General features: G+C 40.5%; 51 protein-coding genes and 2 tRNA genes (1 of these 53 only partly in view). 25 read left to right on the forward strand and 28 right to left on the reverse strand.

Going from position 1 to position 57,671, the window contains the following annotated elements; translation table 11 throughout:
* Positions 1 to 221: 221 nt before the first annotated feature.
* Positions 222 to 2,891, forward strand: coding sequence for a valine--tRNA ligase (locus OQX61_RS11090; RefSeq protein WP_265841739.1), 2,670 nt, complete (start codon positions 222 to 224; stop codon positions 2,889 to 2,891).
* An 85-nt stretch (positions 2,892 to 2,976) separates the two neighbouring features.
* Here the strand turns inward: OQX61_RS11090 and OQX61_RS11095 are convergent, their stop codons facing one another.
* Positions 2,977 to 3,198, reverse strand: coding sequence for a hypothetical protein (locus OQX61_RS11095; RefSeq protein ID WP_265841740.1), 222 nt, complete (start codon positions 3,196 to 3,198; stop codon positions 2,977 to 2,979).
* Positions 3,199 to 3,304: 106 nt separating this feature from the next.
* Positions 3,305 to 3,766 (reverse strand): type I restriction enzyme HsdR N-terminal domain-containing protein, encoded by a 462-nt coding sequence (locus tag OQX61_RS11100; protein ID WP_265841741.1) that lies wholly within the window; start codon positions 3,764 to 3,766, stop codon positions 3,305 to 3,307.
* 56 nt (positions 3,767 to 3,822) lie between these two features.
* Between OQX61_RS11100 and holA the strand changes: the two genes are divergently transcribed.
* On the forward strand, positions 3,823 to 4,848 hold the full coding sequence (gene holA, locus OQX61_RS11105) for a DNA polymerase III subunit delta (protein ID WP_265842154.1): 1,026 nt from the start codon (positions 3,823 to 3,825) through the stop codon (positions 4,846 to 4,848).
* A gap of 196 nt (positions 4,849 to 5,044) precedes the next feature.
* Here holA and OQX61_RS11110 read toward each other — a convergent pair whose 3' ends face one another.
* Positions 5,045 to 5,374: a multidrug efflux SMR transporter gene (locus tag OQX61_RS11110; RefSeq protein WP_265841742.1), complete on the reverse strand. Its 330-nt coding sequence runs from the start codon at positions 5,372 to 5,374 to the stop codon at positions 5,045 to 5,047.
* 122 nt (positions 5,375 to 5,496) lie between these two features.
* Positions 5,497 to 6,063, reverse strand: a complete 567-nt coding sequence (locus OQX61_RS11115) for a Crp/Fnr family transcriptional regulator (protein WP_265841743.1) — start codon at positions 6,061 to 6,063, stop codon at positions 5,497 to 5,499.
* A gap of 202 nt (positions 6,064 to 6,265) precedes the next feature.
* On the opposite strand from OQX61_RS11115, the gene OQX61_RS11120 reads away from it, so the two are divergent.
* Positions 6,266 to 6,778 (forward strand): DUF6141 family protein, encoded by a 513-nt coding sequence (locus OQX61_RS11120; protein ID WP_265841744.1) that lies wholly within the window; start codon positions 6,266 to 6,268, stop codon positions 6,776 to 6,778.
* 59 nt (positions 6,779 to 6,837) lie between these two features.
* On the opposite strand, the gene OQX61_RS11125 is transcribed toward OQX61_RS11120, so the two are convergent.
* On the reverse strand, positions 6,838 to 7,158 hold the full coding sequence (locus OQX61_RS11125; RefSeq protein ID WP_265841745.1) for a hypothetical protein: 321 nt from the start codon (positions 7,156 to 7,158) through the stop codon (positions 6,838 to 6,840).
* 121 nt (positions 7,159 to 7,279) lie between these two features.
* On the opposite strand from OQX61_RS11125, the gene OQX61_RS11130 reads away from it, so the two are divergent.
* From OQX61_RS11130 to OQX61_RS11140, 3 genes are all read left to right on the forward strand, one after another.
* Positions 7,280 to 7,990, forward strand: a complete 711-nt coding sequence (locus OQX61_RS11130; protein ID WP_265841746.1) for a hypothetical protein — start codon at positions 7,280 to 7,282, stop codon at positions 7,988 to 7,990.
* 1 nt (position 7,991) lies between these two features.
* Positions 7,992 to 8,270: a hypothetical protein gene (locus OQX61_RS11135; RefSeq protein WP_265841747.1), complete on the forward strand. Its 279-nt coding sequence runs from the start codon at positions 7,992 to 7,994 to the stop codon at positions 8,268 to 8,270.
* Positions 8,271 to 8,494: 224 nt separating this feature from the next.
* Positions 8,495 to 8,902 (forward strand): EVE domain-containing protein, encoded by a 408-nt coding sequence (locus OQX61_RS11140; RefSeq protein ID WP_265841748.1) that lies wholly within the window; start codon positions 8,495 to 8,497, stop codon positions 8,900 to 8,902.
* Here the strand turns inward: OQX61_RS11140 and OQX61_RS11145 are convergent.
* Positions 8,899 to 10,095 (reverse strand): cation:proton antiporter, encoded by a 1,197-nt coding sequence (locus OQX61_RS11145; protein ID WP_265841749.1) that lies wholly within the window; start codon positions 10,093 to 10,095, stop codon positions 8,899 to 8,901. The genes OQX61_RS11140 and OQX61_RS11145 overlap by 4 nt on opposite strands.
* A 41-nt stretch (positions 10,096 to 10,136) precedes the next feature.
* A complete protein-coding gene (locus OQX61_RS11150) occupies positions 10,137 to 10,658 on the reverse strand; it encodes an acyl-CoA thioesterase (RefSeq protein ID WP_062550058.1) in 522 nt (173 codons plus the stop codon).
* Positions 10,659 to 10,889: 231 nt separating this feature from the next.
* On the opposite strand from OQX61_RS11150, the gene OQX61_RS11155 reads away from it, so the two are divergent.
* Positions 10,890 to 12,374, forward strand: a complete 1,485-nt coding sequence (locus OQX61_RS11155; protein ID WP_265841750.1) for an alpha-amylase — start codon at positions 10,890 to 10,892, stop codon at positions 12,372 to 12,374.
* On the opposite strand, the gene OQX61_RS11160 is transcribed toward OQX61_RS11155, so the two are convergent.
* On the reverse strand, positions 12,364 to 13,632 hold the full coding sequence (locus OQX61_RS11160) for a DUF5103 domain-containing protein (protein WP_265841751.1): 1,269 nt from the start codon (positions 13,630 to 13,632) through the stop codon (positions 12,364 to 12,366). The two genes, OQX61_RS11155 and OQX61_RS11160, sit on opposite strands and share 11 nt — an antisense overlap.
* The gene (locus tag OQX61_RS11165) at positions 13,632 to 15,548 is read right to left on the reverse strand and encodes an ABC-F family ATP-binding cassette domain-containing protein (RefSeq protein ID WP_265841752.1); all 1,917 of its coding nucleotides are present in this window, start codon (positions 15,546 to 15,548) and stop codon (positions 13,632 to 13,634) included. Before OQX61_RS11165 ends, OQX61_RS11160 begins: the two co-directional genes overlap by 1 nt.
* A gap of 296 nt (positions 15,549 to 15,844) precedes the next feature.
* On the opposite strand from OQX61_RS11165, the gene OQX61_RS11170 reads away from it, so the two are divergent.
* On the forward strand, positions 15,845 to 16,873 hold the full coding sequence (locus OQX61_RS11170) for a quinone-dependent dihydroorotate dehydrogenase (RefSeq protein WP_265841753.1): 1,029 nt from the start codon (positions 15,845 to 15,847) through the stop codon (positions 16,871 to 16,873).
* 197 nt (positions 16,874 to 17,070) lie between these two features.
* Here OQX61_RS11170 and OQX61_RS11175 read toward each other — a convergent pair whose 3' ends face one another.
* From OQX61_RS11175 to OQX61_RS11190, 4 genes are all read right to left on the reverse strand, one after another.
* A complete protein-coding gene (locus OQX61_RS11175) occupies positions 17,071 to 17,334 on the reverse strand; it encodes a hypothetical protein (RefSeq protein ID WP_265841754.1) in 264 nt (87 codons plus the stop codon).
* Positions 17,335 to 17,394: 60 nt separating this feature from the next.
* Positions 17,395 to 17,571, reverse strand: a complete 177-nt coding sequence (locus OQX61_RS11180; RefSeq protein WP_062550053.1) for a hypothetical protein — start codon at positions 17,569 to 17,571, stop codon at positions 17,395 to 17,397.
* A 37-nt stretch (positions 17,572 to 17,608) separates the two neighbouring features.
* Positions 17,609 to 17,679 (reverse strand) — tRNA-Cys (locus tag OQX61_RS11185).
* A 50-nt stretch (positions 17,680 to 17,729) separates the two neighbouring features.
* Positions 17,730 to 18,479: an RNA methyltransferase gene (locus OQX61_RS11190; protein WP_265841755.1), complete on the reverse strand. Its 750-nt coding sequence runs from the start codon at positions 18,477 to 18,479 to the stop codon at positions 17,730 to 17,732.
* Here OQX61_RS11190 and OQX61_RS11195 point away from each other — a divergent pair.
* Complete coding sequence (locus tag OQX61_RS11195) at positions 18,470 to 20,878, forward strand: BamA/TamA family outer membrane protein (RefSeq protein WP_265841756.1); 2,409 nt, start codon at positions 18,470 to 18,472, stop codon at positions 20,876 to 20,878. The two genes, OQX61_RS11190 and OQX61_RS11195, sit on opposite strands and share 10 nt — an antisense overlap.
* 92 nt (positions 20,879 to 20,970) lie before the next feature.
* On the opposite strand, the gene OQX61_RS11200 is transcribed toward OQX61_RS11195, so the two are convergent.
* Both OQX61_RS11200 and OQX61_RS11205 read right to left on the reverse strand, forming a co-directional pair.
* Complete coding sequence (locus tag OQX61_RS11200; RefSeq protein WP_265841757.1) at positions 20,971 to 21,501, reverse strand: hypothetical protein; 531 nt, start codon at positions 21,499 to 21,501, stop codon at positions 20,971 to 20,973.
* A gap of 79 nt (positions 21,502 to 21,580) precedes the next feature.
* The gene (locus OQX61_RS11205) at positions 21,581 to 22,057 is read right to left on the reverse strand and encodes a TspO/MBR family protein (RefSeq protein WP_265841758.1); all 477 of its coding nucleotides are present in this window, start codon (positions 22,055 to 22,057) and stop codon (positions 21,581 to 21,583) included.
* A 244-nt stretch (positions 22,058 to 22,301) separates the two neighbouring features.
* Here OQX61_RS11205 and OQX61_RS11210 point away from each other — a divergent pair, with 244 nt between their 5' ends.
* The 4 genes from OQX61_RS11210 to OQX61_RS11225 all read left to right on the forward strand — a co-directional run bounded on the left by OQX61_RS11210 (position 22,302) and on the right by OQX61_RS11225 (position 26,182).
* Positions 22,302 to 22,451 carry a hypothetical protein gene (locus OQX61_RS11210; RefSeq protein ID WP_265841759.1) on the forward strand — a complete coding sequence of 50 codons (150 nt, stop codon included), beginning with the start codon at positions 22,302 to 22,304 and terminating at the stop codon, positions 22,449 to 22,451.
* Positions 22,452 to 22,521: 70 nt separating this feature from the next.
* The gene (locus tag OQX61_RS11215) at positions 22,522 to 23,796 is read left to right on the forward strand and encodes a DUF5690 family protein (RefSeq protein ID WP_265841760.1); all 1,275 of its coding nucleotides are present in this window, start codon (positions 22,522 to 22,524) and stop codon (positions 23,794 to 23,796) included.
* 28 nt (positions 23,797 to 23,824) lie between these two features.
* Positions 23,825 to 24,988, forward strand: coding sequence for a TIGR03364 family FAD-dependent oxidoreductase (locus OQX61_RS11220; protein ID WP_265841761.1), 1,164 nt, complete (start codon positions 23,825 to 23,827; stop codon positions 24,986 to 24,988).
* A gap of 129 nt (positions 24,989 to 25,117) precedes the next feature.
* Positions 25,118 to 26,182, forward strand: coding sequence for an META domain-containing protein (locus OQX61_RS11225; RefSeq protein ID WP_265841762.1), 1,065 nt, complete (start codon positions 25,118 to 25,120; stop codon positions 26,180 to 26,182).
* A 118-nt stretch (positions 26,183 to 26,300) separates the two neighbouring features.
* On the opposite strand, the gene OQX61_RS11230 is transcribed toward OQX61_RS11225, so the two are convergent.
* Both OQX61_RS11230 and OQX61_RS11235 read right to left on the reverse strand, forming a co-directional pair.
* Positions 26,301 to 28,676, reverse strand: a complete 2,376-nt coding sequence (locus tag OQX61_RS11230; RefSeq protein WP_265841763.1) for an ABC transporter permease — start codon at positions 28,674 to 28,676, stop codon at positions 26,301 to 26,303.
* 265 nt (positions 28,677 to 28,941) lie between these two features.
* A tRNA-Arg gene (locus OQX61_RS11235) sits at positions 28,942 to 29,013 on the reverse strand.
* A gap of 404 nt (positions 29,014 to 29,417) precedes the next feature.
* On the opposite strand from OQX61_RS11235, the gene mgtE reads away from it, so the two are divergent.
* Positions 29,418 to 30,791: a magnesium transporter gene (gene mgtE, locus OQX61_RS11240; RefSeq protein ID WP_265841764.1), complete on the forward strand. Its 1,374-nt coding sequence runs from the start codon at positions 29,418 to 29,420 to the stop codon at positions 30,789 to 30,791.
* A 156-nt stretch (positions 30,792 to 30,947) separates the two neighbouring features.
* Here the strand turns inward: mgtE and ychF are convergent, their stop codons facing one another.
* Positions 30,948 to 32,042 (reverse strand): redox-regulated ATPase YchF, encoded by a 1,095-nt coding sequence (gene ychF, locus OQX61_RS11245; RefSeq protein WP_265841765.1) that lies wholly within the window; start codon positions 32,040 to 32,042, stop codon positions 30,948 to 30,950.
* Between the two features lie 100 nt (positions 32,043 to 32,142).
* On the opposite strand from ychF, the gene OQX61_RS11250 reads away from it, so the two are divergent.
* Positions 32,143 to 32,613 carry a DUF5362 family protein gene (locus tag OQX61_RS11250; protein WP_265841766.1) on the forward strand — a complete coding sequence of 157 codons (471 nt, stop codon included), beginning with the start codon at positions 32,143 to 32,145 and terminating at the stop codon, positions 32,611 to 32,613.
* Between the two features lie 162 nt (positions 32,614 to 32,775).
* Here the strand turns inward: OQX61_RS11250 and OQX61_RS11255 are convergent, their stop codons facing one another.
* Positions 32,776 to 33,465: an SRPBCC family protein gene (locus tag OQX61_RS11255; protein WP_265841767.1), complete on the reverse strand. Its 690-nt coding sequence runs from the start codon at positions 33,463 to 33,465 to the stop codon at positions 32,776 to 32,778.
* Positions 33,462 to 33,713: a hypothetical protein gene (locus OQX61_RS11260; protein ID WP_265841768.1), complete on the reverse strand. Its 252-nt coding sequence runs from the start codon at positions 33,711 to 33,713 to the stop codon at positions 33,462 to 33,464. Before OQX61_RS11260 ends, OQX61_RS11255 begins: the two co-directional genes overlap by 4 nt.
* Positions 33,714 to 33,884: 171 nt before the next feature.
* Here OQX61_RS11260 and OQX61_RS11265 point away from each other — a divergent pair, with 171 nt between their 5' ends.
* Positions 33,885 to 35,312 (forward strand): alpha-L-fucosidase, encoded by a 1,428-nt coding sequence (locus OQX61_RS11265; protein ID WP_265841769.1) that lies wholly within the window; start codon positions 33,885 to 33,887, stop codon positions 35,310 to 35,312.
* Between the two features lie 77 nt (positions 35,313 to 35,389).
* Here the strand turns inward: OQX61_RS11265 and OQX61_RS11270 are convergent, their stop codons facing one another.
* The 5 genes from OQX61_RS11270 to OQX61_RS11290 form a co-directional block, all read right to left on the reverse strand.
* Positions 35,390 to 38,506, reverse strand: a complete 3,117-nt coding sequence (locus OQX61_RS11270; protein WP_265841770.1) for a CusA/CzcA family heavy metal efflux RND transporter — start codon at positions 38,504 to 38,506, stop codon at positions 35,390 to 35,392.
* A 28-nt stretch (positions 38,507 to 38,534) separates the two neighbouring features.
* Positions 38,535 to 39,629, reverse strand: a complete 1,095-nt coding sequence (locus tag OQX61_RS11275; RefSeq protein ID WP_265841772.1) for an efflux RND transporter periplasmic adaptor subunit — start codon at positions 39,627 to 39,629, stop codon at positions 38,535 to 38,537.
* 48 nt (positions 39,630 to 39,677) lie between these two features.
* A complete protein-coding gene (locus OQX61_RS11280) occupies positions 39,678 to 40,946 on the reverse strand; it encodes a TolC family protein (RefSeq protein WP_265841773.1) in 1,269 nt (422 codons plus the stop codon).
* Positions 40,947 to 41,020: 74 nt separating this feature from the next.
* Complete coding sequence (locus OQX61_RS11285) at positions 41,021 to 42,379, reverse strand: HAMP domain-containing sensor histidine kinase (protein ID WP_265841774.1); 1,359 nt, start codon at positions 42,377 to 42,379, stop codon at positions 41,021 to 41,023.
* Between the two features lie 11 nt (positions 42,380 to 42,390).
* Complete coding sequence (locus OQX61_RS11290) at positions 42,391 to 43,074, reverse strand: response regulator transcription factor (RefSeq protein WP_265841775.1); 684 nt, start codon at positions 43,072 to 43,074, stop codon at positions 42,391 to 42,393.
* 221 nt (positions 43,075 to 43,295) lie between these two features.
* Here OQX61_RS11290 and OQX61_RS11295 point away from each other — a divergent pair, with 221 nt between their 5' ends.
* Positions 43,296 to 43,742 carry a KTSC domain-containing protein gene (locus OQX61_RS11295; protein ID WP_265841776.1) on the forward strand — a complete coding sequence of 149 codons (447 nt, stop codon included), beginning with the start codon at positions 43,296 to 43,298 and terminating at the stop codon, positions 43,740 to 43,742.
* A gap of 78 nt (positions 43,743 to 43,820) precedes the next feature.
* Here OQX61_RS11295 and OQX61_RS11300 read toward each other — a convergent pair whose 3' ends face one another.
* On the reverse strand, positions 43,821 to 44,135 hold the full coding sequence (locus OQX61_RS11300; RefSeq protein WP_265841777.1) for a pyrimidine/purine nucleoside phosphorylase: 315 nt from the start codon (positions 44,133 to 44,135) through the stop codon (positions 43,821 to 43,823).
* A gap of 288 nt (positions 44,136 to 44,423) precedes the next feature.
* Between OQX61_RS11300 and OQX61_RS11305 the strand changes: the two genes are divergently transcribed.
* The 4 genes from OQX61_RS11305 (at position 44,424) to OQX61_RS11320 (ending at position 48,949) form a co-directional block, all read left to right on the forward strand.
* Positions 44,424 to 45,380, forward strand: coding sequence for a transporter (locus tag OQX61_RS11305; RefSeq protein WP_265841779.1), 957 nt, complete (start codon positions 44,424 to 44,426; stop codon positions 45,378 to 45,380).
* 762 nt (positions 45,381 to 46,142) lie between these two features.
* Positions 46,143 to 46,610: a GNAT family N-acetyltransferase gene (locus tag OQX61_RS11310; RefSeq protein WP_265841780.1), complete on the forward strand. Its 468-nt coding sequence runs from the start codon at positions 46,143 to 46,145 to the stop codon at positions 46,608 to 46,610.
* A 21-nt stretch (positions 46,611 to 46,631) separates the two neighbouring features.
* Positions 46,632 to 47,084, forward strand: coding sequence for a VOC family protein (locus OQX61_RS11315; protein ID WP_265841781.1), 453 nt, complete (start codon positions 46,632 to 46,634; stop codon positions 47,082 to 47,084).
* Between the two features lie 59 nt (positions 47,085 to 47,143).
* A complete protein-coding gene (locus tag OQX61_RS11320; RefSeq protein WP_265841782.1) occupies positions 47,144 to 48,949 on the forward strand; it encodes an alpha-L-fucosidase in 1,806 nt (601 codons plus the stop codon).
* 63 nt (positions 48,950 to 49,012) lie between these two features.
* Here OQX61_RS11320 and OQX61_RS11325 read toward each other — a convergent pair whose 3' ends face one another.
* On the reverse strand, positions 49,013 to 49,243 hold the full coding sequence (locus OQX61_RS11325; RefSeq protein WP_265841783.1) for a hypothetical protein: 231 nt from the start codon (positions 49,241 to 49,243) through the stop codon (positions 49,013 to 49,015).
* Positions 49,244 to 49,490: 247 nt separating this feature from the next.
* Here OQX61_RS11325 and dinB point away from each other — a divergent pair, with 247 nt between their 5' ends.
* The 4 genes from dinB (at position 49,491) to OQX61_RS11345 (ending at position 54,663) form a co-directional block, all read left to right on the forward strand.
* On the forward strand, positions 49,491 to 50,648 hold the full coding sequence (gene dinB, locus OQX61_RS11330; RefSeq protein WP_265841784.1) for a DNA polymerase IV: 1,158 nt from the start codon (positions 49,491 to 49,493) through the stop codon (positions 50,646 to 50,648).
* Between the two features lie 3 nt (positions 50,649 to 50,651).
* The gene (dnaE, locus tag OQX61_RS11335; RefSeq protein WP_265841785.1) at positions 50,652 to 53,594 is read left to right on the forward strand and encodes a DNA polymerase III subunit alpha; all 2,943 of its coding nucleotides are present in this window, start codon (positions 50,652 to 50,654) and stop codon (positions 53,592 to 53,594) included.
* A 39-nt stretch (positions 53,595 to 53,633) separates the two neighbouring features.
* On the forward strand, positions 53,634 to 54,212 hold the full coding sequence (gene nudK / locus OQX61_RS11340; RefSeq protein ID WP_265841786.1) for a GDP-mannose pyrophosphatase NudK: 579 nt from the start codon (positions 53,634 to 53,636) through the stop codon (positions 54,210 to 54,212).
* Positions 54,213 to 54,336: 124 nt separating this feature from the next.
* Positions 54,337 to 54,663, forward strand: a complete 327-nt coding sequence (locus OQX61_RS11345) for a hypothetical protein (protein WP_265841787.1) — start codon at positions 54,337 to 54,339, stop codon at positions 54,661 to 54,663.
* A gap of 211 nt (positions 54,664 to 54,874) precedes the next feature.
* Here the strand turns inward: OQX61_RS11345 and OQX61_RS11350 are convergent, their stop codons facing one another.
* Positions 54,875 to 57,671 carry the 3' portion of a hybrid sensor histidine kinase/response regulator transcription factor gene (locus OQX61_RS11350; RefSeq protein WP_265841788.1) on the reverse strand. It continues 1,355 nt past the right edge of the window, so the window shows 2,797 of its 4,152 coding nt (coding positions 1,356-4,152); its start codon lies beyond the right edge, outside the window — the gene reads right to left on this strand; it ends in the stop codon at positions 54,875 to 54,877.

Genomic DNA, 57,671 nt, shown 5'->3' on the forward strand with positions numbered 1-57,671 from the left:
AAAAGGAGAAGCTATGTCATTCTTAATTTCCCCCTGATTCTTTCCTACCCTTTCCACGCTATGAGGGGGCCGCTTAACTAAAAATGAGGGAATGCTATGAGCCGGCCTGTAAAGATTTTGCCCTTCAGCAAAAGATTTGAGACGGCGAGTAGTAACCCGAATTTTTCTCTTTCAGAATTAAAAAGCTATTTTTGCATCTCAACAGATACTTTTTCGTAATAATGAGCATTTCCACAAAATACGACCCGGCAGCAACCGAAGATAAATGGTACAGCTACTGGATGTCAAAGAACTTTTTCCATTCTGAGCCGGATGAACGCGAGCCATATACCATTGTAATTCCTCCACCAAATGTCACAGGTGTACTTCACATGGGACATATGTTGAACAATACGATTCAGGATGTCTTGATTCGTAAGGCAAGAATGCAGGGTAAGAATGCATGTTGGGTACCTGGTACAGACCATGCTTCTATTGCTACAGAGGCTAAGGTTGTGGCGATGTTAAAAGAGCGCGGTATTGACAAGAAGGACCTGACAAGGGAAGAATTCTTAAAATATGCCTGGGAGTGGAAAGAAAAATACGGAGGTATTATTCTGGAGCAATTAAAGAAATTGGGTGCCAGTTGCGACTGGGAGCGTACCCGTTTCACGATGGAAGACGACATGTCTGACGCGGTAATTGACAGTTTCATCCACCTTTATAAAAAGGGAAGAATTTACCGTGGGGTAAGAATGGTGAACTGGGATCCGGCAGGAAAGACTTCTGTTTCTGATGAAGAAGTGATCCGTAAAGAAGTAAATCAAAAATTATATTATATCAAGTATACGGTTGCGGGAAGTAATGATCAGGAATTCCTGACGATTGCGACTACCCGTCCGGAAACCATCATGGCTGATGCAGCTATCTGTGTTAATCCAAATGATGAGCGTTATGCGCACCTGAAAGGGAAAAAAGTATTTGTTCCGTTAATCAACCGTGAGATTCCTGTTATTGAGGATGATTATGTGACGATGGATTTTGGAACAGGCTGTTTAAAAGTTACTCCTGCGCATGATTTAAACGATTATGAGCTAGGATTAAGACATAAATTGCCGGTAATCGATATTTTAAATGACGATGGTACTTTAAATGAGCTGGCACAAATTCTTGTTGGTGAAGACCGTTTCATCGCCAGAAAAAAGATTGCTAAACTATTGGATGAAGCCGGACACCTGGAAAAGGTAGAAGACTATAAATCACAAGTAGGTTTCTCTGAGCGTACGGATGCGGCTATTGAGCCAAAATTATCTATGCAATGGTTCTGTAAAATGGACGAAATGGCGAAGCCGGCATTGGATGATGTATTGAATGGTGATGTTAAGCTGATCCCGGAGAAATTCCAGAACACTTACCGCCATTGGATGGAAAATATCCGTGACTGGAATATCAGTCGCCAATTATGGTGGGGACAACAAATTCCTGCATGGTACGACAACCAGGGTAACTGGGTAGTAGCAAAAACTAAAGAAGAAGCTTTAACAGCGTTTTTAAAGTTAAAAGATGCTGATGGGGAGTTTACTGAGGAAGAAGCTAATGGTTTCAAACATCAGTTAGCACCGTTTGTAAATCAGGATCCTGATGTAATGGATACCTGGTTCTCTTCATGGTTATGGCCAATTTCTGTGTTTGATGGATTTAAAAACCCGGACAATAAAGACATCAACTATTACTATCCGACTAATGATTTGGTAACTGCTCCTGAAATTTTATTCTTCTGGGTAGCAAGAATGATCATGGCTGGACATGAGTTCCGTGGTCAGAAGCCATTTACAAATGTTTACTTAACGGGTATCGTTAGAGATAAACAAGGACGTAAAATGTCTAAATCATTAGGGAATTCTCCTGATCCAATCGGCCTGATTGAAAAATATGGTGCTGATGGTGTTCGTGTAGGTATGTTATTGTGCTCTCCTGCCGGAAATGACCTGATGTTTGATGAAAGCTACTGCGAACAGGGAAGGAATTTCGCCAATAAAATCTGGAATGCATTCCGTTTGGTAAAAGGATGGGAAGTTGATTATTCATTGCCAAATCCTAATCTACAAGCGATTTCATGGTTCGAAAATCGTTTCAATGAAGCTTTAGTAGAGATTGAAGATAACTTTAAACAATACCGCTTGTCGGAAGCGTTAATGACTTCTTATAAATTGGTATGGGATGATTTTTGTGCATGGTACCTTGAAATGGTGAAACCAGCTTATCAGCATCCGATTGATTCAGAAACGTTGAAGTTTACCATCGGTTTCTTTGAGAAGATTCTGACACTTTTACACCCATATATGCCTTTCTTAACGGAAGAATTATGGCATGATGAATTGTTCGGTGAAAAAGAAGAGATGGACTGCTGTATTGTGGCTTCATATCCTGTTGTAGGTTCAATTGATACGGCATTACTGAAAGATGTAGAGGTTGTAAAAGGGCTGATTGCAGAGATCAGAAATGTGCGTAACACCAAGCAGATTTCTCCTAAAGACGCTTTGCCATTGCGCATTAAAGTGAATACAGGAATAAATTATGAAAAATGGCTGAACGTTATTGCTAAGGTTGTAAATATCTCTGATGTGGAGTTCGTATCGGATAAAATTGCTGGTGCAGTTAGCTTCATGGTCGGAAAAGATGAGTTCTTTATCCAGCTAAATGAAACAATTGATGTGGAAGCAGAGAAAGTACGCTTAAATGCAGAATTGGTTTATTTGCAAGGCTTCTTGAAGTCGGTAGATGCGAAGTTGAGCAATGAACGCTTTGTTCAGAATGCGAAACCGGAGATCATTCAGAATGAACGCAGTAAAAAAGCGGATGCGGAATCTAAAATCAGCACTATTGTAGGACAAATAGAATCTTTAGGGTAGTTGTTAATTACACCTTTTGATAAAATATGATCAAATGAAAAAGACAACCTGATGAGGGTTGTCTTTTTCATTTTCAACTATGGTGTTATTCTTCTGAGCTTTCTTGTTCCTGCTCTACCATTTCTTTGATTTTAATCAATCGGTCGTAAAAACATTCGTATGGCCTCACATTGCCATATATCTTTAACACATTGAGGTGTGTTTCTACACAGTGGGGTACATCATTCAATACGGTTCCTGGATAGAGTTCCAGGGTTTGCGGTAAACTGATACCAGAAAAGTAGTCTTCTAAGTCGGAAACGGTCATGGTGCAAAGGTAATACTTATATGATTTAAACCCGGTTTTTTAAAGATAAACGGGGTTTTTAAATTGTGGTTTTTAAATTTTAACGGAGCGACAGGATGTTGTGCTTTTATAACTGCTGATATTCCGGCAATTCTTCGATAAACTGAAATCTTTCTGCCAGATGGTCGATCATTGCATAGCAATGTTTTAGTCCGTTGGTGACTACCAGCCATTTAGCTTTGTGGACTGAGTTGTACCGGGAAGCCTGATCAAAAACTGCCTGAGTGATCTTTATCGCAGGAGCTTTACATTCAATCACCATAATCCGCTCTCCGGAAGTATTAAAAATGACGATGTCACTTCTCTTTCTGAGTTGGTTCAGGTTTAAGCCACCTTCGATCTGAATCAGTGTTTTAGGGAATTTTTTGGTTAGAATCAGATACTGAATGAAGTGTTGTCTCACCCATTCTTCAGGCGTCAGAACCAGGTGTTTCTTACGGACTTCGTCGAAAATAAAGTGCTTGTTATCCTTCAATGTAATTTTAAAAGGATACTGCGGAAGGTTCAGCGCTGTAGGGTTAAATGCCATTTGTGCAAAAATAACCTTTAATAATTAGTTTTTAGCCGTTACATTTGGATAAATATATGAGTGTTGCCAATATAATCAAAGACATTAAAGCCAGAAAGTTCAAGCCTGTTTACCTTTTACATGGTGAAGAGCCTTATTATATCGATCAGATTATCCACTATATGGAGGAAAATGTACTGAGCGATATGGAAAAAGGGTTCAACCAAACCGTTTTATACGGGAAGGATACAGACATGGCTACGATCATGAATGCGGCCAAACGTTACCCGATGATGTCAGACTATCAATTGATAGTTGTGAAGGAAGCACAGGACCTTAAATGGGCTAAGGAAGCGGAGGGAAGCAGCAAGGAAGCTGAGTTTGTTCAGAGTTATTTTGAAAAACCGCTGGCTAGTACCATTCTCGTGCTGGGATACAAATACGCCAATTTTGATAAGCGTAAGAAAATCTATAAGTCAATAGACAAAAACGGAGTGATCTTTCAATCGGATCTGGTGCGCGATTATAAGTTAGCCGCCTGGATCGAAGATTTTGTAAAAGAGAAAGGATATAAGATAGCGCCACAGGCATCAGCTCTGATGGCAGAATATTTAGGTACTGATCTTTCCAAAATCGCCAATGAAGTAGAAAAACTAATGTTGAATATCGGAAAGGAAGTGACCATAGACACGGATCTGATTCAACGAAATATAGGAATCAGTAAAGAATATAATGTATTTGAGCTGCAAAAGGCGCTGGCAGTAAGAAATGTGCTGAAATGTAACCAGATCATTAATTATTTCGCAGACAATCCTAAAGCAAATCCAATGGTTATGGTGATGGCCAACCTGAATGCTTATTTTTCAAAAATACTCAAGTATCACTACTTGCCGAATAAAGCAGAAGCGGCAAAAGAGCTGGGCGTAAATCCTTACTTCATCAAGGATTACGAAACAGCTTCGCGCAGCTATAACCTGAATAAAACTTTCGATATCATTAGTTTGCTGAGAGAATACGACCTTAAAAGTAAGGGCGTAGACAGTACCGGTAATATTACAGACGGGGAATTACTTAAAGAATTGCTGTTTAAAATGTTGCATTAAGTCTAATGGATTCAATGAAGAATAATCAAAAGAAAAGGATGGCCATATCAGCCATCCTTTTCTTTTGATTATCTTTTTCCTGAGCTTCGATCAGCACTCTTTTAGCTTTCAATCAAAGTGATTTTCTAATCAGGTTGCTTTTCATTCTTCATTGTATGCTGATCAAAATATTTTCAGATCAGCTGTCTTTTAATGACTAGTGAGAAGAAACTGCTTTTAATCCGATGATAGAACAGATTAGTGTAGTAATGAAAACAATGCGCCAAAAAGTAGCAGGTTCATTGAACACAAAAATCCCTACCAATACAGTTCCAACAGCTCCAATACCTGTCCACACGGCATAAGCGGTTCCGATAGGAAGTGTTTGAGTTGCCTTAAGCAATAAGCCCATGCTGATTGTCAGACAGATTAAGAAGCCTGCACCCCACATGATGGTGGCGTTTCCTGTAGTCTCTTTCATTTTTCCAAGGCAGGAAGCGAAGGCGATTTCAAAAAGACCGCCGAGAATTAATATTATCCAGTTCATTTTATTGTTATTTAATTGCCGGCTACTGTAATTTCAGGCTTCGGTAAAATGTGAAGGCAAATTTCCGCATTTGTAGATAAAAACCGGCTAAACAAATGATAAGAAATTACCAAAATCAAAAATCACCTGATTTCGGCTCTGATTCTACTCAAAGAAACCGGAGTAATGCCCAGATAGGAGGCGATATAATTCAATTGTACCCGCTGCAGGAGTTCCGGATAATGGTCCATCAGGTTTTTATAACGTTCGCTGGCATTGAGCAATAGTCTGGAAATCAGTCGCTCTTCTACCAGGATAATTTCTTTTTCTATTAGTTTTCTTCCCCAGTTGGCGATGATAATATCTGTTGCATACAATGTTTCCAGCTGATGATGATCTATACGGTATAGCGTGGTGTCCTCCAGCAATGCGATACTTTCATAACCCGGGGTTTGATTGATATAACTGTTGTAGGAAAACACAGAGCTACCTTCTTTGCCAAACCAAAAAGTTACATCAGATTCTTCCGTACGGTAATAAGCCCTGGCCATACCTGATTTTATAAAGTAAACGGTACGGTCTACCTCATGCTGACGGAACAATAAATGCCCTTTAGGGTAGTGAATTTCCTCAAAAAGGCTGGCCAGCTTTTCTAAAGAGGGTTCAGTAACAGGCGTAATATTGTTGATGATCTGTTTGATGGTTTCCATTTTTGGTGGATGTAGTTTTACCGGAAGGTGTTTTTATATTTTATAGTACAAATATAGAATTTGAAATGGTGGGGCTTTTGTTTTTTTAATGCTTATTGTGAAGGATTATTGTTAAATTGTTGATTAGAAAGCTGTTTTATATACCTGACCAGGTTTAAATCACCTTTAAAAAACAGTACTCACAAAATAACAGATGAAATAAATGGAGGAAGGTATTATTTTCTCGGAGAAACAAAAGTTTAGACAGTGGTGGTTGTGGTTGATTTTTTTGGTGTTGAATAGTGTATTTCTGGTCGGTGCTTTTAATCAGATTGTTGAAGGGAAGCCTTTTGGCGATCAACCAATGAGTAACTCAGTTTTACTGATCTCTGTCTGTGTTTTGCTGTTAATTACGGCCTTGTTTTTTATGCTCCGACTGGAAACCCGGATCAATAGTAAGGGGATTTATGTGAGGTTTTATCCTTTTCATCTGTCCTTCAGATATTATCCATGGGAAAGTATTAACAAGGTTAAAGTGAGGAAGTACAGTCCGCTAATGGAGTATGGTGGCTGGGGAATCCGTTTCGGACTGCTTACCAGAGAGCGCGCCTTGAATGTTTCTGGAAATCAGGGACTACAGCTGGAGTTTAATGACTATAAAAGACTTTTAATTGGTACTCATAAACCGGATGAGTTGATGCAGGTGCTCCATATTCTGGGGAAGGATCAGGAGTAACTCATCTAAAAGATAGGTACTGTTTCGAGCTGTCATCTAACAGTACCTTTTTTAGGTTTTTATTTCAGACTGTCTAGCTGAGTTTTCAATTGAGTTTCCAGATTTTTTAGATCTCCGGTTACGGACTGCATACTGTCTTGTACAGATTTTAAATCTATCACCACTTTTGATACCGTATCGTTTACCATAATAATCATTTTGTTATCCGTAGGATAAACCCACCATTCCGCAATCATCATGGGCATTTTTTGTTCTGGCTCACCAACAAGCTCGGCTACTTTTGCTGTAGTCATACCTGGTTTAACTGATTCAAAGGGCTTTTTTTTAGTGCAGGCAGCTAAGCCTAACACTGCAATAGAGATTAAGAGCATTTTCTTCATAATGTAAATATATAAATTTTATAAAAATTAGTTAGTCTACATTGTTTTTTTAAATCTTGTATTTAGAGTTTAATTTTTATGGTACTGTTATTGTTATTTTATTTTAAATTAATTTTATGATATGGGCGCATATGGTGGTTGGACGTTCGAAGTTCAGGAAACAGCAATGGTGATAAATGTAAAAATGAAGTTAAAACTAGCTATTTTAGATACAACAGACGATAAGAAAATTGATTTAACTGCATTAGGTAATGCGGTGGAGAGACAGCTGAGAAAAACTTATCAAATAAGTTACGTTACAAATGCTATGGGGAGAGACAACACTGCCAGGTTGAAAAGCAGTTTAGATGGATATCCAGGTAGAACAATAAGTTTACCTGTTAAAAAAACTGTTCAAATTATATTTAATATGAAATATCGTACGATTACAAAGGAACGCCATAAGATGAACAACGAGCATCTACTAATGATCAGCCCTAATTCGGGACGTATGAAGAAATTATATGGCTATGCAAATAAAATTGGTGGGAATACTATAAATTTGAATGTGATGTATGTTCCTGATATGGTTAGTGGTGCAGATAGTAATACATTGCCTCATGAATTTGGCCATACCTTAACGTTACTACATGTTAATGATGTTCATACGGTAGATACTGATCCTAACCAGTATTTTTCGCTTTACCAGCAGTACTTTTCTAAGGATACTACAAATATAATGTTCAAAGGTGGAAGTCGGAAGATGAATAATATTACCTCCACTTCTATTATAGGTTTTCAAATGGATATTATCTTAAAAAGCTATAAAAATGGGCGGCTAAATTTAGATTAATATGAAAAGAATATTTTTTGTGACACTGGGGGTAATTATAGCATTCGGCTTATTAACTTTAGTAACCTATGAGGATAATGCGGAATCTGATGCTTTTACGCTAATTGGTTTTCCCTTTCGTTTTTATATTCAAACGCAGGGTAGACTTACCGATCCAAAATACGCTGCTGACTTCGGTTACTTTCCAAAATATCTTATTTATAATATTTTAATATTAATAATCTCCATTATAGTGGTCAATATTATAGTAAGTAGGTTAAGTAAAACAAAAATAAGATGATTTCCATTTGTAGGATCCGGGAAATAAAAATAAATGAAAGGTTTGTTCCTTTATGTTATTTTTGTCGGAATTGAGAGTGAAAATTCAATTTCCTTTATAGACCTTTTATCCATCATTTATACTGTTTGGTGTTTAAATCTCTAAAGAAAATAATAGAAATTTGTCAACGGTTTTCAAGGATTAAGAGAAAACCACCTATTAAAAGCATTTAAATAAAGTATACCATGAATCATTGGCTAGTAAAAAGTGAACCGTTTAAATACAGTTGGGATCAGTTTAACAAGGATGGACGTACCTTTTGGGATGGCGTAAGAAACTACCAGGCACGTAACAACCTGAAAGCCATGAAAGAAGGCGATTTAGTCTTGTTTTACCATAGTAATGAAGGTAAAAACGTAGTAGGTATTGCCAAAGTTGTTAAAGAATTTTATCAGGACCCTACTACAGATGACATCAAATGGGTGGTCGTAGATTTGGCGCCTGTAGAAGCTCTAAAAAACCCGGTTTCCTTAGAGCAAATCAAAGCAGAAGAAAGCTTACAGGATATTTCTTTAGTCAGACAAGGACGTTTATCAGTGATGCCACTGAAAGCGGAAGAGTTTGATAAGATCCTTGAAATGGGCTCTGTTTAGTGTGCAGGCTCTTTAGGAGCATGGATCACTTTCTTTGCCGATAGCAAGCCAATACTCATAATCAGGCTGGATCCAAGTACCACAAGGAACAGAAAAGCCGTGCCTACCTCTGGTATTTTTAATGCCGGAGGCAGGTTAAAATACAATAAGATACTGATCAAGCCCCTAGGCGCAATGAAACTCTCCGAGCCACTGTTTTCTTTTCTGAAAATTTTCAGGTAAGCGAAACGAATGATGAAGATTGTAGCCAGAATAATCAAGCCATTGGCAATCACCGGGCCATCGTTCAAGGCATAGATGTTCATCGTAAAGCCAAAAATTACAAAGAAAAATGTACGAATGATAAATGCACTTTCGGCAGAAAGCTGATGCAGCTGCGTCAAATCATTTGATAAGTTCTTATAGATAAAGACGCTCCTGAAATAAGCATGTTTAATGGTGTCCGCATTGTTGAGGAATAATCCGAAGGCCAGAATCAGCACTAAAGAAGACAAATGGTACGACTGTCCGATGGCATACACCAGAATCAGGATAGAAATGATCAGAAAGAACTTAATATGGTGCGAAATTCTTCCCATCAGATACAGCAGCGTAATACAGGAAATCGCTGATAAGATGACAATTAAGATCGTATTCAATCCCAATCCTGCAAAAGAGGACATCGAGATATGAGGATTTGTAATGGCAAAATTGAAAAGAATGATAGTCAGGATATCCGAAAAAGAAGACTCATAAATGATGAACTCCTTGCTTTTCTTACTCAATGCTGCGGCAGAAGGGATGGCAATGGCCGAGCTGATCACACTGAAAGGGATTGCATTCGTAAAACAGACGTACAATTCTTTTCCGGTGATCTGGTAAATGATAAAGGTGATGACCGATACAGTGGCCAGTAAAACAAAAAAAGCGGACATAAAAGCTCCTTTGATAACCTTATTCTTTCCCTTTTCATATTTAAGCTCCAGAGAACCTTCAAAAACGATCAGAATAAGACCTACGGTACCTAAAGTTGGCAGAACAGTCAGAAAATTGAAGGTTTGTAAATGAAGATTGTCTACTAATACACGTAAGCCAATACCGAGTAGTAACAGCAACAGGACGGAGGGAAGTTTGGTTTTGCTGGCAACAAGGTCGAATAGATAGGAAAATATGACGAGTCCGCTTAAAATAATTAATGTGGTGTATGTCGTCATATTTTCTTTTTAGTATCTATCTGATTTATTTATAGCTGGATTTACTCTTCGAAGAATAAAGCCCTAAGCTCTTTAGCGTCATTTGCTTTCATCTTACCGCTAAGGATTAAGCGAAGTTGTCTTCTTCTTAATGCCCCTGCAAATAATTCAATCTCATCTTCCGTTTCTGGTAATATCTCAGGAACAGGAATCGTTCTGCCGCTTTGATCAATGGCGACAAACGTATAATATGCTTCATTTGATTTGACGCGGGCTCCGGAAGGGATATTTTCTGCCCATACATCCAGTCTGACTTCTACCGAAGTATTGAATGCGCGGGTTACTTTTGCTTCGATGGTAATTACATCACCCAATTTGATGGGTTGTTTGAAGGAAACATTGTCTACCGATGCGGTAACAACGATTCTATTGCAGTGTTTTTGCGCAGAAATAGCAGCAGCGATGTCCATCCAGTGGAGCAACCGGCCTCCCATTAAATTGTTCAATGTATTGGTATCATTGGGTAATACCAACTCATTCATAATGGTAAATGACTCTTTCGGGCTTTTTATCTTTGTACTCATAATCTCTGCAAAAGTAAGTAAAAATGAACATACATGGAGAGAAATCAAATGGATTTGGCTTCATTACGACCGATAATCAATGAAATTGATACAAGAAACCAGCTCATTAAATTTGGTTTTAGGCTAGCTGATGAGGATAAGAAATCGACTGTACTTCTGATCTGATGCGGACAGAATTTATCTGGTATTTTTCCCTAAACAAATGAAACATTATCAATGTTATCCTAAAACATGGACAATCAAACCTTAGTACAATATTTCCACTGGTATTATAATGAAGCCGACAAGTTATGGATTAAAGCCGGAAAAGATGCGGAGAAACTGGCTCAAATGGGGATTACCGGAATTTGGTTGCCACCTGCCTATAAAGCCAATGCAGGAGAGGCTTCTGTCGGATATGACCCCTACGATCTCTATGACCTTGGTGAATTTGATCAGAAGAATACCCTGGCCACGAAATACGGGACAAAAGAAGATTACCAGAATGCCATCCATATCCTTCAGGAAAACGGAATTAGTGTGATTGCCGATATTGTTTTTAACCATAAAGCAGGAGGGGATGAGCTTGAAAAAGTGACCGTAAGGACTGTAAATCCAGAAGATAGAGAAGAGTTTACCTCTGAGCCATTTGAGATTGAAGCCTGGACAAAGTTCAGTTTTAAAGGTAGAAATGGTCAATATTCTCAGTTTATATGGGATAAAGATTGTTTCAGCGGAATAGACTGGGCGGAAGATTTAAAGGAAACAGGGATTTACTCCATCCAGAATATATATGGTGAAGGTTGGGAAGATGTGCCCTCCAAAGAACTCGGTAATTACGATTACCTCATGTATAACGACATCGAGTTTAGAAATCCGGCAGTGCGGGAAGAGTTGAAAAGATGGGGCGAATGGTATGTAAACAGCTGCGGGATGAAAGGGTTTCGCCTGGATGCAGTAAAACATATTGCTACGGATTTCCTGATCGAATGGCTGGATCACATGAATGAAACGTTCAATACGCAGTTTTTTGTAGTTGCAGAAAACTGGAATATCGACAATGTTACCGAGCTGGAGCACTATCTGGAAATCACGAAAGGGCGGATGCAGTTGTTCGACTCTTTACTTCATCATAATCTTTTCCTCGCAGGAGAAGAAAAAGAACAATACGACCTGTCTAAAATCTTTGAGGGTACACTGGTTCAGTTGCAACCCATGTACACCGTTACTTTTGTAGATAACCACGATTCTCAACCCTTGCAAGCGCTGGAATCCTATATAGATTTCTGGTTCCGGCCATTGGCCTATGCGCTGATTTTATTAAGAGAAGATGGGATTCCATGTATATTCTACGCTGATTTATATGGGGCAAAATATAAAGACGAGGATAAAGAAGAAGATATGGTGGATGTAAATCTTGTTCCTTTAATTGAATTACCGGAAATGATGAGCATCAGAAAAGACTTGTCTTATGGCCTGCAACGTGATTATCTGGACTTTCCAAACTGTATCGGCTGGACCAGAACAGGCATTCCGGAGAAAGTAAATTCGGGTATTGCCGTGATTATGAGTAACGGAGCTGAAGGTTATAAAGCAATGGAAATGGGGCTCGAAAACGCTGGAAGAATAATGATTGACGCAATTGGTAATAGAAAAGAAATGATCATAATAGATGAAAAAGGATGGGCATATTTTTTCTGTAACGCAGAAAGTGTGTCGGTATGGACTATCGCTTAGTCGTGTTTAAATTTACAAAACCGATCAACTCTTCCCAACGGGAACCTGGTTTGCGGTAATAAACATATACCTGATAAGTGTTTTCCGTTTCAAAGAAAGAACCCTCAAAAACGGTCAGGTCTATCTTGCCGGTTTTTTTGTCCAGCCAAACATATTTATAATCATACAATCCTTGCTTTAAAGGGATACTGGTATGAAAACGTTTAGTGGAAGCGTCATAGGCTAGCTTGCTGGCCTCATTAAGGATGTAATTGTTGAAACGACCAACCACATAAGCATCACCTGTCGTTGTTGGAACCACAGAGTTTAAAGTAAAGTAAACGCGGGCATAATCACTGTCGGTGTTTGGATCACGACCCTCCTGGTTTCTAATGAAAAAGCTGCCATTTTCATCAAATTGATTCGTGAATTTCGCTACATTTCCATTCAAATCAGTAAACAGAATCACTTTATTGACGGTATCTCTGATAATCTCCTTCACATTTACCGCTTTATAACGGAAACTGCGCATGTCAAACTTTCTAAACTCATTTCCGGCGGGAAAATCATTGTTGTTTACATCATTATAAACCAATGAACCTGGTCTGATAAAGGTCGGAGTTTTATTCCATGAAGCCGTTTGAGGAATGCCATTCTGCATCACTACAGCCTTTAAGTCTAAAGTTGGATTCTGAATTGGATTGGTATGGGAAATGGTGAAATCGATTTTCTGATTGGTTCTTCGTAAGTCTACCTGCGGACTAGCGGTAACATTTACACCAATAGACACTTGCTTATCCACGATGTAAAACCGTTGAGAAACTACAGGTTTCTGAGGATTTCCGTCTTCATATACCTTCAACAGGTAATTACCGGAAATCTTAGGTTTAATCCGGGAGTTGGGTAAAGTAAGGGAGTAATTGGTGTATTGTTGCAGGGTCCCAAAAGAGTATTTATACTCCGTAATGCGGTCTTCGGACATCCCATCGAGGTAATCTAAAGGAGAGAGACGGGAAGGTTTCCAGTCGGAACTGCATTGTTCTACGGTATAAGAGTAGATTTTGCTACCGCCGTTCAGGTTGTCAAAAGAGAAGTATAAAAGCTCATTGGAATTCAGTGCAATGACTGGCAGCGACTGTTCTTTTTGTGTGTTATAACATTGTACGGTCCGGATTTCCGGCAAGTACACCTTATTGTCGTATACAAATTGCTGGTCCTGAGCCACAGCAATTTGCATACTAAATAACAGCACGAAAAACAATCCGCCTAGTTTTATCATTATCCTTCTAATTCCATAATATCGGAAGCCAGTTCTTCCCATTTATTCTGGGCATTGTCCAGCTGATGTTTGGCATCAGTATAGCTTTTATTTGCTTCAGCAAGTTTTCCTGAATTCGAATATACGGCTTCATCAGCGATTTGCGCTTCAATAGCTTTCACATTTTGCTCAAATTCAGCAATCTCAGCTTCAATCTTTTTCAATTGCTCATTCAGCTTTTTAAGTTGCTGTTGTGCATTTGGAGCTGCTTTTTCTACCACTGCTGCTTTAGGTTTAACCTCTTTGTCTGGTCTTACCGGAATGCTTGATGGGGCAGTAGGAACTCTTTTTGAATTCCATTCTTCGTATTCTGCATACGTACCCGGATATTCTTTGATGTCCTGATCTTCGATAAACCAGATTTTATTGGCTACGTTATCTAAGAAATACCTATCATGGGATACTGCAATAAAAGTACCTTCATATTGTGTTAAAGCTTGAATCAGGATATTCACAGATTGAATGTCCAGGTGATTCGTAGGCTCATCCAGAATCAGGAAGTTAGAGTCAGTAGTTAAAGATTTAGCCAGGGCTACCCTTGATTTTTCACCTCCGGAAAGTACACGGATTTTCTTGAATACATCATCACCAGTGAAAAGGAAACATCCTAAAATTCCACGTAATTCCGTATCGGTATGCTTAGGCGCGAATGCCTGCAATTCTTCAAGGATCGTGTTTTCCAGGTGTAAAGATTCCAGCTGATGCTGTGCAAAGAAAGTCGTTGTCACATTGTGACCAACTTCACATTTACCTTCAAACTCTTCTGCACCTGCGATGATACGTAATAACGTCGATTTACCTTTACCGTTGGCACCGATTAAAGCGATTTTGTCACCTTTTTCAATCAAACCATCTGCATTGTTTAAGATATCGATGTTTGGATAGCTTTTGTAAGCTTCTTCCACGCGGATTACGTGACGTCCTGAAGGTTTAGAGAACTTGAACTGGAAGTTTACTGTTGGATTGTCATCATCAACATCTTCCACACGCTCCATTTTATCCAGGGCTTTCATCCTTGATTGCGCCATTTTCGCTTTAGAAGCTTTGGCACGGAAACGCTCGATCAAACGCTCTTCCTGCTTGATTTTTGCCTGTTGATTTTTGAATTCTCCTTTTTGAATCTCTCCACGAAGGGATTTTTCTTCCAGATAGAAGCTATAGTTACCTGCATAAGGAGTTAATTTTCCTTTGCGGGATTCCACGATACGGTTTACTACTTTATCTAAGAAATACCTATCGTGAGAAACGATCACAATGGCACCTTCAAAGCTCAATAAATAAGTTTCCAGCCATTTAATGGACGGTAAATCCATGTGGTTGGTAGGCTCATCCAGCAAAAGAATGTCTGGAGTCTGCAAAAGAATTTTTGCCAGCATTACCCTCATTCTCCATCCTCCGGAGAAGGTGTTTAATGGTCTGTGCTGATCCTCAGTGCTGAAACCAAGACCTGCAAGGATCTCATTTGCTCTGTATTCTATACTATAACCGTCTAAAGCTTCGAACTCCTGTTGCTTATCGCTCAGTTTGTTCAATACTTCTTCAGAGTAATCTGTTTCTATCTTTTTTAAGAGTTCTTCAATTTCATCATGTAATTGATTTTGGCGCTCAAAGGCCTCCATCGCTACGTGTAAAATGCTATGGTGTGAATCGTAAGAAAGTAAATCCTGGTTCAGGTAGCCTATTTTCAGGTCTTTCGACATGGAAATGCTTCCTGCAGAAGGGCCATACTCGCCAACTATTATTTTTAGAAGTGTAGATTTACCGGTTCCATTGGCTCCGATTAATCCAATTCTTTCTCCTGGTTTAATGTGCCAGTTTGCCTCGTCGTATAAAGCTCTGGAGCCTATCAGGAATGTTAAGTCGTTTATTGAAATCATTTGCGTGCAAAAATACAACTTTGTTTGCTTTCCAATTGCATTTAATAGTGAAGGAATTGTAATTTATTTTTGGCCTCTGACAGCCCCTAAAGGCGTGTTCTGAGGGTATTTACGCGTTTTTATCCGCATCTATAGAAAATCCACTGTTTTCAGGACGGCGAATTTTATATTTATTGTTACTGCTTTGTTAACATTACTATGTATTTTTGCGTTTTTGGGAGGGAAGATGTTGTATCTCAGGATACAATCATCTTACTGCCCTTTGTCCTATATCAAAACGTTTCTATATTCGTTCCATGTACCGTCTAATTAAGCCTTTATTCTTCCAGTTTGAGCCAGAAAAAGTACACCATTTTGTGGTGAAACAACTGAAATGGTTCAATGATCACTTCCCAATGGGGAAAACAATTTTACGCAGCAGCTTTGATGTCAATATCAAAGGACTGGAACGCGAAGTCTTCGGAATCAAATTTAGAAATCCTGTAGGACTTGCTGCTGGTTTTGATAAAAACGGAGAATATGTTGAAGCATTGAGTAATCTGGGCTTTGGTTTCATAGAAGTAGGTACTGTAACCCCATTGCCACAACCAGGGAATGAGGCGCCAAGAATGTTTCGCTTGCAGGAAGATTCAGCCCTTATTAACCGCATGGGATTCAATAATAAAGGTGTAGATACCCTTGCAGAGCGATTAAGACTTTTAAAAGCCAAAGATAAAAGCATCGTGATCGGTGGTAATATCGGTAAGAATAAGAATACCCCAAATGAAGATGCGGTAAGCGATTATATCAAATGTTTCGACCGTCTTTTTGACGTGGTCGATTACTTTGTGGTGAATGTAAGTTCTCCAAACACTCCGGGCTTAAGAGAGTTGCAGGAGAAAGCACCGCTGATGAATTTATTAAACACCCTACAACAAAGAAACCTGACTCATAAGGTAAGCAGACCAATCTTGTTAAAGATCGCGCCTGACTTAACCAATGAGCAACTGGATGATATTGTGGAGATCGTTTTAGAAACTGGTATTGCAGGTGTCATCGCGACCAATACTACAATCGATAAATCAGGATTAAATAGTCCGGCAGAATTAACTGGCGAAGCTGGTGGATTAAGCGGAAAGCCTTTAACAACCCGTTCAACGGAAGTAATCAGATATATCTCTAAGAAATCGAATAAAGCATTCCCTATTATCGGGGTGGGAGGGATTCATTCTCCTCAGGATGCTAAAGATAAACTAGAAGCCGGTGCATCACTGGTACAGCTTTATACCGGCTTCATTTATGAAGGTCCGGGTATTGTGAAAAGAATATGTAAAGAGCTCGTGTAGCGCGTTCTTTTGGCGTTGAAATACGACGCATAATAAAAAAACCAGCAATGAATAGCTCATTGCTGGTTTTTTTATGCCATATATTTTATGAACCCAAAATTTAAGGCATGAAGAAGGTTAGGGCTTTAGAAAACAAAATCTGAGAATCTGTGAGAAGGCCCAGGAAGTTTGCCCTCTTCCGGGCAAAGATTCCAGCCTTAGAATAGATTCCTGATTTTGTTGAGTGCAGAGGCGCTACTATAAGTATGGTAGTACGATGGAATGGTGATACAATAGAATGGTAATACGATGGAATGGTAGTACGATAGAATGGTAGTACGATAGAATGGTAGTACGATAGAATGGTAGTACGATAGAATGGTAGTACGATAGAATGGTAGTACGATGGAATGGTAGTACGATGGAATGGTGATACAATAGAAGAATCGTACTATAGAAAGATGGAGGGCTAGAAAAATCAAGTCGCAAAAAAAAGACCTTAGGAATATCCTAAAGTCTTTCTTATTTCTTGAAACAGAAACTTATGCTCTTGCAGTAAGTTTATCTAGAACAGCATTGTTTTTAGCCAATTGATCTGTAGTAGACTGTTTAGAACGGCTACCTAATTCAATGTTAGTAGCTAATTTTAAGTTTTTCACATCTAATTTAGCGAAAGTCTTATTTCTTCTGTCTTTTCTTTTTAATCTAGTAACTGCCATGGTGTAACCCTTTATTTTTTTATTTATTGTAAATCTGAGGTCGAGAGCGGATTCGAACCGCTGTAGGAGGTTTTGCAGACCTCTGCCTAGCCACTCGGCCACTCGACCTTTCTAAAAATTTAGAATGCAAAAGTAGCAATTAAATCTAAGTATGCAATTTATTTTTGAAAATTTCTGCTGATATCTGCGCATAGTATTGCAGCACAAACAGCTACGTTTAAAGATTCTGCTCCGCCAATCCTCGGAATCGTCACAGGTACTGTAATTAACTCCATAATTTCAGGAGAGATCCCTTGTCCTTCGTTTCCTAAAATGACCAATCCTTCGGTTCCCCAATTCACATCATACATGCTTTTGCCATTTAGTACCGCTCCAAACACCGGAACAGTAGGCGCAGAAAGTAGTGGCGCAAGGTCCTGATAGTAGATTTCCATCCTGCTTAAGGAGCCCATTGTGGCTTGTACTGTCTTCGGATTATAAACTTCCACTGTATTCTGAGAACAAATGATCTGTTTAAAGCCAAACCAGTCCGCGGTGCGGATGATTGTACCCAGATTTCCCGGGTCCTGTATACCATCAAGGACTAAAGAAAAGTTGTTTTTGAGCTGTTTTGTATCCAGTACGGGGTTTTTAGGCAAATGAACCAGGGCCAGAATCCCCTGTGGGGTCTGTAAAGTACTTATCTTATCCAGTTCCGTACTGTTTACTTCAAATAACTTTATATTTGCGGGTAATTCAGGGAGTAGAGACTGATATTGAGCCAGATAATAGATGCTGTGAACCTGGTAGGAAGATTGAATAAATTCTGCAATAGATTTTATACCTTCAATAATAAATATCCCATTTTCTTTACGGTACTTTTTTTGATGTAACGATTTTATAAAACCTATTTGAGATTTTGAAAGCATACTATAATTATAAAAAGAATGTCCAGTTTCTTGCAATATTACTACTTATTATTGTTTTTGCGGCAGGATGTTCTTCAACAAAATACATCGAACCCTACCAATCCATCGTTAAGAAAGTCGAGATAGACAGTATCGGCAAAGCTTTTGAAGAGGAAGCATATAACTATATCCAAAAGGACATTCGCCCTACTTCTAAGTTAGGAATCAATGTGTTGCTTTATAATATGTTCAATACCAAAGACGGCCGGTATAAGACCAGCAATATCAAACCTTTGGGTAGTCCACCGCCAATACTGGACAGTGCAATTGTAGATATTTCCCGAAACCAAATTGAAAAATACCTGGTGAGTAAGGGTTATTTTAATGCCAGAGTGAAGTCTGATATTAAAGTGAAAGACAAAAAAGCAGAGGTTGTTTTTACGGTGAATAAAGGTCCGGAGTTTAAAATCTCCGAATTTAATTATCAGATTCCAGATTCGGCAGTAAAGCAGCTGTACCTTTCCAGAAGGGACCTGTTTACCCATGTTAAAAAAGGAATGCGCTTTGATGATGACTCCCTCTCTTTTGAAAGAGATCAGATTTATCAATTGATGAAAGAGAACGGTTATTATGATTTTGCAAAGCCTTATGTCAGGTTTTTGGTAGATTCCAACAGCCACGATAGTAAGGCAAAAGTAACGCTGCTGATCGATAATCCGCTGGATAAAGCTAAGCATGAAAAGTATAAAATTGGGGAAACAAATATTGTTATTGCGCCAAATTCAGATGGTTATCCTGATTCTGTGGTCTTGAATAAACGGATATTTAAAGGGATAAGGTACACCGATCTCTCTAAGAAATTCAGAAGAAACCCTATTGTGCGCTATAATTTTCTCCGTGAAGGGGAAGAGTACAACATCAAAAATGAGAACACCACCTTTGATCGGTTGTATGAGCTGAATGTGTTTAAGAATGTTAAAATTGACTACCAAAAAGCGAAAGACAGCACTTTCACGGTAAACCCATTCGTCCAGCTGATCCCTCAAAAAATTATGAGCAACAGGGTGGAAGGAGAGGTGCCTTTTAATGGAGGAACAGTTGGATTTAACTTGAGTAATACCTATACCAATAACAATTTATTCAGAGGTACGGAACGTTTTGAGTTCCAGATTAAGGGTGGATTGCAATCCAGGGTAGGTCAGGGAGGCTCTATTTTTAGTGACATTTACCAGCGTGATTTTTCGGTAAGTTCCAGCCTGACTGTTCCACGCTTAATGATGCCTTTCTTTTCTAAATATGTTACCGGGAAAGGTGGAATGCCCCATACGATCTTTTCTACCAGTTATGTGTTTGCTTTACAAAAGGATTTCTTTACACGAAGGGTATTTTTAAATTCCCTGACTTATGATTTTATAGAAACAAAATCTAAGCTGCATTCGGTTACTCCAATAAATTTTGAGTATAGATTTGGGAGCCTGCTTTTTGATCCGTTGGATACGACTCAAAACATTAAGGATCTAGTTTTAAATAATGCATATACGATCAAATTGCTTACAAGAAAGAGTATTACGTTGGGTATCAAATACGCTTATTCATTGAATGCGGATAAATTGCTGAACGGTAATGATTTTATTTATTTCCGGGGAAATATAGATTTAGCTGGAAATATGCTCCAGGGGATAACAAAGCTTAGTGGGGTGAAGACTGATCCGGGTAATGAAGATTTTGGCAGGATTTTAAATGTTCCGTTTAACCAATATGTGCGTCCGGAGGTTGATGTAAGATGGTATAAAGGTCTTGGGCCGGATAAGCAATTTGTAGCCAGATTAAACCTTGGCGTAGGTTATGCCTATGGGAATTCCGTGGACATGCCATTTGAGAAGTTGTTCTTTGCAGGTGGTTCTTCGGGAGTCAGGGCATGGCAGGCCAGAACTTTAGGTCCGGGTGGATATAATCGTGGAGATGCAATTAAAACGCCAGACGAGCGTAGGACGCTTTATGGTTTGGATCAACTCGGTGATATGCACATGGAAGCAAATTTTGAGTATCGTTTCAAGCTGGTCAACAAGTTTTTTGGTGGTAAATTAAAGGGAGCTATGTTTTTAGATATGGGGAATGTCTGGAATATTTCCAGTAAGGAAGCCGATAGCAATCAGGTGACCGTTTTTAAACTAAAGAATCTGGCTAAACAAATCGCGATAGGCACAGGTATGGGATTCCGTTACGATGTCCAGTACTTTGTATTCCGCTTTGACGTGGGACTTAAACTTAAGGATCCACAGTTTACCGGTTCAGACCAATGGGTAATCAGTAAGTTTTTGGGCGGGGGTAAGAAGTTTAGAGATGATTATGATGCGCTTAATACGCCAGACCGATACCGGTTTGTACAATACAACTTTGGTATCGGAATGCCTTTCTAAAATGCAGACTGCTATCTCATGTAGCTTTGTTTTTAGCGCTGGTTTTGTCTGGTTAATTTTTATCTTTTGATCAGCAGCGGTCAGGCGGCTGGTTAAAACATTTTCTTTAGTCCATCAAAAATGGTCTCAAAGAAAGTGGAAGCATCCAGGCCATTGCTATGGTTGAAATAAAAGAAACATAGCAATAAGATCACTGCGATGATGATGAATTTTCGGAATGCAAAAGCTAAAAACACCAGGATTAAGGGGAATAAAACCAACCACATACTGCTAATGGTGTAAGGGTTTAAAGTGCCGTCTTTTTTATAGACATACAACAATTTACTGTGTGTACCCTTGTCGTTCTGGTGTTTCAGGTACACAAAAGCAGATCTTTCCAGTTGCAGCGGCAACACGGCAATACCGTCATTAAATGTGATAGGTTGTGTGAAACCACTTACCGTAAAAGTATAAATACCATTGATTTTCTCAATCGGGTTCCCCAGAGAATCCGCCGCAATAATGGCCAGTTTGCTGTTTTTCAATAAGCTTTCTTTGACGATAAAATTATTGATGTCCGCGTGTTGTGCGAAGACAGAGGAACAGGCCATAAATAGCAAAAACACTAAGAATATTCGTTTCATTGCGCTAAAAATCATTGGTGATAAGTAATTCTTTCAAATGTACTAAAAGTGGATATGTTTTTATAGATCCGCTAATAATTTAACCATTCAGTGAAAAGATGCTGTATGTCAGTACTGTTGCGAAACATACCCATAGGAAATAAGGGATGAACAATAACCCGGCAGTCTTGTCAATTTTATAAAACATCGTCCCGTTGATCACAATGACAATCAGTAAGAAGACAATTTCAAATAATGCGGCACCCAGGTTCTTCGCGTAAAAAAACAGGAAAGACCACATCATATTTAGCAACAGCTGAATCGCATACACCGCAATCATACGCGGGAAATGAGCAATCTGATCCCTCTTCTGCCAGACTAAGTAGGCTGAAACACCCATCAGGATAAAAAGACAGGACCATACCGGAGGAAAGATCGAATCTGGTGGATTAAAAGAAGGTTTTGCCAGTGTCGGGTACCATGTTTTTACTGAAGTCAGGGTAAGTATACTTCCAATGGCGCCAACTGCTAAAGGGATAGCCAGGTTAATCACAAAAGCAATAGGGTTGAATTTCATTTTTTATTTTTTTGAGTATTAATGGCCTTAATCAGGGCTTATGCCACAAAGATCATGGTTTTTATCAGGCTTAACAACCGCAAATTTAAATGGTTTGAAGCTGTTATTTAAACGATCCGTGTTTTTGCTTAAATGATCTGAACCTGCTGACGAAGGTAAATGAAATCTAACAATTACTTAACATTAACTTTGTTTAGTATTAATGAACAAAGTTTAGTATTGCAGAACATATAAATGATCAAAGATGTCTGTAAAATTAGTAGTATTTGACATGGCAGGGACCACTGTAAAAGACAAAAATTACGTGGGAATAGCCTTTCAACAAGCCATGAAAACTCAGGGTTATAAGGTTAGCATAGAAGAGTCCGGAGTGTTAACGATTATCAGCCAGTAAAAGCGGTATGAACCTGTTAAAATATTGCCGGAACAAGGTTGCCGGCTGGTCATATCTCTATATTTCTATAATGGCAGGTCTAGCAGCCTTTGGCTGTTATACCAGTATGTATGCTTTTAGAAAAGCATTTACAGCGGGTACTTTTGATGGGCATGAATATTTAGGTGTTGATTATAAAGTATGGCTGGTGATTGCCCAGGTAATGGGCTACACCTTTAGTAAGTTTTACGGGATTCGTTTTATCTCGGAGTCCTCCGGAAAAAACAGGGGACGCAGCATTTTAAAGCTGATTGGTATTTCCTGGATCTCCTTACTGGGTTTTGCAATCGTTCCTGCACCATGGAATATCGCGTTTCTTTTCATCAATGGTTTTCCTTTAGGTATGATTTGGGGGCTGGTTTTTAGCTATCTGGAAGGACGCAGAAATACCGAATTTATGGGTGCTGTGATGTCAGTAAGTCTAATTTTTGCTTCCGGATTTATTAAAACTGTGGCAAGGACAGTCATGGATTTGCTGCCTGTTAACGAATACTGGATGCCTTTCTGCACCGGGTTATTGTTTGTCATCCCTTTGGTTCTGTTTGTCGCTCTGCTGGAAATGGTACCGCCACCAACTGAAGAAGATCAGCGTCTGCGGACGAAACGCTTGCCAATGAATGGTAGTCAGCGGAAGAAGTTCCTGTTGAATTTCCTGCCGGGAGTGATCTTAACGATTGTCATATATGTGGTGCTAACCGTGATCCGAGACCTGAGAGATAACTTCGAAGTAGAAATCTGGCATGACCTCGGTGTAACCGATAACCATATCTATGCGAAAATAGATGGCTTTATCGCATTGGTCGTCCTGACCATGGTGGGCTTCCTGATTCTCGTAAGGAACAACCTGAAAGCTTTTGTGATCATTCACTGGATGATCATCGGTGGATGTGCATTAACAGGATTGGCAACTTTGCTTTTTGATGCACATTATATCAGTCCGGTTACCTGGATGTGTCTGGTAGGAATGGGTCTTTATATGGCTTACATTCCCTACAATGCGATATTTTTTGAACGCATGATTGCTACTTTTCATTACAAAAGCAATATTGGCTTCATCATGTATGTTTCAGATGCAATCGGTTATCTGGGCAGTGTGAGCATTTTGCTCTTCAAAGAATTTGGAGATGCAGAGATCAGCTGGGGCCACTTCTTCCGGCAAAGTGCTGTCGTAGCGGCAGTAGTAGGTGTGAGTTGTAGCATGGTTTCCCTGCTTTATTTCCACCAGAAAAGTGTAAAGAATAAGAAAAAAGAAAGTAATATTACCCTCCCTGCATTGGTATTAGATGTAAAGGGGGGGACGAAATAAAATTTTTGACCACATAAAAATAATTGAAATGAATACAAAGCATTATGACCTGATTGTAATTGGTGGTGGTATTTTAGGAACCTTCCACGCTTACCATGCTTTAAAGCTGGGAAAAAAGGTTTTGCAATTGGAAAAGGATAATTATCCGGTAGGCGCAACGGTACGTAACTTCGGTCAGGTGGTTCCTTCGGGAATGTCGGGCGTTTGGTTTGATTATGGTGTCCGCGGACTGGAAATCTATCAGGAAATTCAACAGGAGTTTGATATTTCTGTACGCAATAACGGTAGCGTTTACATTGCATCTGATGATGACGAACAAACACTGATCCATGAGCTGAAAGCACATTATGATACTTTAGGTTATCAGCAGGAGCTATTAGGAAAGGATGCTGTTTTAGCTAAGTATCCTGCAATCAAGGGAACTTATGCAAAAGAAGCCCTGTTTTTCAAACAGGAAGTTAGTGTAGAACCGGCCTTAATGATTTATCGTCTCCAGGAATTTATGCAGTCGAAATTTGAAGGATACACCTTGCTGTGTAACTCCCCGGTAATAGATTGTACACCTACAGGAAACGGCGTGGTCGTTCGCGTGACCGGCAACCGTACCTTTAAGGCAGATAAAGCAATACTTTGCAACGGCTATGAGTTTAAACTGTTATTTCCTGAGTTGTTCGCTTCCAGTGGACAGGTGATCAGTAAACTTCAAATGATGCGCACCGTGCCTATGCCGGAAGTGCCTTTGGAAGGGAATATCTTAACCGGACTGACGATTAGAAGATATGAAAGCTTTGAAGAATACTGCCCTTCATTTAAACACCTGATTACTCCTGACCATTATAAAGAACTGAAAGAATGGGGAATCCATATGCTCTTCAAAAAAGCTGTGGATGGTAGTTTTATCATCGGTGATTCTCATGAATATGCTGATGTTGCTCATTTTGATGACCTTGGTTTCAATGTGAAACAGCATATCAATGAGTTGATGTTGAAGGAAGGAGAACGTATCGTGAACTTTAACCTTCGTGATATAGGGACCACCTGGGCGGGTTTTTATCCTCAGCATCCTACAGAAAACATTTTGGAATATAATATTGAGGATTGTATCCATATTCGTACTTGTATCGGTGGTAAAGGGATGACCGCCAGCGCCGGATATACTGAAGCAAGTTTGAAAGGGATTTTGGGACTTTAATTCCTGCCCGTACTTTTTTCCTGCATTTTGTGCTGTAGCTAAAGTCTGTTTAATTTTGGTGTGAGAATTGTAGGTACCTCGTGCTGTCAAATCAGGCAGCCGTTAAATCTCATTTTAAATACACGCAAAATGTTAAAAAGTATCATTACAAAAAAAGGAATTCTGTCGCTACTGATCGTTTTTGGTAGCATAGCCAGCGCAATGGCTGCGGATGTGATCACGCTGATGGTGAAGGAAGACCGCGCTTCCTGTACAGGGGTTGCACCAATGAATTGTTTACAGGTAAAATACAAAAACAGCAAAAACTGGGAACTGTTCTATAGCGACATACAAGGTTTTAAGCATCAGGAAGGTTATCGTTATACACTTTCAGTGATCAGGACAAAAAGGAAAAACATTCCTGCCGATGCGTCTGCTTATACCTACAAACTGAAAAAAGTAATTAAAAAACAAAAGATAGCAATAAAACCTTCATCAGGTAAGGATCCGTTACAGGCCGCTGCAAATCAGAAATGGACCCTGAGTAGAATCAATGGTGTAGCCGTAAACAGTGATCGCGTTTTTATTACGCTGGATGAAAAAGGAAATAAATTTAACGGATCCGGCGGCTGTAACAGCATCTTCGGAAGTTTCAATTATAGCCCAAAAAGCAAAAGCCTGACTATTGGTAATGTGGCTTCAACAATGATGGCTTGTTCGGATGATAAGTTGAATAAACTGGAGTCTGAATTTACTAAGGCTTTAACTGATCGGACATTCAGACTGGAAACAAGTGGAAATACCTTGACTTTTTACAAAGGAAAAGATAAAGCCTTAGAATTTAGAACTGAAGCGAATAACAGCAATGATATCTGGAGTTTTATTGGTAAAAACCGATGGAAATTAATCCAGATGGATGGGGTAACGCAACAAAATTCACCGATCACGATTTCTTTTAATCTTACAGATCGTCGCTTTAGTGGTAATTCCGGTTGCAATAATTACTTCGGTACTTATGACGCAGGAAGCACCAGTATTGCTTTTGGCTCGGCAGCAAGTACACGCCGTGCCTGCATGGATCAGGCATTGAATGAAATGGAAAGTAAATTCCTGGGCATTTTAGCAGGCAAAAACTTCAAGTTCGATGTAGCAGACCAGACTTTGAATCTTTACCAGAATGACCGTTTGGTGCTGATGTTTGGCATCACTAAATAATAGAATCCGTTACCGTCTAAATGAGAGGTACGGCCTCACAACTATTGTTAAAAAAAACAAAAAAACGGGATAGCTTAAGTTATCCCGTTTTTTGTTTACACTCATTTAGGTCTCAAAACTATTCATACTTTAAAGCATCAACGGCATTTGCCTTTGCCACTTTGAACGTTTGCATGCTTACGGTTAATATGGAAATGATCAAGGAAATTATGGCTGCAATAAAGAATGGCCAGATGGAGATCTCGATCTTATAATCGTATTTACTCAGCCAGTTTTTAGCAATGATATAGGCCAGAGGAAAAGCAATCATATTTGAAATGATGACCAGTTTCATAAAGTCCTTGTTTAAAAGCACCAGAATGTTTCTCAAATCGGCACCCAGTACTTTTCTGATGCTGATTTCTTTACTCCTTTGTTCAGCCATATATAAGGCTAATCCGAGCAGTCCCAGACAAGAGATGAAAATGGCAAAACCACCAAATATATTGGACAATACGCTCAGGAGCTTTTCACTCTGTAATTGCTCATCCATGCCCTGACTGGTGAATTTTAGCGTCAGCGGAAATGCAGGATTCATTTGTGCAGCAATCTTATTGATCAAAGCTACGGATCTGGATAATGGTAGTGCCGGATTTAAATGGACTAGTAAAACTTGAGTTCTTGCCGGATTATAATAGAACAAGGTAGGCCTTGCTTTGGAACCAATAGATTCGTTGGAGTAATCCTTTACCACGCCAACAATGGTCAAGGGAGGGTCATCACCCCAGGTAATCTGTGTGCCGACCGGGGTTTTAAGTCCCATGGTTTGTACTGCAGTTTCATTGAGCAAGACAGAAGTCGCCGTATCTGCAACGAACTTCGGACTAAAATCCCTTCCCGCAACAAGTTTGGCACCTACAGTGTTCGTAAAATCATAACCAGTGCTTCTATAATCAATGATAGAATTGTCGTTTGCAGCTTTCCCCGGCCAGCTGATATTGCCGGTGATACTACCATCTTCTGTAAAGGAACTGGCAAACTCTGTAGCAGAAACAATTGCACCGGATTTTTTAAGCTCCTCTTTGAAACGTTGTAAGACCAGAGGTTTAGTCCATTCCCCCTCAATATCCAACTGTGCAAGGTTATCCTTGTCAAACCCTAATGGCTTGTTCTTCATGAATTGAATCTGTGTATAGATCACTATAGCGCAGATGATCATACAGACGGATAAACTGAATTGTACAATAACCAGGATTTTGCGGATGGATAAAGACCTTGCTCCGTTCCCTTTAAATCCTTTAAGTACTTTAATCGGGCTGAATGAGGATAGATAGAAGGCTGGATAGCTACCGGCAAGTAAGCCGGTGAATAACGCCAGCACAGCCAGTGTAGTCCAGAACAGGTAAGAATGGTAATCTATCTGGATTTGAATGTCCAGTAAGTTGTTAAAATAAGGTAAGCTCAGTTCCAGCAATACAAAAGCAAGTAATAAGGCGAGGAATGACAACAATAGGGATTCCAGCATAAACTGGCCCATGAGGTTAAATCTGGTAGAGCCCATGGCCTTTCTGATCCCTACTTCCCTTGCGCGTTTTTCGGAACGTGCAGTAGAAAGGTTCATATAGTTGATGCTGGCAATCAGCAATACACAAAAAGCAAGGAAGAGAAAAAGCTTCACCTGGTCAATTTTTCCACCGGAAGGTTTACCATTTTCAAACTCGTCATACAATCGGATTTTCGAATAAGGGAACAGAAAAGCTTCCATATCTGTATCTTTATCATGGGTAGCGATCAGTTTTCTGAGGGAAGCGTCTGCTGCTGCAAAGTTATCTGCGTCTTTAAGTTTAAAAATGGTGACGCAGGTAATGGAGCCCCAATTGGTTTCTTTTTCAGCAGGGTTTTCCTGTTCAAAAAGGGCGCGGCTTTGTAGCGCATCAAATTGGAAACTCTGGTTTTTTGGTAAATCTTCAATGACGGCCGCAACCTTTAAAAGTTTGCGGTTATCCCATTTTACAGATTGTCCAAGAGGATTTTCATTTCCAAATAAACGCTTTGCTGTACTGGCTGTAAGCAGGATTGAATTGGGCTCACTCAGCGCCTGGTCTGCATTGCCGTAAATGAAATGATAATCGAAGATCTTCAATATAGAAGGGTCAACAAAAAGACTGTTGAGCTTAAAGTTATTTTCCTGGTGACTGAAGAACTTATCCCGGGTAGCCATTGTAATTCTTGCGGCCTGTTCAACACCTGGTATGGTTTGTAAAGCGGTTTCCGCCAGTATACCTGGAGTGGCGACGGTAGTGATCAGCTGCTCGTTGATTTTTAAATTTAACCTGGTCATGTAAATCCGGTCAATATCTTTCAGCTGTTTATTGTAACTCCATTCATAGTTTACATAGAGTAGCAGCATCAGGCAACAGGCCAAACCAATTGCCAATCCACCTATATTAATCAGGGTAAACCCTTTGTTCTTCCAAAGATTTCTTAGTGCGATTTTTAAGTTTGTCTTGAACATGCTGCGATTTTATTTTCCTGGTTTAGACCAATAGTATGCCATATTTATTAAAGGGGCAAAACAGCGTTATTTAGGCCTTCTGATCGCTTTAATGTTCATTAACGGACAGTTTGTTGTGCATAATCGTACAGCTGCCTGAGAGCTGCTGGCGTAATACGATCCTGTTTTACCTGAAAAATACGTCTAATAGCCCGGAGCTGGCTAAGGAATTTCAAATTTACTATAAAAAAAGCCTTCCAGTTTTCACTGAAAGGCTTATAATAAGTGTTCCCGAAGGGATTCGAACCCATATCTGTTGAACCGGAATCAACAATTCTATCCATTGAACTACGGAAACATTTCGGCAAATATATCAATTAGATTGGTTATTCCTTAATACTCTTTCAATTTCCAGCTTTTCCTTATTTTACAACCTGTAAAAACCTGCCGATACTTAAAAAATGGACCCTATGTCAGAATAACTGCCATTTCCGCTTCAAAAAAATAAATCAAATCCACCCTCAAATCTGTTCTATTAAATCTTGATAATGAATGGGATAGAGGTATGTTCCGTTTCAAAATCAGGAGCGTCTTGTAAAAGACAATAATAATCCGTTATAAAGGCCATTTTTCGAAAATAAAAAGGCACTTTTGCAAAAATGATAAATGCCGTTACTGAGGGATTGCTGATCAATAAATCGCATCGTAAGGAGTTCGGCATTAAAAGAATACATTAATGAAAATCATGTAAAGAAGGGGCGTATGGAAGAAATGATTGTTGAAGAGATCGAGAAGCTCTTAGAGCAGGAAGATAATACACAATTAAAGGAATATTTAGACAATCTGAATATTTCGGACGTTGAACACCTGATAGACGAACTTCCCCAACACGCAGTTACATTTATAGATACCTTGTCCATCAAAAGGGCAGTTAACGTTTTCAGAATCCTCGACTTTCCGACTCAGGAAAGAATCATTAAAAAACTTCCCGGTAATAAGCTCGCAGAGTTAATCAACCTGTTGCCTCCCGACGACCGTACCTCTTTATTTTCTGAACTCAGTGGTGAAGCGGTAAAAAAACTGATCATTCTGCTGCCTGCAAAAGATAGGGTGGAAGCACTTTCCCTTTTAGGATATGAAGAAGATAGTGTAGGAAGGTTGATGACGCCAGATTATGTGGCGGTAAAAAAGGACTGGACCGTAACCAGGGTATTGGAACACATCAGACGCTACGGGAAAAATTCTGAAACCATCGATGTGATTTATGTCATTGATAAAGACGGAACTTTACTGGATGATATCAGGATCAGGGAAATTCTCCTGGCAGATCCGGAGGCAAAAATCGGGGATCTAACCGATCGTCGCCTGATCGCTTTAAAAGCAAACGACCATCAGGAAGAAGCAATTAATATCTTTAGGATGAATAACCGCGTGGCTTTACCTGTTGTAGATGACCATAACGTATTATTAGGTATCGTAACCGTAGATGATATTCTTTGGATTGCCAACGAAGAATACACAGAAGATATGCACAAAATAGGGGGTACTCAGGCACTCGATGAACCCTATTTGGATATGCCTATTTTTGGTTTATTTAAACGAAGAATAGGTTGGTTGGTTGTGCTTTTCCTTGGAGAAATGCTAACGGCAACCGCAATGGGACATTTTGAAGCAGATATTGCGAAGGCAGTGATTCTGGCGATGTTTGTTCCCCTGATCATTTCCAGCGGTGGAAATAGTGGCTCTCAGGCCTCTACGCTGATCATTCAGGCGATGGCACTGGGCGAGATCACCGTAGGAGACTGGTGGAGAGTTATGAGAAGAGAAATCATTTCCGGACTAATGCTCGGTGTAGTATTAGGTTGTATCGGTTTCCTGAGAATCTTTGTCTGGACGTTTTTCACGCCTATGTACGGTCCGCATTGGGTGCTCATAGGTGTTACTGTTGGTGTATCATTGGTCGGAGTGGTCTTGTGGGGCTCATTGGCAGGCTCTATGCTGCCCTTGATCCTGAAAAAGCTGGGTGCAGATCCGGCAACCTCTTCCGCGCCATTTGTCGCCACGCTAGTCGATGTAACCGGATTGATCATTTACTTCTCTGTAGCAGTAATGTTCCTGACAGGAGTACTCCTCTAAAAGCTAAAACATCAAATAAAACAGGCCATATAAAGCCTTCGATAAAATGTAAACCGGGAAATTACCGGCACAAAAAAACCGGATGCTTCGTCACAACGAGTCATCCGGTTTTCTTTTTTAACCTCTTTTAAAGCGTCAGCAAACGCTTAAAAATATTTATACGTTAAAACGGAAGTGCATGATGTCTCCATCTTCCACAACATATGTTTTTCCTTCTACAGATAATTTACCAGCTTCTTTACAAGCTGCTTCAGAACCTAAAGTAACGAAGTCATTATATTTGATCACCTCTGCACGGATGAAACCTTTTTCAAAGTCTGTGTGGATTACACCAGCAGCCTGAGGTGCAGTAAATCCTTTAGTAATTGTCCATGCACGTACTTCCTGAACACCAGCGGTGAAGTAAGTATATAAATCTAACAGACGGTAAGCAGCAACGATCAGCTTGTTTACACCAGATTCGGTTAAGCCAAGGTCAGCTAAAAACTCCTGACGTTCTTCATAACTTTCCAGTTCTGCAATTTCTGATTCTATCTTCGCAGAGATCACTAAAACTTCAGCTTTCTCGTCTTTTACCGCTTCTTTAACGCGATCTACATAAGCATTGCCATTGATCACAGAGTTCTCATCAACATTACAAACGTACATTACTGGCTTCTGAGTCAATAAACCCATATCCTCAATAAACTCAAAATCTTCTGCTGCAACTGCTGCTGAACGTACAGATTGTCCTGACTCAACATGCGTTTTGATCACGCTTAAAATATCGAAAGTTCTTTTGGCATCCTTATCGGTTTTAGCCATTTTTTCTACTTTCTGAATGCGTTTTGCAATAGTATCAAGATCTTTAAGTTGTAACTCAGTATCTATAATTTCTTTATCCCGAATCGGGTCAACAGAACCGTCAACGTGAATCACGTTCCCGTCGTCAAAGCAACGCAAAACATGGATAATGGCACTTGTAGCCCTGATATTACCCAAAAATTGATTACCCAGTCCTTCACCTTTGGAAGCACCTTTCACTAAACCTGCAATATCAACAATCTCAATTGTATTTGGAACAATACGGTTTGGCTGTACCAATTCGGCCAATTTAGTTAACCTTTCATCAGGAACGGTGATCACACCGATGTTAGGTTCAATTGTACAGAAAGGGAAATTAGCCGCTTGAGCTTTTGCGTTAGATAAACAGTTAAATAAGGTAGATTTTCCAACATTTGGTAAACCAACTATACCACATTGTAATGCCATGAATGATTTTTTCTAGTTTTGCCGCAAAGCTACCAATTTTTTAAAAATATTCTTTATGTTTAGGGTATCTAAAAACTAATTAACGTTTAAGAACAGTTACATGGAAGAATTCGAAGAAACAAAACCAGATCACACAGAGGTTGAAACACTTATTATTACGGAAGATATCCGCAGCGATATCTATGAAACTGCCAAATGGGCGAAATTTCTATCGATTGTTGGATTTGTAGGTTGCGTTTTGATGATTATCTTGTCCTTAACTATGCCGGCTATGCTGGCATCCCTGAATAAATTAGGTAATAGTCCGCTGGGTAACGGTAATGCTGCGGCAACCACGGCAACTTATCTGATCACCGGAATTCTTTATTTTTATCCGTCTTTGATGTTGTTTAAATACGCCAATTCTGCGCAACACGCGGTATTGTATATGGATCAGGACAGCCTGGGAGAAGCAATGGCTAAGATGAAATCCCTGTTCAAGTTTGTGGGGATTATGACCATAGTGATGCTTGCTATCCTTGCGATTACGGTGTTACTACTTATTGTAGTAGCTATTGGTGCGGCTACTTAACCAGAACAGCAAGCTATTCAGAAGAAGAATAGCAACAACGCATATCCTATAAACAAGAAGGCCTGCACCATAAATATGGTGCAGGCCTTCTTGTTTACTCCATATTATGGAAGGAGGTCATATTCAGAATGCTTATTTTTAACAAGAATTCCGGCTTGAAAATCAGGTGTAAACCGGAGTTTTATGCTCAATGGTATGCTTAAAATTTTTCATTTCCTTTTTCAATAAACTCTCCAGATAAGGATTCATCAATTTCGACAGACCGATACCCAATCCTCCTCCAACAGGACGATAAGACAATACCACTTTCAAGAAAGTCTCTTTTCCGTCTTCGGAAGGCGTAAATTCTACCCTGCCTACATGATGAAGCAATGAGCCTGCAGCGGATTTCCAGCCAATCAAACGACCGGGTTCCTCCTTTACAATCTCTGCATCCCAGTTTACGGAAAACAAATTGCCAATCACATTAGACTTCCAGGTCGATAAATTTTCGTCGATCACCTTCACATCTAAAAGATGCTGGATGCTTCCCGGAAGATTGTTCAAATTCCGCCAATATAAAAATACTTCATGCGCCGGTTTATCAATTATAAACTCTCCGCGGATATTAACTGCGCGTGGCCTTCGGGCATCGATTCCCAATTGTTCATAGAATAAACAACGCCCTGTAGCCGCTCGATAGGCCATATATGCACCATAAAGAAATTTACTTTTAGAAGGTTTTCTCAAACCCCAACTGATCAATGCACCACTCAGGAACATCGACACCATACGTTCCGACCAACCGATATTCTCATATTGGTGTTTCTCAATAGAGAACCTGCCGGATCTTAATTTTAAGGGTGTACTCATAATTTATGACGCTGATTAATTTCTCTTCCAATTGAATCTACCATCCAATGGTCTAGTATTCCCCATATTTGCTCCCATTTCCCATCCAATTCTTCCCGAAGCTGAGTGATCCTGTCGGGACCAATATAACAGATGAAATAACGGGCACCATCGCTGGTTTCCTCTGGTTTTATGGTAATGATGGTATCTGCGCCATCTATATCAAGATGAATGTCAAACTCGTCCGGACCGATTTCCTTGTCTTTCATGTTTGCTGGATTTAATTACAGTTTATATAACACCTAAAATGCCCTTAGTGTTTGCAGATTACTGTGAATCAAGCCAAAATCATTTAATTTAATGGCAAAAAAAATGAACTTACAGCCGCTTATATGTTGCAATTTAGTGGGCAGTACCTAACCATAAATGAATCTTGCTGTATGAATAAATCTTCCTTTTTCTTCTTGTGCTCTTTTTTGCTGAGCACGGGTTGTGCGATTGCACAAAAAGCACCTGCCCCATATGGGGCTGTTCCGAATAAAAACCAGCTGGCATGGCAGGATATGGAATATTACATGTTCATCCATTTTGGGCCAAATACCTTTACTGATAAGGAATGGGGGCATGGCGATGAAGATCCTAAAGTTTTCAATCCGACCAAACTGGACGCCAGACAATGGGCACGTACCGCCAAAGCTGCAGGAATGAAAGCAATCATCATCACAGCAAAACACCACGATGGTTTTTGCCTGTTTCCAAGTAAATATAGTACCCATACCGTTAGAGAAAGTGCCTGGAAAAATGGTAAAGGCGATGTGCTGAAGGAACTTTCTGACGCTTGTAAAGAATATGGACTGAAATTTGGCGTGTACCTGTCGCCATGGGACCGTAACCATCCTAAATACGGAACTCCGGAATACAACGATATTTTTGCCAAAACATTAAACGAAGTGCATACTCAATATGGACCTGTTTTCGAACAATGGTTTGACGGTGCAAAAGGAGAAAAAGAGAAAAATCAGGACTATGATTTTAAACTGTTCAACGGCATCGTTAGAAAACACAACCCACAAGCCGTGATTTTTAGTGACATTGGTCCTGATGCACGCTGGATGGGTAATGAAAGCGGTGTAGCCGGTACTACAAACTGGTCGACCTTAAATACGGATGGTTTCGGGGTAGGAAAGCAGGCACCTGCAGCTACCGTATTGAATACCGGAGATGAAAATGGTAAATACTGGATCCCTGCAGAAGTAGATGTTTCTATCAGACCAGGCTGGTTCTACAGTCCCAAAACTGATGATAAAGTGAAAACTTTAAAAGAACTGGTTTCTATTTATGAAACTTCAATCGGGCGTAATGGGAACCTTTTACTGAATGTTCCGGTAAACCGTGAAGGTCTGATCCATCCAAATGATTCAACCCGTTTGATGGAATTGAGAAAAACTATTGATGCAAGCTATAAAATAAACCTGGCCAAAGGGAAGAAAGTAACGGTTAGCAACACCAGAAAAGGAACGCAGTTTGCAGCATCCCGCCTGACCGACGGAAACCCGGCTACTTACTGGGCTACTGATGACGAGCTGAAAACCGCGACTATCACCATAGACCTGGGGAAAGCAACCACGCTTAACCGTGTGGTTTTACAGGAATACATTGCCCTGGGACAACGTGTTAAATCATTCTCCGTAGAATACCTGGCGGATGACAATACTTATAAAACGATAGACCAGCAAACCACGATAGGTCATAAAAGGATTCTTTCGTTCCCTGCTATTAAAACGAGTAAAATCCGCGTCAATATTCTGGAAGCAAATGCCTGCCCGGTGCTTTCAGAGATTGCAGTATATAACGCAGCAGACCTATAGGTGTTTAAACATTCTTGAAACTATTGAAACAGGTGTTTTAGACCTGTTTCAATAGCTCTTAACCTATAAAAAGACCCTTAATTAAATTGACTTACCTTTTTCTGGTATGCCCAATAGAATACTATCGGGTATACAAAAAGGTTAAACAGCGTATTGGTAATTAAACCACCAATCACTACAATTGCTAAAGGTTTAGAAGCTTCAGAACCTATCCCGGTAGACAATGCCGCAGGCATCAGGCCAATCGCTGCCATCAATGCCGTCATAATAACCGGACGCATTCTACTGGCCACCCCATCTTTTATCGCATCCCCAAAAGTCCATTCCGGACGATGCTTTAACGCGATAATATTCTGTTTAAACTTCGTAATCAGAATCACCCCATTCTGCACACATATTCCGAATAAGGCGATAAAACCAATCCCCGCAGAGATATTGAAATTGATACCGGTAGCCAGGATAGCCAGAATACCACCGACCATTGCAAAAGGTACATTATTCAATACCAACAGCGAATCTTTGATGTTTCCAAACAGCACAAATAAAATGAAAAAGATAAGTAGTAAACTGATGGGAACCGCTTGTGATAACCTGCTGGTTGCTCTTTGCTGGTTCTCAAAATCACCTGCCCATTCCAGCTTATATTCCTTGGGAAGCTTGATTTTCTCATTTACTTTGGCCTGAGCCTCCGCAATCACACTGCCCATATCTCTCCCCCTGATAGAAAACTTAATGGCGCCATACCGCTGGTGTTTGTCGCGGTAAATGATGCTGGGACCTGTAATCTTTCTGATGCCGGCGATCTCTCCCAGAGGTACTTTAGCCCCTGAAATGGTAGGAATACGCAGTTTAGCAATGTCGCTTTCGTCTTTTCTGAAATCTTCCGGATAACGGATGATCAGGTCAAACTTCCGTTCTCCCTCATAAATTTGAGTGGCTGCTTTTCCACCGATAGCCATTTCGATGACCGCATTGGCATCCGCAGTACTCACGCCATACAGGGCCATTTTCTTTTGATCCAGATTGATCTGTAATTCCGGCTGACCGAGGTTCCTCAGGATGCCCAGATCTTCAATCCCCTCCACCGTTTTCAAAATATTTTCAATCTTCTCTTCCTCTTTTTCCATAAACTCGAAATCATTGCCAAACAGCTTAACCACAATCGAGCCTTTCACACCGGAAACAGCTTCCTCTACATTGTCAGAAATGGGTTGAGAGAAGTTCAGACTAATTCCGGGGAAACTCTTTAACTTCTCCTGCATCCGCTCAATCAGCTGCTCTTTCGTCTGTTTTCGCTTCCATTCCTGCTTCGGGTAAATGTCTACGTGGAACTCCATATTGTAAAAACCGGTCGCATCGGTTCCATCATTCGGTCTGCCGGTCTGCGACATCACCTGTTTGACCTCCTCAAAGCTTAAAAAGATCTTCCGGAGCTCATTGGAGAGCTTTTTTGTCTCCTCCAATGAGATGCTGAGCGGGCCGGTGGCACGTACGTATATAGAGCCCTCATCCAATGTAGGGAGGAATTCAGTACCCATAAACTTATAACTGAACAAGCCGATCACCAGGATCCCCATAGAAATACTAAATGCAAGTTTTCTGAATTTAAAGCACTTGTCGAAGAAAAGGATCACATATTTAGTAAGGAATTCTAAAAAGATGTTGTGTTTCTCCCGTACGTTTTTCCGCAGTAACACGCTTGCCAGTGCCGGAACCAGTGTAAAAGTAAGGAGCAAGGCACCTAGCAAGGCAAAACTTAAGGTCCAGGCCAGAGGAGAGAACATTTTTCCTTCCACCTTTTCGAAAGTAAAGATGGGTAGCAAGCCGGTGATGATGATCAGTTTGGCAAAGAAAATACCCTTTCCATTCTCCAGGCAAGCTTTTTTTATCAATCCCAGCTTACTCAGGCCATTGAATTTCTCCATGCCTACCTTTTTGGCTTTATGGTCGAGGGCCACAAAAATCCCCTCCACCATAACCACCGCACCATCGATAATGATCCCGAAATCTATCGCCCCCATAGACAATAAATTGGCCGACATCCCCTTCATTTTTAAACAGATGAAGGCAAATAACAAGGCTAGCGGAATGATTATAGACACAATCAACGTAGTCCGCCAATCTGCCATAAACAAGAATACGATCAGGGTTACAAAAATAATCCCCTCCATCATGTTCCCCATTACAGTATGTGTGGCGTAGTTGACCAGGTCTTCCCTGTCATAGAAAGGATTGATCTTTACATCTGCCGGCAATATGTTTTCATTAATGTCTTTAATCTTTTCTTTTAGCCTGCTGATGACCTCGCCTGGATTTTCTCCTTTGCGCATAACCACGATCCCTTCAACCACGTCGGGATCCTGGTCCCGGCCTACCTGGCCTAAGCGAGGTAAGGCCGATTCTGCGACTTCTGCGATTGTCTTTACATAGACCGGAGTCCCGTTAAAGTTATCAACCACCACATTTTTAATCTCTTCAATATTGTTCAAAATCCCGATTCCGCGAACCACATACGCCTGTCCGGCCTGAACAATCACGTCCCCGCCAACATTGACATTGCTTTTGGAAACGGCATCGAATAGTTCAGTGGCACTCACGCCATATTGTATCGCTTTTTGCGGATCTACCGTGATCTGGTATGTCTTCACCTCACCACCAAAACTCACCACATCGGCGATGCCCGGAACGGACAGTAATTCCCGTTGTATGACCCAATCCTGCAAAGTTTTTAACTCCCTTGCCGATTTAGTATCACTACTTAAGGTATAACGGAAAATTTCTCCTGTTGGCCCGTAAGGTGGTTGTACCTCTGGCCTCAGCCCCTCCGGTAAATCAGCTTCTTCAATATGGTTGTTCACCTGGACCCTGGCTTCGGCATATGCTACATCGTCTTCAAACGTGATTTTTACGATAGAGAGGCCAAACAGAGAAGAGGAGCGGATGCTGGTTCTTTTCTGCGTGGGGTTCATGGCAATTTCTAATGGTCTGCTCACAAACTTCTCCACCTCTTCGGCACTTCTACCCGGCCATTGGGTGATGATGGTAATATTGGTATTAGTCACATCCGGAAAAGCTTCAATCGTAGTATGCTTGAAACTAAGGTATCCTGCCAGTATCAAAATGAATGTGGCAAAGAAAATAAAGTATTTGTTATTTAGCGAAAAGCCAATAACCATCTTAATGAATTTATTCATTACAGCTGTTTTTGTGGTGATGAATAGATTAGTTTTTCAGGCTCTCATATAAGAAAACCTGCTTAGACGCGATCACACGGTCGCCAGCCTTTAAACCTTTACTGATATAGGCTTTGTCGGCGGTTTTACGGCCGATTTCTACTTCCTGAATACGTACTTTATTTGCCCCCTCAATTACCAGTACATAATTTTTGTTCTCATCGAAGACGATACCTCTGGCGTTCACAACCGGTAAATCGATCCCTGATTTCGCAGCAACCAATACCGTAGCCATCATCCCTGGTTTCAATAAATACCCTGGATTGGGAACGATCACCCTGGCCTTCATTACCTTGCTTTCATTATCAATCAGGTTGTAAATCTTATCGATCTTTCCTTTGAAAGTTTTTTCCGGATAGGAGAGGATAGCGAGCTGAACTTCATCGCCTTCTTTGATTCTGGAGATATCAGATTCATAGATATTGACCATCGCCCAGACCTTAGAAAGATCAGCCACTGTAAACAGGTTGTTGTCATTATCCGGTCGCACCTGCATATTTGCAGTCACATTTTTCTCAATGATGAAGCCCGATAAAGGTGATTTAACCGTGTAATTGCCACTATTATTGCCGCCGTTTAATTTAAGGGTGGCCAGCGCGCGTTTGTTTTCTGCCTGCTTGATCAGAAAGTCGTTTTTCGCTTCTTCCAATTCCCTGGCGGAGGATAAGCCACTTTTATAAAGCTCCTCTGCTTGTTTTACCTGTCTTTCCGCATTTCTTAGTTCTGCGGCTGCACTGATTACTTCTTTATCAAATCCGGCCATTTCTGCACTACCCATAATAGCTAGTACCTGACCTGAAGTTACTTTGTCGCCCAATCTGACAGGTACACTGCGCACCGTACCACTCAACATCGGGAAGATTTCTGCTTTACGTTCCTCATTCGCAGTGATTTTTGCAGAAAAACTCAGGTCGGATCTGTTATTTGCCTGTTGCACCGTGTCGATTAATAGCCTGTTGATGAGTGAGTCGGTGACTGCAAATTTCTCTGATACCGGGGCTTCTTTGGAGCTATTGCAACTCTGACTGGCGATGACGAATCCAATCAAAGAGAGTTTGCTGATGTTTTTTAGAAAGATTTGCATGGGGAGTAGATAATTTAAAAATGGGTGGCTTATTTAAATGGGTACCGCTTATTTGAAAATCGTGGAACCGGTAACGTAGTTGATTTCTTCTTTTGCATTCATCCGCTCATATTTCAGCTGGTTCAATTGCAGGGTGTTTTCTTTGTAGGAATCATAGAAATCGAGGAATTCAATCAGACTGATGTTCCTGCTGCGGTAGTTTTTAGTGACTTCCTGAATGAGTTTTGTAAAATCGGTACTGAAATTAAGATCCAGACTTTGGTACAGGCTTTCTGTTCTTAAGGCTGATTTGTAACTGTTATAAACCTCGTTTTCTAATGCATTTTCCTTTTGCCTGAAATTCATATTTCCGGCTTCAATGGCAATTCTGGCCTTTTTGATCTCGCCCTGGTTTCTATTGAAAAGAGGCAAAGGAATTTTGATTCCCAATCCGGTGTATTTTTCCGGATAATTACCTTTCAGGTCATAGCTGAGAGAAAGCTCTACATCGGGAATGGCATTTGCTTTTTGTAGCCTGAGGTTGTTTTCGGCATAGCTGAGCGCTGTTTTTGCCAGTTGCAAATCCGAACGGTTGGCTTTTGCGCTTTCTAACAGCTGTAGATAAGGCTGTTTTTCTAATGAAAAATTCTGCTCGTCTTCGGTGGGTAGCGTAAGTTGTAAGGCAGCATCAGGTTTGACATTGGTCATTACCTTTAAGGAGCTTCCCATATCTTCAATGTCATTGAGCAAGCTGGTGTATTCGTTTTTCAAACTGTAAACCAGAGATTTTATTCGGATGAGGTCTTTGAGCGCGATGTTCCCTAGTTTAAGTTGTTGCTCAGATGCGGCTAGTAATTGTGTTAAAGAATGAATCTGCTGCTCATAAATTGCTGCCGATTGCTGTGCATAATAAGCCTTGTAAAAATCACTGCGCAACTGATAACGTAAGCTACGCATCAAATCGAAATACTCGTATTCGGCCATTTGAACCCCTGTATTGGCCAGTTTGATGTTCTTATTCCTTTTTCCTGCCAGCTTAATCAACTGAGAGATTTGCGCGCTGTATTGTCCGGTAGCCTTAGAAGTTTCCAGAAATCTTTTAGTTTCATGGTTGTAGAAAAGATTCTCATAGCTCAGCTCCGGATTGTCGAAAAGTTTGGCCGTAATGAGTTCTGCTTTCGCTTGTTCCGTTTGGTAATTTTGGGCCAGGAGTTCGTAATTTCCCTTGATAAATAATTGCTCGGCTTCCCGGAGACTAAGTTTTAGGCTATCTTGAGCCATGCCAACCGGGAGGAAGCCCAGTAAGAACAGACTGCTCAGAATTAATTGTCTTTTCATCACCGGCAAAGCTATCCGGAGGGAATTAAAGCCTGATTAAATAGAAATTAAAAGGGGATTAAAATTTAAGTGAGTTAATATTTAGGGAAATGTATTATAAAAGTAGCACCGTGGCCTGGTTCAGAGTTGACCTCTAATTTTCCATTAAACAGGCCGATGATTTTATGCGCCATATACAAGCCCATGCCATTGCCTTCATGCCCGCTTTCAGCGCTAAAGCTATAAAAAGGTTTAAAGATCTCTGGTTGTATCTCTTCGGGGATACCAGGACCTTTATCGCTGATAGAAATGACCGTCTCTTTCGCCTGAATATCCAGCAAACAATGAACATCCTGATTGCCGGAAAATTTAAAAGCATTGGAGATGATATTGTTTAGGGCGATCTCCACCAGGGTAGGGTTGGCCCTGATCAGCAGGTGGGCGGGATCTTCCGGCATATTTTTAATGCCTACGATCAGCTTAGCGCTCCCTTTTTTGTTCCATTCTTCTGATAATGCCCAGAGACTCTCGTCAATCCTGATGTCCTGTAATTCCGGTGCGCCGAATTCCAGATCTGCCTGTGCAAGATTGAGCAGGCCCGTGATGATATTGTCCATCTTTTCGGAATCCTCCATCACTGAAAGTAAAGCTTTTTTATAATCCCCGATTTGTCTTTCCTGGGATAACGTGATTTCGGCACTGATCATCATCCGGGTAACTGGCGTTCTCAGCTCATGCGAAGCATTGGCAATAAAAGTCTTTTGTAAAACGAAAGCCTGTTCCAGATGCTCCATCAGGTTGTTGAAATTTTGGGCAAGCAAATTGATCTCATCCTTATTACTCCCTTCCTGTACCCTGAAATGAAGGTTATTAGATTTGATCTGTTTCACCTCTTCTATAAAAAGATCCAGCGGTTTTAATATCTTTTTGGCGATCCACCTACCGGAAAGCAGCAAGCCAATGAAGATGAAGACAAAAATCATCACCATGATCCTTTGTAATTTTTCTATCCTGACATGTGTACTTTGATCTATTCCTGAGGCAAGGATTACGAAATCACCCTGATTATCTTTATAAAAAATGCCGACTACCTGCCTGTCGCCATCAATAAACTGAATTTTCTTGTTTTTTCTAACCTTCTCAATCGTCTCATGGCTCCAGTATTGCTGGTCATCACCAATAAAAGTGGCGCTGTTGTTGGCATTGTAAATCCGGATTACCTCCCCGTTTAATGCTTCCATGTATTGATTTCTAACGGTATTCAAGGAATCTGCAGAAATCTCATCCGCCTCCAGATAGAGCTTGGCTGTCACCATAGTCCGGTCGGTCAGGCGGTCGAAGAAATCGGCTTCCAAAAACTTGATGAAAGTAAAATAGACCGCGCACAATACCGCCAGTAGCGTTAACGTGCTGATGAGGGTGAAATATAAAGAAAGGCGGTCTTTCAGTTTCATAAATAACGAGCTTATTTCAGTATATAACCCATCCCGATTTTAGTGTGGATCAGCTTTCTGGTGAAACCTTTTTCTATTTTCTTACGCAGGAAATTGATATAAACATCAATTACATTGGTTCCGGTATCAAAACTAATGTCCCAGGCATTTTCTGCAATGTATTGTCGGGAAAGGAGGCGGTTTGGGTTGCGCAAAAACAACTCCAGCAGGGTATGTTCTTTTGCAGTTAGTTCAATCAGTGTTCCAGCTCTTTTGACTTCTTTGCTATAGGTATTCAGTGTGATGTCGTCAAAACTTAGGATATGTTCTTCGGCATTGCCACCTGTTGCACCATGTTGTCTGCGTAACAGGGCTTCGATTCTGGCGACTAACTCCTTGAAATGGAATGGTTTTACCAGGTAATCGTCTGCGCCGGAGTTCAATCCTGTCACCTTATCGTCAATTGTTCCCAATGCGGTGAGCATCAGAATGGGTAGATTTTTATCGCTGTGACGCAATGCTTTACAAACTGCAATACCATTTAATCCGGGCATCATAATGTCCAGAATCACCAGGTGAAAGTCTTGATCTTTAAAGGTTTTCAGGGCTTGCTCCCCATTAGATTCAATGGTAACGAGGTATCCTTGTTCTTCTAATCCGGTTTTTATCAAGCCGGCTATTTTGAGGTCATCTTCTGCTAATCCGATTTTAAACATACCTGAAAAATGGTTTTTGTTGAAGGCACAAATGTAATTTAAAAATAGTCATACTACTTATTTCTTCCTATCTATCAGGGTATCAATTGATTTGTTAATGCCATTTACTATATCTTTCACATAAAAAAGCGTATCTTTGCAAAATATTGTTTCCCTGGAGCAGGAGTAACCTTAAAAAACAGGCTGCTTTTCAAAGACAATTATTGCCATTAAAAATATTTATGAAGAAGATTGTTGACTACAGAAAACTATTAGGTGTACAAAAGGATGCCGAACTAAAAGAATTGAAGACCATTTACAGGAATTTGATGAAAGATTGGCACCCGGATAAATTCCAGGATAGTGAAGAAGCTAAAGCGGAAGCGGAATCTAAAAGCAAGGAAATCATTGAAGCATATCATTTCTTAGTAAGTATTGCTCCGGAAACATTAGAGCTTTCTATTGAAGAATATACGCAAACTACTGCAACTTGCGGTATTGCTGATTACACCTGGGCAGGTTTAGTTTTAACCGTACATTTCCTTGATGGCAGTTCTTATGAGTACTTCGGTGTTCCTAAAGCTGTTTACGTGAAATTGGTTAATGCAGATTCTCCAGGTAGATTCGCACGTCGTCATATCTTCGGTTCATTCCCATACAGAAATATAGCTAAACTTCAGACTGCATAAGCGCAGTTTTTAGTGACATTATATATTTAATTTCCTTAAAAGGGGTTACAGGCAGGGTGCTTTGTAACCCCTTTTTTATTATTCGTAATAGCAGATATAAGCTACATCAGCCCCGCAAATTACTTCGAAAGAACTGCCAGCGGCAACTTCAAACGAATCCTGCGCTTCGTACTTCTTAACACCAATGCCAGGTAACTCAACTTCCATACTTCCGGAAATAACCACCATTTTTTCTGCGGAAGATGTAGAAAACGTATAACTTCCTTTTTTCATCACCCCAAGGGTGGCTTTTCCTGAGGGTGTCTCCATCCCCAGACTTTGAACTTTTCCGTCAAAATATACATTATGGGACACGGTTTCTCTTGCCGGAGCAGCATCATTCTGATTACTCATCGTTTTTTTGTTTTAGTTAAAGGGCTCAATTGGTTTAAATCGGGCTATTGGTTCAGGTTTTTCAGGAGTTTAAATGAACTGTTGCTTAGGGTCTTGAATGATTGTAAACTGGTTTTTTAAACTGCTGGTATAAAACAAATGTATTGAACTTGATTGCAATAAAAGTTAACAGATATAATAAATATAGAGTTTCCTGGAATTTCCATTAAAATTCACAAACAATGTTTATCGATTTGTGTTTTTCAGTACAACGAATAATCTACCCGAATTTTAATAAAAATTAGAACTATGAAAAAATTATTTACTTTAATTTTAGTGGTCTTCTCTTATGTCTCCGCGTTTTCGCAAGGCCATTATACCGGCTCGGCGTTTAATCCCGGAGACTATTTTGCGCCACATGCAGGCTTTATCATCCCCGTTTGGTATGGTTTTGCCGACATGAATTATTACAATGCAGAAGGGAAGCAGTCTGATCGCCTGATCAATCCGGCTCCGGGAAATCCAACCCAACTCGACATTAAGCAGAATGTAAAAACCCACTCTTTTATCCTGATGGCTATTTATGGCGGTAAGGGCAAAATATTGGGTGCAAACTGGGGAATGATGGCCATTCCAATGTTAAACAGTCCGACAGCAAACATTGCCCTGGATTATTATTCTAGTCAAACGGGTTCCGGAAGCTATGTTTTTAAGAATAAAACGGTCGGTTTTGGCGATATGTACGTGCAGCCAGTATGGTTATCCTGGACTAAAGAAAAAATCAGTTATGCCTTTAATTATGGTTTCTGGGCACCTACAGGTAAGTTTAAACCACATGGATTGGATAACGGAGGTTTAGGATACTGGTCGCACAACATTAGAGGAGCGGCAAGATATAAGCCAACTAAAAAAGTTGGGGTAACGGTAGCGACTACCTTTGAAATCAACCAATGGCAAAAAGATATCGACTTTAAAGAAGGAAGTCACCTGACCATCGATATGGGCGGTACTTATTTATTAGATAACAGAGGGGATGAAGTGGGCTTATTTGCACATCATACGACTCAAATCAGCGATGATAAAGGTACGAACGGTGGATTTGCATCCGATCGCATCTATGGTATCGGAGGTTTTGGCTCTTACTGGATTACCCCGAAAAAAATTGGTGTGATGGCAAGGGTAACTCAAAACTTTGCGGCTAAAAACAGATTCTCAGGTACTGCGGTTCAGGTTGGTGTGAATATCCTGATCCCAACAGATCACTAGTCTATTTTATTTTAAGCCTGGCTAATACCAGGGGATTGATTTATATTCTTGTCTCGTTATGGCTTTCTGCCCTGGTCCCTTTGCCGGACTAAAGCAGAAAGCCATTTTTTTTGCCCCGGCGCAGGTAATTTCAATTTTAGGAAGTACAGAAACCTGATTTAACTTATGGTTAATCCCTGGGTCGCCTCCTATACACTCCTTTTATTGACTTATTATCCTTTTGCTCTTGTTTTGCTTTTCTTTTGCCCGGACAAAACAATAGCAAAACAATAGCAAAAGAAAAGCAAAACAATAGCAAAACAATAGCAAAACAGATAGCGGTTTTTTGCCGGTATAAAATAGGTGGAATGAGGGTGTTTCTCTCCCGTTATTTTGCCTGAATTGTTATTTTTAAGCCTGTTTTCTGAAGTTGTTTTGATAAAGAGCTTGAAATATTTAGAGAAATAAAAATTTCTTAATGGTTTTATTATTCTCTTAATTGAAATGTTTGCCAGTGTTTGCTATCTTCATGGCCTGCTGCTGATTAGGGAGATTATAAGCTGGTAATTCTTGAACTGCTTGGCTGATTGAAATATTCCTGTATTTTTACTTTCATCGAATGAGTAGCTTATGTTCATCGGAGAACCAGATTGTTTTTCATGGAAGAACCAGATTAACTTCATGAAATGATCAGTTCACAGTTACCGGATGATTCAAGGGGAGGTAGTAAATGATTCAGCAGGAGATAGTAAATGCTTCAGCAGGAAACAATAAATGATGAATATGGACCACATTAACATTAGAGAACATCAAACCGCCGACAGGGAGCGCATCCTCACTTTGCTAAGATTAAATACGCCAGCCTATTTTTCTGCGGAGGAAGAAGCAGACCTGATCGACTATTTAGACCATTTTGCCGATAATTACTATGTACTGGAAGTAGATGGAGAAGTTCTTGGCTGTGGAGGTTTCAACCTTTCTGAAGATGGAGAAACCGGCAAAATATCCTGGGATATCTTTCATCCCGATAGTCAGGGGAAAGGGTTGGGGACTGCATTAACCCGGTTTAGAATCCAGAAAATTAAAGAAATATCCGGGGTGAAAAGGATCTCCGTCCGGACTTCACAAATGGCTTATCAATTCTATGAGAAATTTGGACTGGAGCTCCGCGAAGTCGTGAAAGACTATTGGGATATGGGTTTTGATTTATACAGACTGGATAGAGATATTGAATTTTTTAATTTAAAATAACCGATGATGAAGCTTTTTACTATGATACTTATTTTTACGTTAGCTAGCCATCCTTTTCAGGACAGCAAGGCACAAACCTCAAAGAAAACGACCCCTGCGATGTTAAATCATATCGCCGTATATGTAACTGATCTGGAAAAGTCGACAGATTTCTATAAAAACACCTTTGAATTTAACCAGATTCCGGAACCTTTTCATGATGGTAAACATACCTGGTTTAGCCTGGGCGCTGCCGGACAACTTCATTTAATTAAAGGAGCTAAAGGCAAAGGAAACTTCGATAAAAATGAACACCTGTGCTTTAGTGTGCCTTCGATCGAACCCTTTATTGAAAAACTAAAAATACAGAACATTGCCTATGAAAACTGGGCTGGTGCAGCGCAAAGCATCACGCTAAGAGTAGATGGCATCAAACAGATTTACTTTCAGGATCCCGACGGGCATTGGCTGGAAGTAAATGATGATCATAAATAAAAAACCTTAGGCAAATACCGGGTACTAAGGAACCTACAAAAACCAAACACAACACACAAATGAAAAAAGTAACTGTAATGGTCGCTCTGCTTTTAACGGCAGGGAGGCTATCTGCTCAGGTAGAATCAAAACCCTATGAAGGGGTGCCTGGTTGGGCGGAAACAAAAGATCAACGGATGAAGTGGTTCAATGATGCCCGCTTCGGGATGTTTATTCACTGGGGGCTGTACAGCGCTGCAGGAGGGTCCTGGAAGGGGAAACAATACCCGCAACACTATGCCGAGTGGATTCAAACCTGGGCAGGTGCGCCGAGCAAGGAATATGCAGCAGAGCTGAAACCAAAGTTTACGGCCTCAAAATTTAATGCCGGAGATTGGGCTGCACTGGCAAAAGAAGCCGGTATGAAATATATGGTGATCACTTCCAGGCACCATGAAGGCTTTAGTATCTTTAATAGTAAACAACCTTATTCTTTAAATAATGAGGTAACCGGTGGCACTAATATCTCGCCAAAAGGAAGAGATTTATATGGAGAAACCGTGGCCGCCTTTAAAAAAGCAGGCTTAAAAACCGGCGCTTACTATTCCCTGCTGGACTGGCAACATCCGGATTCTTACGATAAGTTTGCCGCCAATCCTCCTAAGGAAAACCCTAACTATGAGGTCTACAAAGATTACCTGTACGGACAGATTAAAGAGCTGGCCAATAACTATGGTAAAATGGATATCCTCTGGTTAGATTTCAGTTCAAAAAACAGACAGGGCGAAACCTGGGGTACCAAACGTATCCTGACCGACCTGATCAAATGGCAACCAGGCATCCTGGTGAATAACCGATTCTGGGATGGACTGGAAAATAAAAACGGGGATATGGGAACGCCTGAAAAATATGTTCCGCCAACAGGATTGCCGGGAATGGATTGGGAGGTGAGTCATACGACCAATGAAAGTTATGGCTATAGTGCTCACGATAAAAACTGGAAATCTTATGATAAGATGATGCACCTGTTTATCGAAACGGTAAGTAAAGGTGGTAACTTTTTGCTAAATGTAGGTCCTGATGCCGAAGGAGTAATTCCTGAACCGGCAGTTGCGATTTTAAAGCAAATCGGAACCTGGATGAAAGTCAATAATGAAGCGATTTATGGTACTACTGCCAGCCCTTTCCAGCCTTTAGACTGGGGATATGCAACACAGAAACCAGGGAAAATTTATCTGGAAGTATTTGATGTACCACAGGATGGCGCACTGGAAGTGCCATTGTCTAATGAAGTTTCCAAAGCTTATATCTTAGGTGCTAAAGGGAAGTCTTTAGTGGTAAAGACTACCGCCAAAGGAAAGGTAGTTCAATTGCCGGCAGATTTCTCCGGACCTAAGCCTATGGTAGTCGTTTTGGACATTAAAGGAGTAGCAAAAGTATTAAACAACCGCGTGAGCTCGCTTGCCGATGGAAGAATTCTATTAACTGCAAATCAGGCGAAACTGGTTGGAACCGCTGGTATAAAACTGAAAGGGGCATCAACACATGATCCGAACAGGCCAAATACAATTGCTTTCTGGAGCAACAAATCAGATGCGGCTTATTGGGATATGAAAGTTCAACGCCCTGGTAAGTACAAAGTCATGATCAATTACTTTGCGAATGCTAATACTGGTGGAGAATTGAGTATTTCCCTTGAAAAGAATACCCTAAATTATACCATCCCTGCATCGGAAACCCCGGGTTTCAAAGACGTAGAAGCTGGGATCGTGGATATTTCTCAACAGGCGATAGGAGCTGAATCTTTAAGGTTAGCGCTAAAGCTGTTGAGTGTAAAAGGCCAGTCTATGGCGGAAATCAGCAGCATTACGCTAATCCCTATGTAGGCTATATATATTCTAAATTGTAAGGAGTTAAAAAGGCTGGGAATCTAACGATTTCCGGCCTTTTTATTTAGCCTTATAGGTAACCACACTTACATAAATGGAAACGAAGGCTGCTTTTCGCCCGAATACCGGATGATAAAAAAACTGTGTTTTCAGGGCTTCAGCAGGTTTGGAAATGGGTTTTAAAAGCCAGTTGATGAGCAGAAGGAGCAGGAGGGCGATTATCAATAAACAACTGAACAGCCAGAAATGGAAGTCGGCGGTTAAAATGGTCATAATGTTTAATCGGGTCATAGGCTGATGGTTTAGTACGCTGTTTTAAAGAGATATTTCCTGAGCAGAACTAAAGTACCAGCTTTGCCTGGCCAGCAGGAAAGTAATTGACGAGCAGTCCGCAGGATTACACCAAAGGTTGTTTTTAGTCGATGAATCTCCAGGTGGTAATGGTTTGTTATGGGGTTTTGATTACTAATATAATTAGTAAAATTATAGATTTGTTAAATATTTTAGTATAACTTTGTTGTTATCTAAAAAATATTTCATGACTTCAAATAAGCACATCATCCACATGGATCAGGATGCCTTTTTCGTGTCTGTAGAAGTTCGAAAAGACCCCGGTCTAATTGGGAAACCGGTTATTATTGGCGGGACTTCAGACCGGGGAGTGGTGGCTTCCTGTAGTTACGAAGCCAGGAAGTTCGGGGTACATGCCGCAATGAGTTCCCGGATGGCAAAAATGCTTTGCCCTCATGCGATATTTGTGAAAGGGAATATGGATGCTTATTCTGAAGCATCTTTTCAAATTACGGAGATCTTAAGGGAACGCGTCCCTTTAATAGAAAAAGCAAGCATAGACGAGCATTATATCGACATGACGGGGATGGACCGTTTTCATGGGACACTTCAATATGCCCATGAACTCCGTAAAACGGTGATTAAAGAAACCGGATTGCCCATTTCTTTTGGATTATCAGTCAATAAAACGGTCTCTAAGATGGCCACCAATGAGTGTAAGCCCAATGGGGAACTGGATGTGAAGCCTTTTGAAGTACAGAATTTTCTGAATCCTTTATCCATTCGCAAGATCCCCGGACTCGGAGAAAAAACCTTTGTGAAGCTGAGTGATATGGGGATTAAAAAGATCCATACCCTGACACAGATCCATCCCGATCAGATGAATAGTATTTTAGGGAAAAATGGGCTGGCGCTATTGCAAAAGGCAAAAGGAATTGATAATTCGCCGGTCATTCCTTATCAGGAGCAAAAAAGTATTGGTACACAGTGTACATTTAAAGCGGATACCATTGATGTAGATACCATCAATAACCTGATCACCTCGATGGTGATGGATCTGGCTTTCGACCTTCGCCAGAAGAAAAAACTAACTGCCTGTATTACAGTCACCATTCGCTATGCGAATTTCGAGGACGTAACCAAACAGGCCACCATTTCTTATACTTCCCTGGATAACGTGTTGATTCTGAAGGCAAAAGAATTGTTTCGCCAGGTATATCAGAAACGAATGTTGCTGCGCCTGGTCGGGGTACGGCTTTCTAACTTGGTAACCGGACATGAACAGATCGATTTATACAGCGAATCTCAGGAGCAATACAGCCTGTATCAGGCATTAGATAAGATTAGGAACCGTTTTGGAGATAAAGCCATTAAACTGGCTTCTACCTTGAACATAGATTTATAGGCCATGTATTTGAATGTGCATTCTCAGTATAGCCTGCGTTACGGGACAATGTCTATTCCTAAGTTGATAGAAGAAGCGCTGGCATTGGGCATCACACAACTGGTGCTCACAGACATCAACAACTCTACCGGTCTGATGGAATTTATGCGTACCTGCGATGGGAAAGGGATTAAACCGATTGGAGGGATAGAATTTAGAAGGGATAAAAAGCTGCTTTATATCGGCATTGCCAAAAATAAAGAGGGGATGAAGGAGCTGAATGATTTTCTGACGGCGCATAACCTGGAGCAAAAAGCGCTGCCGGATACAGCCCCGGAAATGCAGAACGCCTATATTATTTATCCCTTTGGTTATGCGGAACCGCTAAAAACCAGAGAATATCTGGGCATTCATTTTGACGAGCTTCAGCTGTTATACCAGAAAGATTTGTCAGCGATAAAAGATAAGTTGTTGGCTTTGCAGCCGGTATTTGTGGCCGATAAATTAGGCTACCGCCTGCACGAATACCTTCGCGGAATCGACCTGAATGCTTTGCTAACCATGGTAAGTCCGGACGATAAGTGTAGAAGTACCGATATGTTCCTTCTCCCCGGCGTGCTGGAAAGTCGCTTTAATAAGTATGCTTTTATCCTCGATAATACCCGGAATCTGATGAATACCTGCGTGATGGATTACCCAAAAGGGCGGGTTAACCTGAACAGGAGGACTTTTACGGGGAGAAAAGAAGACGATAAGGCCTTGCTTTATAAGCTGGCAATGGAGGGACTGGTATTCCGGTATGGTAAAAATAACCGTGCTGCATTAAATAAGGTGAAGGAGGAACTCAAAGTGATTGACGACCTGGATTTTTGTGCTTATTTTTTGATTACCTGGGATATTATCCGCTATTCCATGGCAAAAGGGTATTACCATGTAGGCCGGGGTTCCGGCGCCAATAGTACGGTGGCATATTGCCTGCGGATTACCGATGTAGATCCTATTGAACTGGATCTTTATTTTGAGCGCTTCCTCAATGCGCAACGTACTTCTCCTCCGGATTTTGATATTGATTATTCCTGGGATGAAAGGGAAGATGTGCAGGATTATATATTTAAGCGGTATGGAAAGGCCCATACGGCGCTGTTGGGTACGATGTCTACGTTCAAAGACCGGAGTGTAATCCGGGAAATCGGAAAGGTGATGGGTTTACCAAAAGCAGAGATTGATAGTTTTACCGACCGTACGCAAATGGCCGCCAATCAGGATCATCCGACTTTTAAAAAGATCATGGCTGCTTATGCGATGATGGCAGATATGCCAAATCAGCGTTCTATTCATGCAGGAGGGGTGTTGATTTCGGAGGAGCCAATTACCTATTATACGGCATTGGACTTACCTCCAAAAGGGATGCCTACCGTACAATGGGATATGTATGAGGCCGAGAAAATCGGTTTCGATAAATACGATATTTTGAGTCAGCGGGGGATAGGTCACATTAAAGAGGCCGTTCGTTTGGTGGAGGAAAACCTGCAACATAAAATTGATGTGCACCAGGTGAAGGCATTTATGGAAGATCCGAAACTTAATGCGCGTTTGCAAACGGGTAATACGATTGGCTGTTTCTATATCGAGTCGCCGGCAATGCGGCAGTTGCTAAGCAAACTGCGCTGCGAAAATTACCTGACACTGGTGGCGGCCAGTTCAATCATTCGCCCGGGAGTGGCACAGTCGGGCATGATGAAAACGTATATCCAGAGTTATCATGATCCTAAAAATGTTAAATACCTGCACCCGGTGATGAAGGAGACACTTGGCGATACTTTTGGCGTGATGGTGTATCAGGAAGATGTGATCAAAGTATGTATTCATTATGCCGGAATGGATGGGACCGATGCCGATATTCTGAGAAGAGGAATGAGTGGGAAATATCGCTCCAGAACAGAATTTGACAAGTTGGTAGAGACGTTTATGGAAGGTTCAAAAGCGCTGGGAAGGCCGGAAGAGGTGACTAAAGAGGTATGGCGACAAGTATCTTCCTTTGCCGGATATAGTTTTTCTAAAGCGCATTCTGCAAGTTTTGCCGTAGAGAGTTATCAGAGCTTATACCTGAAAACGTATTTCCCCAGAGAGTTTATGGTGGGTGTACTCAATAATTACGGCGGCTTTTATTCCAGGTGGGTGTATGTGCATGAACTGAAAAGTGCAGGCGCAGAAATTAATCTGCCTTGTGTAAATCATAGTTTAGAGGCAGTTTCTATCAAAGGAACAGCAGCATATCTTGGTTTTATCGGCATTCAGGGGTTGGAAACTAAATTCATCACGCTGATCCCCGAAGAAAGAAAACGGAATGGGGATTACACCGGACTGGAAGATCTGGTAAAACGGACAGGAATAGGTCTGGAGCAAGCCATTATTTTGATCCGTATAGGGGCCCTGCGCTTTACCGCTAAGAGTAAAAAAGTATTGCTTTGGGAAGTGCATTTGCTTTTAGGTGGCAAGACGAAACAGGTTCAGGGTGCAGAGTTGTTTGAGGTTGCAGCGAAACATTATGAGCTTCCTGAGCTCCTCAATACCCGATTGGAAGATGCTTATCATGAGTTGGAATTGCTGGGCTTTCCACTGAGCCTGTCTATGTTTGATTTGTTGCAGACCAGTTATCGCGGGGATCTTTGTACCGCAGATTTAACCCGGCATCTGGGGAAGACAGTGAAAATGGTGGGACAGTATGTCTGTGAGAAGACCGTCCACATGAAGAATAATAAGAAGATGTGGTTCGGCACTTTTCTGGATTCCGCAGGGAATTTCTTTGATACCACGCATTTTCCGACAACAACCCCTGTTTATCCCTTTAGAGGTACAGGTTGTTATTTGATTCTGGGAAAGGTGGTTTCCGATTTTGGCTTCCCCAGTATAGAGGTGATGCGATTTGCGAAATTACCCATTGTTGGCAATCCGGTGATGGCGTAAAAGATGTAGATTTGGGCTTACCCTAATTACTATTTAGCTATGATTAATGATGTGAAGATCCTGGAAACAGAAGTGCTTTCCGACAATTGGTATACCCTGCGAAAAATAACTTATGAGTACCTGAAAAAAGATGGCAGCAAACAAGTACAAAGCAGAGAGGCCTACGATAGGGGTAATGGTGCAGTAATCCTGCTTTACAATAAGGAATTGCGTAAGGTGATCCTCACCAGACAATTTCGCCTCCCTACTTTTTTAAATGGCAATGAATCCGGATTGTTAATCGAAGCTTGTGCAGGTTTGCTGGACACCGATAATCCGGAAGATTGTATCAAAAGAGAAACAGAAGAAGAAACCGGTTACCAGATTACAGAAGTGAAAAAGGTTTTTGAAGCGTACATGTCGCCGGGTTCTGTGACAGAAATTCTATACTTTTTCGTGGCAGAGTATAATCAGTCGATGAAAGTGAATGAGGGTGGAGGATTGGAACATGAAGAAGAAAATATTGAGGTATTGGAAATGGATATAGAAGAAGCAATGAAAATGATGGAAAGTGGAGAGATTAAAGACGCGAAAACGATTATGTTATTACAATATGTGAGACTGCATCAATTGTTGTAATGAGATTTAAGATTGTCTGAGCTAACGTTATGTTATTTTGTTGAAGTTTTTATGTTATTGTAATAAACATTTGTTACTATTATGTAATAATATTTAACTACATTTGAAATTAAAATTATTTCTAATGAAAAAAAACGTTACTCTACTAAGCTGTTTAACAGTTGTTCTTTTAATGTCGTCTTGCTATACAGCTAAAGTTGCTCATGGAACTCTAACAACTGACTCTCCTGTTGTTAAAGTTAACAGCAAAAAAAACCATGCACTTATTGAAGGATTAGTGCCTTTGGGTGATGGTTATGCCGCAAAAAAATACGTTGGTGATAGAACCAATTATGTAACTAAAAGTCAGATTACTTTTGTTGATGGTTTATTAAGAGTGATCACTCTTGGTATCTATACTCCATCTACAACTACTTTCTATGTGCCTTTAAGTGATGTAACTTCAAAATAAGAAGAAACATTGCTGTAAAGCTCATAAAAAACTGACCGATAGGTTTGATTAATGAGTTCAATTCAAAATAGCCATCAAATTAAATTTTGATGGCTATTTTGTTTTCTATGGTTTTATTTTTATACTGGTGTCCATAGGTTATTTGCATTTTATCAATGCGGCCATGGAGAAATGGCGTGGCTATGGCCTGGGAATTCCTCTTCGGCTTTTTTTATGCGCCATCGTGTAGGTTATTGATAAATACCCTGGGGGTAACACCGTATTGCTTTTTAAACTCTCTACTAAAGTATTTGGGGTCATTGAACCCGACCAGGTATGAGATTTCTGAGATAGTATAGACTTTATGCTCCAACAGCTGCGCTGCTTTTTTCAGGCGGATGGTTTTAATAAAATCATTTACCGACAGATCGGTAATGGCTCTTATTTTTTTATACAATATGGGTTGGCTCATGCCCAGTTCGCCCGCAAGTTCGGGAACACCAACATCCTGGTTTGCCAGGTTTGATTCAATATATTCCATGACTTTTTCCAGGAAAACCTGGTCTGTGGAGCCGATCACCATATTTTGTGGTTGTAAGGTGATCTCCCGGGCATATTTCTCTCGCATCATTACCCTGGACTGTAATAAGTTTTTGACGTGTAATTCTAGTAAGGCAGTGCTGAAAGGTTTGGTGATATAAATATCCGCGCCTGTTTCTAAACCGCTCACCTGGTGTACATGGGAAGATCTGGCCGTCAGTAAGATCACTGGAATATGGCTCGTACGTTCGTCTGTTTTTAGCTTCCGGCACAATTCCAACCCATCCATTACCGGCATCATAATGTCGCAAATGATCAGGTCTGGCAGCAACTCTATAGCCGCTTCCCAGCCTTTTAGTCCATTTAGGCTTTCTTCCACCTGATATTGTGGTTTCATGAGGTTCGCAATCAAGTCACGGATTTCGGGATTGTCTTCCACAATTAATATGGTTTCTTTAACCGTCGGGTATGATTTTCCGGTTTCAGCAGACCGGGAACCGGCAGTTTCCGTTTCCTGTTTTTCTTCTGATACAGCAACAGCGGCAACAGAAATAGCAGAACCAGCAGCGGCAAATAAGGAAATTGGGTGCTCATGGCTTTGATTTTCCTGGAGCTGTTCAGGTTTGAAATGGGCTTTGCCTTTTTTCAGCTTTACGGTAAAACAAGTATCTCCGGCTTTTACAGCTGTTGCCAGATTGCTTTCAATGCCAATTTTTCCATGATGTGCTTCCACTACACTTTTGGAAAGTGCCAGTCCAATTCCAGACCCGATGTGATTAGAACCTTGCTCATCTACCTGGAAAAAGTTACTGAATAGTTTATTCTGACTTTCGTAGGGGATACCCTTTCCATTGTCACGCACCTTGATCTCTACATATTCCGCCTGATCATCAATAGAAAGGGAAATGGCCCCCTCATCATCAGTAAATTTGAAGGCATTACTGAGCAGGTTGAACAATACCTTTTCCATTTGTACTTTATCAAAATACAGCGGGATAGGATCGTTGCTGTTCTCAAATATATACCGGATATTTCTGCTAATGGCCAGGTGCTGAAAAGCAAAAAAGATCTCTTTACTGAAACTGACGATATTTTCCATGCTGATATTGAGCTTTAGATAGCCGGAATCTGCTTTTCTAAAATCCATTAATTCGGTAATCAACCGCATTAGCCGGTCGGCATTGTTTTTAATGGGAACTACCTGTTTATGGAGATCCTGCTGGCCCTCTGTGCTTTTCAACAGGTTCTCTAAGGGGCCGAGAATGAGGGTAAGGGGCGTTCTTATTTCATGGGATATATTGGTGAAGAAGCTCAGTTTCATCTGTTGGATGTCTTCCGATCTTTTGAGTAATGCCCGGATAATGAGGTAGCGCACGCTCAGGAATAAAATGACTGAAATGATTAATGCATACACACAATAGGCCCACCAGCTGGCCCAGATAGGAGGTAGGATATGAATATCAATGCTTGCCAGACTGCCGCCAGGTATCCCGTCATTATTTTTTCCTTTGACCAGAAATGTATAAGATCCGGAAGGTAAATTCGTATAAGTAGCAGAGGGATTGTTGACCTCATTCCATTCCTCATCATAATTCTCGAGCTTATAGGAATACCTGTTTTTATCAGGTTTGATGTAGTTTAATAATGCAAAGCCAATCGTAAAGTGATTTTGATCGTGTTTGAAAGTGATGCGCTTACTACTGCTGATGTCTTCTTTTAGCAGATGATCGGCACCATTTACCGTCACGGGTTTATTAAATAACTTCAGTCCGGTGAAAATTATCGGGTTAGTTTGGTGGTTGATTTCTATTTGCTTTGGATAAAAGGACGTCAGGCCATTATATCCACCAAAGAAAAGCTCACCACGGCTGTCCTTGAAATAAGATCTGACATTAAAATCATTTCCTGCAAGGCCATCGCTCTTGGTATAGATCCTGAAAGTTTGTGTTTTTTGATCGAATTTTGATAAGCCATGATCAGTACTGATCCATAAATTATGACTGTCATCTTCAATAATTCCCAATACATTATTATTGGAAAGGCCTTCTTTTTCGGTATAGGTTTTAAATTTTCCTGTTTTATGATTGTAAATGCTTAGTCCGCCAAAATAGGTGCCGATCGCCATATTTCCACTGGAAGTTTGTACGATGCAGTTGATGTAATCCGACTGAAGCTTTGTGGGGTTCCCCTTTTCTTTTGAGAAAGACCGGAGATTCCTTGCGTTTAAATGATAAGCATATAAGCCGGCCTGAGTACCTATCCAAAGGTTTTTGTCGCGATCCTCATAGAGGAATTGGATTCTTTTGTTTTGTAGTTTACGCTCTACCGGACTTTTTGTGGTTTGTGATTCATAACGGCCATTTACCATTTTTAACAGGTTGAGGCCGCTATAAGTACCCACCCAGATATTTTGGTCGCTGGCAGGGCATAAGGCAATAATCTCGGCTGTACTTGTGGTGTTGCGGCTGTCTTTAATATTGACGATGTGC

The sequence above is a fragment of the Pedobacter sp. PLR genome (assembly GCF_026239675.1).
Classification (GTDB): domain Bacteria; phylum Bacteroidota; class Bacteroidia; order Sphingobacteriales; family Sphingobacteriaceae; genus Pedobacter.

Excerpts from the sequence above, each read along its gene's own strand:
- OQX61_RS11090 (WP_265841739.1), top strand. The coding sequence starts at position 222 with ATGAGCATTTCCACAAAATACGACCCGGCAGCAACCGAAGATAAATGG.
- OQX61_RS11095 (WP_265841740.1), bottom strand. The coding sequence starts at position 3,198 with ATGACCGTTTCCGACTTAGAAGACTACTTTTCTGGTATCAGTTTACCG.
- OQX61_RS11100 (WP_265841741.1), bottom strand. The coding sequence starts at position 3,766 with ATGGCATTTAACCCTACAGCGCTGAACCTTCCGCAGTATCCTTTTAAA.
- holA (WP_265842154.1), top strand. The coding sequence starts at position 3,823 with ATGAGTGTTGCCAATATAATCAAAGACATTAAAGCCAGAAAGTTCAAG.
- OQX61_RS11110 (WP_265841742.1), bottom strand. The coding sequence starts at position 5,374 with ATGAACTGGATAATATTAATTCTCGGCGGTCTTTTTGAAATCGCCTTC.
- OQX61_RS11115 (WP_265841743.1), bottom strand. The coding sequence starts at position 6,063 with ATGGAAACCATCAAACAGATCATCAACAATATTACGCCTGTTACTGAA.
- OQX61_RS11120 (WP_265841744.1), top strand. The coding sequence starts at position 6,266 with ATGGAGGAAGGTATTATTTTCTCGGAGAAACAAAAGTTTAGACAGTGG.
- OQX61_RS11125 (WP_265841745.1), bottom strand. The coding sequence starts at position 7,158 with ATGAAGAAAATGCTCTTAATCTCTATTGCAGTGTTAGGCTTAGCTGCC.
- OQX61_RS11130 (WP_265841746.1), top strand. The coding sequence starts at position 7,280 with ATGGGCGCATATGGTGGTTGGACGTTCGAAGTTCAGGAAACAGCAATG.
- OQX61_RS11135 (WP_265841747.1), top strand. The coding sequence starts at position 7,992 with ATGAAAAGAATATTTTTTGTGACACTGGGGGTAATTATAGCATTCGGC.
- OQX61_RS11140 (WP_265841748.1), top strand. The coding sequence starts at position 8,495 with ATGAATCATTGGCTAGTAAAAAGTGAACCGTTTAAATACAGTTGGGAT.
- OQX61_RS11145 (WP_265841749.1), bottom strand. The coding sequence starts at position 10,095 with ATGACGACATACACCACATTAATTATTTTAAGCGGACTCGTCATATTT.
- OQX61_RS11150 (WP_062550058.1), bottom strand. The coding sequence starts at position 10,658 with ATGAGTACAAAGATAAAAAGCCCGAAAGAGTCATTTACCATTATGAAT.
- OQX61_RS11155 (WP_265841750.1), top strand. The coding sequence starts at position 10,890 with ATGGACAATCAAACCTTAGTACAATATTTCCACTGGTATTATAATGAA.
- OQX61_RS11160 (WP_265841751.1), bottom strand. The coding sequence starts at position 13,632 with ATGATAAAACTAGGCGGATTGTTTTTCGTGCTGTTATTTAGTATGCAA.
- OQX61_RS11165 (WP_265841752.1), bottom strand. The coding sequence starts at position 15,548 with ATGATTTCAATAAACGACTTAACATTCCTGATAGGCTCCAGAGCTTTA.
- OQX61_RS11170 (WP_265841753.1), top strand. The coding sequence starts at position 15,845 with ATGTACCGTCTAATTAAGCCTTTATTCTTCCAGTTTGAGCCAGAAAAA.
- OQX61_RS11180 (WP_062550053.1), bottom strand. The coding sequence starts at position 17,571 with ATGGCAGTTACTAGATTAAAAAGAAAAGACAGAAGAAATAAGACTTTC.
- OQX61_RS11190 (WP_265841755.1), bottom strand. The coding sequence starts at position 18,479 with ATGCTTTCAAAATCTCAAATAGGTTTTATAAAATCGTTACATCAAAAA.
- OQX61_RS11200 (WP_265841757.1), bottom strand. The coding sequence starts at position 21,501 with ATGAAACGAATATTCTTAGTGTTTTTGCTATTTATGGCCTGTTCCTCT.
- OQX61_RS11205 (WP_265841758.1), bottom strand. The coding sequence starts at position 22,057 with ATGAAATTCAACCCTATTGCTTTTGTGATTAACCTGGCTATCCCTTTA.
- OQX61_RS11210 (WP_265841759.1), top strand. The coding sequence starts at position 22,302 with ATGTCTGTAAAATTAGTAGTATTTGACATGGCAGGGACCACTGTAAAA.
- OQX61_RS11215 (WP_265841760.1), top strand. The coding sequence starts at position 22,522 with ATGGCAGGTCTAGCAGCCTTTGGCTGTTATACCAGTATGTATGCTTTT.
- OQX61_RS11220 (WP_265841761.1), top strand. The coding sequence starts at position 23,825 with ATGAATACAAAGCATTATGACCTGATTGTAATTGGTGGTGGTATTTTA.
- OQX61_RS11225 (WP_265841762.1), top strand. The coding sequence starts at position 25,118 with ATGTTAAAAAGTATCATTACAAAAAAAGGAATTCTGTCGCTACTGATC.
- OQX61_RS11230 (WP_265841763.1), bottom strand. The coding sequence starts at position 28,676 with ATGTTCAAGACAAACTTAAAAATCGCACTAAGAAATCTTTGGAAGAAC.
- mgtE (WP_265841764.1), top strand. The coding sequence starts at position 29,418 with ATGGAAGAAATGATTGTTGAAGAGATCGAGAAGCTCTTAGAGCAGGAA.
- ychF (WP_265841765.1), bottom strand. The coding sequence starts at position 32,042 with ATGGCATTACAATGTGGTATAGTTGGTTTACCAAATGTTGGAAAATCT.
- OQX61_RS11250 (WP_265841766.1), top strand. The coding sequence starts at position 32,143 with ATGGAAGAATTCGAAGAAACAAAACCAGATCACACAGAGGTTGAAACA.
- OQX61_RS11255 (WP_265841767.1), bottom strand. The coding sequence starts at position 33,465 with ATGAGTACACCCTTAAAATTAAGATCCGGCAGGTTCTCTATTGAGAAA.
- OQX61_RS11260 (WP_265841768.1), bottom strand. The coding sequence starts at position 33,713 with ATGAAAGACAAGGAAATCGGTCCGGACGAGTTTGACATTCATCTTGAT.
- OQX61_RS11265 (WP_265841769.1), top strand. The coding sequence starts at position 33,885 with ATGAATAAATCTTCCTTTTTCTTCTTGTGCTCTTTTTTGCTGAGCACG.
- OQX61_RS11270 (WP_265841770.1), bottom strand. The coding sequence starts at position 38,506 with ATGAATAAATTCATTAAGATGGTTATTGGCTTTTCGCTAAATAACAAA.
- OQX61_RS11275 (WP_265841772.1), bottom strand. The coding sequence starts at position 39,629 with ATGCAAATCTTTCTAAAAAACATCAGCAAACTCTCTTTGATTGGATTC.
- OQX61_RS11280 (WP_265841773.1), bottom strand. The coding sequence starts at position 40,946 with ATGAAAAGACAATTAATTCTGAGCAGTCTGTTCTTACTGGGCTTCCTC.
- OQX61_RS11285 (WP_265841774.1), bottom strand. The coding sequence starts at position 42,379 with ATGAAACTGAAAGACCGCCTTTCTTTATATTTCACCCTCATCAGCACG.
- OQX61_RS11290 (WP_265841775.1), bottom strand. The coding sequence starts at position 43,074 with ATGTTTAAAATCGGATTAGCAGAAGATGACCTCAAAATAGCCGGCTTG.
- OQX61_RS11295 (WP_265841776.1), top strand. The coding sequence starts at position 43,296 with ATGAAGAAGATTGTTGACTACAGAAAACTATTAGGTGTACAAAAGGAT.
- OQX61_RS11300 (WP_265841777.1), bottom strand. The coding sequence starts at position 44,135 with ATGAGTAATCAGAATGATGCTGCTCCGGCAAGAGAAACCGTGTCCCAT.
- OQX61_RS11305 (WP_265841779.1), top strand. The coding sequence starts at position 44,424 with ATGAAAAAATTATTTACTTTAATTTTAGTGGTCTTCTCTTATGTCTCC.
- OQX61_RS11310 (WP_265841780.1), top strand. The coding sequence starts at position 46,143 with ATGGACCACATTAACATTAGAGAACATCAAACCGCCGACAGGGAGCGC.
- OQX61_RS11315 (WP_265841781.1), top strand. The coding sequence starts at position 46,632 with ATGATACTTATTTTTACGTTAGCTAGCCATCCTTTTCAGGACAGCAAG.
- OQX61_RS11320 (WP_265841782.1), top strand. The coding sequence starts at position 47,144 with ATGAAAAAAGTAACTGTAATGGTCGCTCTGCTTTTAACGGCAGGGAGG.
- OQX61_RS11325 (WP_265841783.1), bottom strand. The coding sequence starts at position 49,243 with ATGACCCGATTAAACATTATGACCATTTTAACCGCCGACTTCCATTTC.
- dinB (WP_265841784.1), top strand. The coding sequence starts at position 49,491 with ATGACTTCAAATAAGCACATCATCCACATGGATCAGGATGCCTTTTTC.
- dnaE (WP_265841785.1), top strand. The coding sequence starts at position 50,652 with ATGTATTTGAATGTGCATTCTCAGTATAGCCTGCGTTACGGGACAATG.
- nudK (WP_265841786.1), top strand. The coding sequence starts at position 53,634 with ATGATTAATGATGTGAAGATCCTGGAAACAGAAGTGCTTTCCGACAAT.
- OQX61_RS11345 (WP_265841787.1), top strand. The coding sequence starts at position 54,337 with ATGAAAAAAAACGTTACTCTACTAAGCTGTTTAACAGTTGTTCTTTTA.